This is a genomic window from Trabulsiella odontotermitis, from assembly GCF_001188485.1.
Classification (GTDB): domain Bacteria; phylum Pseudomonadota; class Gammaproteobacteria; order Enterobacterales; family Enterobacteriaceae; genus Trabulsiella; species Trabulsiella odontotermitis_A.
Genome location: NZ_JNGH01000070.1, coordinates 57,672 through 115,342 on the forward strand (window position 1 = coordinate 57,672; position 57,671 = coordinate 115,342).

The 57,671-nt window shown below is 52.3% G+C and carries 46 protein-coding genes and 7 pseudogenes (2 of these 53 cut by a window edge); 24 read left to right on the forward strand and 29 right to left on the reverse strand.

The window, feature by feature from the left end; all coding sequences use genetic code 11:
* The 4 genes in view from GM30_RS07040 to manD are tightly spaced (at most 27 nt apart) and all read right to left on the reverse strand, a layout consistent with a single transcriptional unit that may run on beyond the window.
* Positions 1 to 959, reverse strand: partial view of a Zn-dependent oxidoreductase gene (locus tag GM30_RS07040; protein ID WP_049848033.1) — the 5' portion only. The gene continues 61 nt to the left of window position 1, outside the view; 959 of the gene's 1,020 nt are visible here — the first part of the coding sequence; its start codon is at positions 957 to 959; its stop codon lies beyond the left edge, outside the window.
* 14 nt (positions 960 to 973) lie between these two features.
* Entirely contained in the window at positions 974 to 2,518 is a 1,545-nt protein-coding gene (locus tag GM30_RS07045) for an MFS transporter (RefSeq protein ID WP_049848034.1), read from the reverse strand.
* 27 nt (positions 2,519 to 2,545) lie between these two features.
* Positions 2,546 to 3,952: a glucuronate isomerase gene (gene uxaC, locus GM30_RS07050; RefSeq protein ID WP_049848035.1), complete on the reverse strand. Its 1,407-nt coding sequence runs from the start codon at positions 3,950 to 3,952 to the stop codon at positions 2,546 to 2,548.
* Positions 3,953 to 3,976: 24 nt separating this feature from the next.
* Entirely contained in the window at positions 3,977 to 5,191 is a 1,215-nt protein-coding gene (gene manD, locus GM30_RS07055) for a D-mannonate dehydratase ManD (protein ID WP_049848036.1), read from the reverse strand.
* A 233-nt stretch (positions 5,192 to 5,424) separates the two neighbouring features.
* On the opposite strand from manD, the gene GM30_RS07060 reads away from it, so the two are divergent.
* Positions 5,425 to 5,766, forward strand: coding sequence for a DUF1283 family protein (locus GM30_RS07060; protein WP_049848037.1), 342 nt, complete (start codon positions 5,425 to 5,427; stop codon positions 5,764 to 5,766).
* A 58-nt stretch (positions 5,767 to 5,824) separates the two neighbouring features.
* On the forward strand, positions 5,825 to 6,382 hold the full coding sequence (gene speG, locus GM30_RS07065; protein ID WP_049848038.1) for a spermidine N1-acetyltransferase: 558 nt from the start codon (positions 5,825 to 5,827) through the stop codon (positions 6,380 to 6,382).
* On the opposite strand, the gene GM30_RS07070 is transcribed toward speG, so the two are convergent.
* A complete protein-coding gene (locus GM30_RS07070) occupies positions 6,376 to 7,071 on the reverse strand; it encodes a YnfC family lipoprotein (RefSeq protein WP_049848078.1) in 696 nt (231 codons plus the stop codon). The two genes, speG and GM30_RS07070, sit on opposite strands and share 7 nt — an antisense overlap.
* Before the next feature lie 166 nt (positions 7,072 to 7,237).
* Here GM30_RS07070 and GM30_RS07075 point away from each other — a divergent pair, with 166 nt between their 5' ends.
* The gene (locus GM30_RS07075) at positions 7,238 to 7,489 is read left to right on the forward strand and encodes a DUF1161 domain-containing protein (RefSeq protein ID WP_049848039.1); all 252 of its coding nucleotides are present in this window, start codon (positions 7,238 to 7,240) and stop codon (positions 7,487 to 7,489) included.
* A gap of 90 nt (positions 7,490 to 7,579) precedes the next feature.
* On the opposite strand, the gene bioD is transcribed toward GM30_RS07075, so the two are convergent.
* The 3 genes from bioD to GM30_RS07090 all read right to left on the reverse strand — a co-directional run bounded on the left by bioD (position 7,580) and on the right by GM30_RS07090 (position 10,648).
* Positions 7,580 to 8,275 carry a dethiobiotin synthase gene (gene bioD, locus GM30_RS07080; protein WP_049848040.1) on the reverse strand — a complete coding sequence of 232 codons (696 nt, stop codon included), beginning with the start codon at positions 8,273 to 8,275 and terminating at the stop codon, positions 7,580 to 7,582.
* A 126-nt stretch (positions 8,276 to 8,401) separates the two neighbouring features.
* Positions 8,402 to 9,622 (reverse strand): sugar metabolism global transcriptional regulator Mlc, encoded by a 1,221-nt coding sequence (gene mlc, locus GM30_RS07085; RefSeq protein WP_049848079.1) that lies wholly within the window; start codon positions 9,620 to 9,622, stop codon positions 8,402 to 8,404.
* A 129-nt stretch (positions 9,623 to 9,751) separates the two neighbouring features.
* Entirely contained in the window at positions 9,752 to 10,648 is an 897-nt protein-coding gene (locus GM30_RS07090) for a LysR family transcriptional regulator (RefSeq protein ID WP_049848041.1), read from the reverse strand.
* A gap of 117 nt (positions 10,649 to 10,765) precedes the next feature.
* On the opposite strand from GM30_RS07090, the gene GM30_RS07095 reads away from it, so the two are divergent.
* The 5 genes and pseudogenes from GM30_RS07095 to GM30_RS07110 all read left to right on the forward strand — a co-directional run bounded on the left by GM30_RS07095 (position 10,766) and on the right by GM30_RS07110 (position 15,438).
* Complete coding sequence (locus tag GM30_RS07095; protein WP_049848080.1) at positions 10,766 to 12,016, forward strand: MFS transporter; 1,251 nt, start codon at positions 10,766 to 10,768, stop codon at positions 12,014 to 12,016.
* Between the two features lie 376 nt (positions 12,017 to 12,392).
* Positions 12,393 to 13,877, forward strand: coding sequence for a carboxypeptidase M32 (locus GM30_RS07100; protein ID WP_049848042.1), 1,485 nt, complete (start codon positions 12,393 to 12,395; stop codon positions 13,875 to 13,877).
* Positions 13,878 to 14,028: 151 nt separating this feature from the next.
* Positions 14,029 to 14,356, forward strand: a pseudogene (gene asr, locus GM30_RS23985) (acid resistance repetitive basic protein Asr).
* 72 nt (positions 14,357 to 14,428) lie between these two features.
* Positions 14,429 to 14,512 (forward strand): small membrane protein YdgU, encoded by an 84-nt coding sequence (gene ydgU, locus GM30_RS28170; protein WP_472926876.1) that lies wholly within the window; start codon positions 14,429 to 14,431, stop codon positions 14,510 to 14,512.
* Positions 14,513 to 14,610: 98 nt separating this feature from the next.
* On the forward strand, positions 14,611 to 15,438 hold the full coding sequence (locus GM30_RS07110; protein WP_049848044.1) for a trypsin-like serine peptidase: 828 nt from the start codon (positions 14,611 to 14,613) through the stop codon (positions 15,436 to 15,438).
* Here GM30_RS07110 and GM30_RS07115 read toward each other — a convergent pair.
* From GM30_RS07115 to GM30_RS07130, 5 genes are all read right to left on the reverse strand, one after another.
* Positions 15,435 to 17,459 carry a putative bifunctional diguanylate cyclase/phosphodiesterase gene (locus tag GM30_RS07115; RefSeq protein WP_049848045.1) on the reverse strand — a complete coding sequence of 675 codons (2,025 nt, stop codon included), beginning with the start codon at positions 17,457 to 17,459 and terminating at the stop codon, positions 15,435 to 15,437. The two genes, GM30_RS07110 and GM30_RS07115, sit on opposite strands and share 4 nt — an antisense overlap.
* Positions 17,460 to 17,565: 106 nt before the next feature.
* Positions 17,566 to 17,895, reverse strand: coding sequence for a multidrug/spermidine efflux SMR transporter subunit MdtI (gene mdtI / locus GM30_RS07120; protein ID WP_049848046.1), 330 nt, complete (start codon positions 17,893 to 17,895; stop codon positions 17,566 to 17,568).
* Positions 17,882 to 18,244: a multidrug/spermidine efflux SMR transporter subunit MdtJ gene (mdtJ, locus tag GM30_RS07125; RefSeq protein ID WP_049848047.1), complete on the reverse strand. Its 363-nt coding sequence runs from the start codon at positions 18,242 to 18,244 to the stop codon at positions 17,882 to 17,884. The genes mdtI and mdtJ overlap by 14 nt, the downstream gene beginning before the upstream one ends.
* Before the next feature lie 115 nt (positions 18,245 to 18,359).
* A complete protein-coding gene (locus tag GM30_RS28175; protein ID WP_476690673.1) occupies positions 18,360 to 18,497 on the reverse strand; it encodes a protein YdgV in 138 nt (45 codons plus the stop codon).
* 176 nt (positions 18,498 to 18,673) lie between these two features.
* Complete coding sequence (locus GM30_RS07130) at positions 18,674 to 19,066, reverse strand: YdeI family stress tolerance OB fold protein (protein ID WP_072094063.1); 393 nt, start codon at positions 19,064 to 19,066, stop codon at positions 18,674 to 18,676.
* Between the two features lie 154 nt (positions 19,067 to 19,220).
* Between GM30_RS07130 and GM30_RS07135 the strand changes: the two genes are divergently transcribed.
* The 3 genes from GM30_RS07135 (at position 19,221) to GM30_RS07145 (ending at position 21,450) form a co-directional block, all read left to right on the forward strand.
* A complete protein-coding gene (locus GM30_RS07135) occupies positions 19,221 to 19,724 on the forward strand; it encodes a hypothetical protein (protein ID WP_049848048.1) in 504 nt (167 codons plus the stop codon).
* 8 nt (positions 19,725 to 19,732) lie between these two features.
* Entirely contained in the window at positions 19,733 to 20,179 is a 447-nt protein-coding gene (locus GM30_RS07140; protein ID WP_049848082.1) for a DUF421 domain-containing protein, read from the forward strand.
* Positions 20,180 to 20,463: 284 nt separating this feature from the next.
* Entirely contained in the window at positions 20,464 to 21,450 is a 987-nt protein-coding gene (locus GM30_RS07145; protein WP_049848049.1) for an SDR family oxidoreductase, read from the forward strand.
* Here the strand turns inward: GM30_RS07145 and GM30_RS07150 are convergent.
* From GM30_RS07150 to GM30_RS07180, 8 genes and pseudogenes are all read right to left on the reverse strand, one after another.
* A pseudogene (locus GM30_RS07150) lies at positions 21,447 to 23,050 on the reverse strand (alpha-amylase family protein). The gene GM30_RS07145 and the pseudogene GM30_RS07150 overlap by 4 nt on opposite strands.
* 20 nt (positions 23,051 to 23,070) lie before the next feature.
* The gene (locus GM30_RS23995; protein ID WP_080993394.1) at positions 23,071 to 23,196 is read right to left on the reverse strand and encodes a DUF2474 family protein; all 126 of its coding nucleotides are present in this window, start codon (positions 23,194 to 23,196) and stop codon (positions 23,071 to 23,073) included.
* Positions 23,196 to 24,078 (reverse strand): annotated as a pseudogene (gene cydB / locus GM30_RS07155) (cytochrome d ubiquinol oxidase subunit II). The gene GM30_RS23995 and the pseudogene cydB overlap by 1 nt, the downstream one beginning before the upstream one ends.
* Entirely contained in the window at positions 24,078 to 25,481 is a 1,404-nt protein-coding gene (locus GM30_RS07160) for a cytochrome ubiquinol oxidase subunit I (protein ID WP_049848050.1), read from the reverse strand. The pseudogene cydB and the gene GM30_RS07160 overlap by 1 nt, the downstream one beginning before the upstream one ends.
* 28 nt (positions 25,482 to 25,509) lie before the next feature.
* Positions 25,510 to 26,016 (reverse strand): ferritin-like domain-containing protein, encoded by a 507-nt coding sequence (locus GM30_RS07165; RefSeq protein ID WP_049848051.1) that lies wholly within the window; start codon positions 26,014 to 26,016, stop codon positions 25,510 to 25,512.
* Positions 26,017 to 26,041: 25 nt separating this feature from the next.
* Positions 26,042 to 26,254, reverse strand: coding sequence for a hypothetical protein (locus GM30_RS07170; RefSeq protein ID WP_049848052.1), 213 nt, complete (start codon positions 26,252 to 26,254; stop codon positions 26,042 to 26,044).
* A gap of 29 nt (positions 26,255 to 26,283) precedes the next feature.
* Positions 26,284 to 26,784: a YciE/YciF ferroxidase family protein gene (locus GM30_RS07175; protein WP_049848053.1), complete on the reverse strand. Its 501-nt coding sequence runs from the start codon at positions 26,782 to 26,784 to the stop codon at positions 26,284 to 26,286.
* A 97-nt stretch (positions 26,785 to 26,881) separates the two neighbouring features.
* Positions 26,882 to 27,067, reverse strand: a complete 186-nt coding sequence (locus GM30_RS07180) for a con-10 family general stress protein (protein ID WP_049848083.1) — start codon at positions 27,065 to 27,067, stop codon at positions 26,882 to 26,884.
* Positions 27,068 to 27,357: 290 nt separating this feature from the next.
* On the opposite strand from GM30_RS07180, the gene GM30_RS07185 reads away from it, so the two are divergent.
* From GM30_RS07185 to GM30_RS07195, 3 genes and pseudogenes are all read left to right on the forward strand, one after another.
* Positions 27,358 to 28,242, forward strand: a complete 885-nt coding sequence (locus GM30_RS07185) for an SDR family oxidoreductase (protein ID WP_049848054.1) — start codon at positions 27,358 to 27,360, stop codon at positions 28,240 to 28,242.
* Between the two features lie 134 nt (positions 28,243 to 28,376).
* Positions 28,377 to 28,796: a translesion error-prone DNA polymerase V autoproteolytic subunit gene (umuD, locus tag GM30_RS07190; RefSeq protein ID WP_049848055.1), complete on the forward strand. Its 420-nt coding sequence runs from the start codon at positions 28,377 to 28,379 to the stop codon at positions 28,794 to 28,796.
* Positions 28,796 to 30,000 (forward strand): annotated as a pseudogene (locus GM30_RS07195) (Y-family DNA polymerase). Before umuD ends, GM30_RS07195 begins: the two are co-directional and overlap by 1 nt.
* 103 nt (positions 30,001 to 30,103) lie before the next feature.
* Here GM30_RS07195 and GM30_RS07200 read toward each other — a convergent pair.
* Both GM30_RS07200 and GM30_RS07205 read right to left on the reverse strand, forming a co-directional pair.
* Positions 30,104 to 31,438, reverse strand: coding sequence for an MFS transporter (locus GM30_RS07200; protein WP_049848084.1), 1,335 nt, complete (start codon positions 31,436 to 31,438; stop codon positions 30,104 to 30,106).
* 64 nt (positions 31,439 to 31,502) lie between these two features.
* On the reverse strand, positions 31,503 to 32,225 hold the full coding sequence (locus GM30_RS07205; protein WP_338011771.1) for an oligogalacturonate-specific porin KdgM family protein: 723 nt from the start codon (positions 32,223 to 32,225) through the stop codon (positions 31,503 to 31,505).
* Positions 32,226 to 32,685: 460 nt separating this feature from the next.
* Here GM30_RS07205 and GM30_RS07210 point away from each other — a divergent pair, with 460 nt between their 5' ends.
* Genes GM30_RS07210 through ushA form a run of 6 tightly spaced genes read left to right on the forward strand, consistent with a single transcriptional unit; the run spans position 32,686 to position 39,250 of the window.
* Positions 32,686 to 33,450, forward strand: a complete 765-nt coding sequence (locus tag GM30_RS07210; RefSeq protein ID WP_155483938.1) for a GntR family transcriptional regulator — start codon at positions 32,686 to 32,688, stop codon at positions 33,448 to 33,450.
* Between the two features lie 12 nt (positions 33,451 to 33,462).
* Entirely contained in the window at positions 33,463 to 34,518 is a 1,056-nt protein-coding gene (locus GM30_RS07215; RefSeq protein WP_049848056.1) for an ADP-ribosylglycohydrolase family protein, read from the forward strand.
* A gap of 18 nt (positions 34,519 to 34,536) precedes the next feature.
* Complete coding sequence (locus GM30_RS07220) at positions 34,537 to 35,589, forward strand: SIS domain-containing protein (protein ID WP_080993395.1); 1,053 nt, start codon at positions 34,537 to 34,539, stop codon at positions 35,587 to 35,589.
* Positions 35,590 to 35,594: 5 nt separating this feature from the next.
* Positions 35,595 to 36,509 (forward strand): carbohydrate kinase family protein, encoded by a 915-nt coding sequence (locus GM30_RS07225; RefSeq protein WP_049848058.1) that lies wholly within the window; start codon positions 35,595 to 35,597, stop codon positions 36,507 to 36,509.
* Positions 36,510 to 36,526: 17 nt separating this feature from the next.
* A complete protein-coding gene (locus tag GM30_RS07230) occupies positions 36,527 to 37,660 on the forward strand; it encodes an esterase-like activity of phytase family protein (protein ID WP_080993397.1) in 1,134 nt (377 codons plus the stop codon).
* Between the two features lie 27 nt (positions 37,661 to 37,687).
* On the forward strand, positions 37,688 to 39,250 hold the full coding sequence (gene ushA / locus GM30_RS07235; protein WP_049848059.1) for a bifunctional UDP-sugar hydrolase/5'-nucleotidase UshA: 1,563 nt from the start codon (positions 37,688 to 37,690) through the stop codon (positions 39,248 to 39,250).
* Positions 39,251 to 39,296: 46 nt separating this feature from the next.
* Here ushA and GM30_RS27690 read toward each other — a convergent pair whose 3' ends face one another.
* The 6 genes and pseudogenes from GM30_RS27690 to smrA all read right to left on the reverse strand — a co-directional run bounded on the left by GM30_RS27690 (position 39,297) and on the right by smrA (position 54,638).
* Positions 39,297 to 40,061 carry an ADP-ribosyltransferase domain-containing protein gene (locus GM30_RS27690; RefSeq protein WP_155483939.1) on the reverse strand — a complete coding sequence of 255 codons (765 nt, stop codon included), beginning with the start codon at positions 40,059 to 40,061 and terminating at the stop codon, positions 39,297 to 39,299.
* A 120-nt stretch (positions 40,062 to 40,181) separates the two neighbouring features.
* Positions 40,182 to 42,206, reverse strand: a pseudogene (locus tag GM30_RS25455) (RHS repeat-associated core domain-containing protein); the annotation flags it as partial.
* A gap of 17 nt (positions 42,207 to 42,223) precedes the next feature.
* Positions 42,224 to 43,534 (reverse strand): annotated as a pseudogene (locus GM30_RS28180) (SpvB/TcaC N-terminal domain-containing protein); the annotation flags it as partial.
* A 122-nt stretch (positions 43,535 to 43,656) separates the two neighbouring features.
* A pseudogene (locus GM30_RS27695) lies at positions 43,657 to 45,210 on the reverse strand (toxin TcdB middle/N-terminal domain-containing protein); the annotation flags it as partial.
* Between the two features lie 103 nt (positions 45,211 to 45,313).
* A complete protein-coding gene (locus GM30_RS27115; protein ID WP_476690687.1) occupies positions 45,314 to 53,731 on the reverse strand; it encodes a SpvB/TcaC N-terminal domain-containing protein in 8,418 nt (2,805 codons plus the stop codon).
* A 343-nt stretch (positions 53,732 to 54,074) separates the two neighbouring features.
* Positions 54,075 to 54,638, reverse strand: a complete 564-nt coding sequence (gene smrA, locus GM30_RS07255) for a DNA endonuclease SmrA (RefSeq protein ID WP_049848088.1) — start codon at positions 54,636 to 54,638, stop codon at positions 54,075 to 54,077.
* 443 nt (positions 54,639 to 55,081) lie between these two features.
* Here smrA and ogt point away from each other — a divergent pair, with 443 nt between their 5' ends.
* The 4 genes from ogt to uspE all read left to right on the forward strand — a co-directional run.
* On the forward strand, positions 55,082 to 55,597 hold the full coding sequence (gene ogt / locus GM30_RS07260; protein WP_049848062.1) for a methylated-DNA--[protein]-cysteine S-methyltransferase: 516 nt from the start codon (positions 55,082 to 55,084) through the stop codon (positions 55,595 to 55,597).
* 193 nt (positions 55,598 to 55,790) lie between these two features.
* Positions 55,791 to 56,543 (forward strand): fumarate/nitrate reduction transcriptional regulator Fnr, encoded by a 753-nt coding sequence (gene fnr / locus GM30_RS07265; RefSeq protein WP_124965872.1) that lies wholly within the window; start codon positions 55,791 to 55,793, stop codon positions 56,541 to 56,543.
* 279 nt (positions 56,544 to 56,822) lie between these two features.
* Entirely contained in the window at positions 56,823 to 57,182 is a 360-nt protein-coding gene (locus GM30_RS26050) for a hypothetical protein (RefSeq protein WP_072091916.1), read from the forward strand.
* Between the two features lie 150 nt (positions 57,183 to 57,332).
* Positions 57,333 to 57,671, forward strand: the start of a protein-coding gene (gene uspE, locus GM30_RS07270; RefSeq protein ID WP_049848064.1) for a universal stress protein UspE. It continues 612 nt past the right edge of the window; only the first 339 of its 951 coding nucleotides appear in the window; its start codon is at positions 57,333 to 57,335; the stop codon falls past the right edge of the window.

Here is a 57,671-nt window from a genome sequence, read left to right on the forward strand (position 1 = left end):
ATCGCCTCGATAACCTGTGAGGCGTCATAGCGATGCGTGACCAGCTTGCCGGGATCGATAAGCCCCTGACGGAGCCAGTCAATCACCTGGGGGAACTTGTTCGCGTTCAGCCGTGAAGAGAAAATCGACAGCTCTTTGCCGGTGACTTGCTGTTGCACAATCGCCGTCGGCTCGCTGGAAAATCCCATAATGACTATCCGCGCAGCGGGCGATGCGATGCGGATCGCCTCCGGCAAAATGGTCGGGTGGCAGGCCGCATCGACAATCAGCGTCGGCTGGATACCCTTTTCCTCCAGCCAGGCCGGTAACGACTGCTGGCTGTTGTTGAAGATCTCGTCCGCGCCACAGCGTTGTGCCATCGCCAGTCGCTCACCGATACGGTCAACAGCGATCACCGTTCTGGCCTGATAAACGCTTTTCAGCACCTGCACCGTCGTCAGCCCCATCGGGCCTGCGCCGTACACCAGCGCCACGTCCTGCGTCGTCGGGTTAACCTGCCCGCAGACGTTGGCCGCAATGGTAAACGGCTCAATCATGACCGCATCGTCATCCGCAATCTCGGCCGGTATCGTCCAGGCGTTTTTCGCCGGCACCACCGCGAACTCGCTGAAGCCGCCGTCGCGATGTACGCCAAGAACAACCAGTGACGTACAGACATTCGGTTTGCCAACGGAACAGGGATAGCAGTGGCCGCAGCTGATCACCGGATCAACCGACACCCGTTCGCCGATCCGCGGCTCGCTCACCCCGTCGCCGACGGCATCGATCACGCCGAAAAACTCATGTCCGATGGTGCGCGGATATTTCGCAAACGGGTTGTGACCGCGATAAATATGACTGTCTGAGCCGCAAATCCCGGCCAGTTTCACCCTGACCCTGACTTCTCCCGTGCCGGGTTCCGGCAGCGGGCGTTCGGCGATATCCAGTTGGTTCGGTTGCTGAATGACGATGCTTTTCACTCTTCTCTCCTTTTTCAGATAAGCGTTGATGCCTGCTTAACCTCAGAGCCTGCTTTTTGTGCGTCGCTGCACCACAGGGTGTCGTAGTTGTAGCCGGTTAAATCCTCAACGATGTGGCGTGTCTCGGCAGTGACATCCGATTTCAGACCGTGGGCCTTCAGACGTTCCACTTCATCAACAAAAATCTTGTGGGTGCGTTTGTTCAGGTGGAACGTCAGCGCCTGCCACAGAGCAATCAGCAACAGACCCGCCGTCCCGATAAACAGCAGCATGGCGATGGTGTTGATGGCTTCCTGCGGCTGTACCTGGCTGCTTTTGACAAAGCCACCGCTTTGCAACAGCAGGCCGACAACGAACGTGGCGATAGCGACGGTGGTTTTCCGTGAGAAAGTCATCACCGCTGCAAACAGCCCTTCACGGCGTTGACGGGTGATCATTTCGTCAATATCAGGAATGAACGGGAAAACGTTCCACGGGGTAAATTCCAGCACGCAACGCCCGACCTGATAAACCCCGGCGAGGATCACCAGCAGTACGACTTTGTTGTCTGTCGGGAACTGGTATACCAGGAAGAACCCGCCCAGGCACAGCATCATCAGGCTGTAGGCAAAGATGTAGAGCCGTGACGGACCGTATTTGATAATGGCGACCCCGGCGGCGAGCGTGACCGGCAACCCGACAATACTCATCGACAACAGCGTACCGGCCAGCGACGAAGAGACGTTCAGGCAGTAGACGCAGAAGAAGACGAAGACGGTGTTATAAACATCTTTTGCGGTGAATGAGAACAGGTAGATAGCCAGATGTTTCCTGAACGCTCTGACTTTCAGCGTTGAAGCATACTCTTTAAACAGCCCGCCAAACGCCGCCAGCTTTTCGCTCATCGTGCGACGGGTACGCGTAGTTTCCAGTTCCGCTTTCATTTCCGGCGTTAATTCGCGTTCCCATGTCACTTTCCAGGACACCAGCACGCAGAGCATGAACAGAACCGCAAACACGATGCCGTTAATCAGATAGGCGTTGGCGTTGTGCTCGCCAAAGTAGCTGATCAGCAGACCCGGAATAAAGGTCGCCAGAAAAGTCCCCGACGCGGAAAGGAACATGCGGCAGGTGGAAAGTTTGGTCCGCGAGTTGAAATCACGGGTCATTTCAGACGGCAGTGTTTCCCACGGGATCAGCACCATCGCGGCGATAATTTCAAACGCCAGATAGACCGCGAGGTAGAAGGCGTAGTTCATCCCCTCCACCCACAGCAAGGCGTAGACCAGCATCAATGGCGCGCCGATCAGCAGGAAGAAACGACGGCGGCCAAATTTTTTACCCAGATAATTTTTATAGAAATGGTCGGTAAAGCTGCCCATAAACAGGCTGACGATCGCATCCACAATACGTGCAATCGCCACAATGGACGCCGCTTCGACCGGCGAAAGACCGACAAAGGTCGTGTAAAAATATAACAGCCAGGCGCCAATAACCGTAAATGCGCCACCACCCATAATATCTGTCAGACCATAACCAATACTGACCGGAATGGTGATTTTTTTGTTTGTGCGGGACATAGTTGTTCTACCCCATCGGATAATGCGTTAAAAGTTAAAATAGTGACTGGCGTTATCGTGACAAATATTTTTAATCATCCGGGTTAATATCGCCCGGTCGTCAGGAATTTCACCATGGGCGACCCAGCCACCAATCAGGTTGCATAATATTCTGCGGAAATAGTCATGACGGGTGTAGGAAATAAGACTCCGGGAATCCGTCAGCATTCCGATAAAATTCATCAGCAATCCCTGGTCGGCAAGGGTATTTAACTGGTTCTCCATTCCACGACGCGTATCGTTAAACCACCATCCCGATCCAAATTGAATGGGTGATTTCACGCCCTCTTCCGCTGACTGAAAATTCGCGATGGTCGAGGCAACCACATCGTTATAGCTGGCGTTTAAGTTATAAAGAATGGTCTTTGGTAACTCGTTACGTTTCGCCAGTGCATCCAGAAATTGATTCAGATTCGCGGCCAGATCCGTTTGATCATTAATCGAGTCGAATCCACTATTAATACCGACAGCCTGTAGCATCCTGCTGTTATTATTACGGATGGCGCCAAAATGAATTTGCATTGCCCACTTACGTGCTTTGTAGTGACGCGCGAGCATCAGGAACAGCGCGCTGGTTAATACCTCCTGTTCCGTCGAAGAGAGCGCTTCGCCTGCCCGCTTGCGGGCAAACAGACGTTCCGCCTCACCCGGTGCGGCGTCGCGAAAACCGATGGCCAGCGGGCCGTGGTCGGAAATGCGGCAGCCGGAGTCATGAAACCAGTCGATACGCTGCTCAATTGCCTGGCTGAAATCCGTCAGTGAAACGATCGCCTGCCCGGTCATGGCGCTTAATTTTTCAATAAACTGACCAAACCGCTGCGGATCGTTTTCAAATACATCATCGGGTCGGAATGTCGGCAGGACTTTTACCGGGAACGAATCATCATCACGAAGTAAACGATGATATTCCAGCGAATCCAGCGGTGAATCGGTGGTACAAATGACTTCGACATTCGAGCGGATAATTAACCCACGCGGTGTAAAATCAGCGCCGGATAACTGGCGATTACAGCGTGTCATGATCTCGCGCCAGTTATTCCGGTTCAGCGTCTCGTCAATGCCGAAATAAAATTTCAGTTCCAGATGCGTCCAGTGATAAAGCGGATTACCGAAACAGGCATCCACTGTTTCCGCCCACGCACGAAATTTGTCTTCCGCGCTGGCGTCGCCAGTAATGAAATCTTCGCTGATCCCATTGGCGCGCATTGCACGCCATTTATAATGATCCCCGGCCAGCCAGAGCCGGGTAATATGATCAAAGGTTTTATTTTCGTAAATCTCTTTCGCATCCAGGTGACAATGAAAATCGATAATCGGCAGCGTTCGCGCGATATCGCAATACAATTTCACCCCTGGCGTGTTGTTAATCATAAAGCTGTCGTTAATAAAGCTCATGATCGTCTCCGTAGTGAATACGCGTTACCAGTTCCACAACGTGCCGTCTTCAAGACGGGCAACGGGCAGACAGGCGGGTTCATAGGGGTATTTCGCTGCGAGCTTTTCATCGAACTCAATGCCGATGCCTGGCTTTTCACCCGGATGCATATAGCCGTTATCGAAGGTCCAGCTGTGCGGGAACACTTCCATCATTTGCGCGGAATAGCCCATGTATTCCTGGACGCCAAAGTTCGGTACCCACAGGTCGAAATGCAGCGCGGCGGCCATGCAAACCGGCGACAGATCGGACGGACCGTGCGCGCCGGTACGTACCTGGTACAGCGAGGCAAAATCAGCGATGCGACGCATGCCGGTGATCCCGCCCGCATGGGTCAACGTTGTGCGGATGTAATCGATCAGCTGTTCTTCTATCAGCTGTTTGCAATCCCAGATGCTGTTGAACACTTCCCCGACGGCAATCGGTGTGACGGTGTGCTGGCGAATCAGACGGAAGCTTTCCTGGTTTTCTGCTGGCGTCGGATCTTCCATCCAGAACAGGCGGTAATCTTCAATACTCTTACCGAAACGCGCCGCTTCAATCGGCGTCAGGCGGTGATGCATGTCGTGGAGCAGGTGCTCATGGAAGCCAAATTTTTCACGCACGGCGTCGAACAGTTTCGGCGTGAAATCGAGGTATTTTTCCGTCGACCACAGCTGTTCGTCCGGCCAGTCGCCTTTGGTGGCCGGTTCGTAAGCCAGCCCTTTCCCCTTCGCCATGCCGTAAGTGGTTTTCATGCCCGGAATACCGCACTGTACGCGGATGGCTTTAAACCCCATCTCCTTATGGCGCGCGTAATCCTCCAGCACCTCGTCGATGGTATGACCGGTGGTGTGGCAGTAAACCATCACGCCTTCGCGCGAGGCGCCACCCAGCAGCTGGTAAAGCGGCATGTTGGCGGCTTTTGCTTTGATGTCCCAGAGCGCCATATCGATCGCCGAAATGGCTGACATGGTGACCGGCCCGCGACGCCAGTACGCGCCTTTATAGAAGAACTGCCAGATATCTTCGATGCGCTGTGCGTCACGGCCAATCAGCTGCGGGCAGAGGTGATCTTTAAGATAAGAGGCGACCGACAGCTCGCGCCCGTTCAGCGTGGCATCACCCAGCCCGACAATGCCATCCTCGGTGGTGATCTTTAACGTGACAAAGTTGCGTCCTGGACAGGTGACAAAAACATCAGCACCAACGATTTTCATTTTTTCGATCCTTACATCTCAGCGGTTAATGCGGGAACTTTATGCATTTGCCTACTACCATACAAGTATATTGATCACAAAAATGGCATCTTCCTGGATTATTTTTCAGATTTCCTGCCATCCCTCACGCCCTGTGTTCATGCGCGGTCTGACATTAATCAATGCGTTTTCCGGCAAGAATGTTGTAAACTTTGAACAGGGATTAACCGCATTCATCACCAAAGGAAACCGCAATGAAAATTACGCTTAGCAACCGCCTGTGCCTCGCGGCAATGCTGACGCTGGGTGCCATCGGGTACACGACATCCTCTTTTGCCGAAACCAACAAACTGGTTATTGAATCCGGTGACAGCGCGCTGAGCCGTCAGGAAGCGGCGATGCAAAAAGAGCAGTGGAACGACACCCGCTCGTTACGCCAGAAAGTGAATAAACGCGCTGAAAAAGAGTTTGATAAGGCCGATGTTGCTTTTGACGCCCGCGATAAATGCGAGCAGAGCGCCAACCTGAATGCCTACTGGGAGCCGAATACGCTTCGCTGCCTCGACCGTTCAACCGGTCGCGCGATCAACCCATAATTCCGCCGGGTGCCGTCCCCCGGCACCCTTTTCACTCGTTTTACAGTAAGGATTTTTCATGGCTGACGCCTGGACTATCAAGCTGCGCCCGCTTGAGCGCGAAGACCTGCGCTTTGTTCATCAACTCGACAACAACGCCAGCGTCATGCGTTACTGGTTTGAGGAGCCGTACGAAGCTTTCGTCGAACTTTCTGACCTGTACGACAAACATATTCACGATCAAAGCGAACGTCGGTTCGTCATAGAATGTAATGGTGAGAATGCCGGTCTGGTGGAGCTGGTTGAGATCAACCACGTTCACCGCCGCGCAGAATTTCAGATCATCATCTCCCCGGAATACCAGGGCAAAGGGCTGGCCTCCAGGGCGGCAAAGCTGGCAATGGATTACGGTTTTACCGTTCTGAATCTCTACAAGCTCTATTTGATTGTCGACAAAGAAAACGAGAAAGCCATTCACATCTACCGCAAACTGGGCTTTATGGTGGAGGGAGAACTCATCCATGAGTTCTTTATCAATGGTGAATACCGCAACACTATTCGAATGTGTATTTTCCAGCATCAGTATCTGACCGAACACAAAACCGGTCACACGCTGCTGAAACCCACGGCTCAGTAATACTCAATATTGTTTTTGATGGTGTAATTCCGCGTGACTGGCGGTTTTACGCTTTCATCAACAATCTTCAGGTCACAGTTGATGGGATTATCGTGGCGATCGTAGTCGCAGCTCTGCGTCGCGTTGCCTACCGGCCTGTCGTTCAACATGCTGACCGCGGTGTAATCCATTTTTTTACGTCTGTCTTTTGATGGCGTGGCGACCACCGACAGATGTTCATCCTTTGCTTCGGTCGTTTTACCCAACGGATAGCCATCGCTGTCGTAATGATAGGTAATGCGGATATCTTTGCCGTGCGCGCTGACCACAAACCCGTTGTCATCGGTATCCCACGTTACGCCCGTCGACGGTAGCGCGGCCAGTTGACATTTCCCCTGCAACTGCAGCAGCTTTTTCTGCGAGGTCGCATCGACATAGTAGTTGGCATCCAGCACCAGCGACGCGCCAGTGTTATTTTCCAGATCGTGAAACTCCAGCAGATCAAAACACCCTTCTTCTGACATCTTCCCGGTCACGTATTTCGCCACTTTTCCCTGCGCATCCATCAGTGTCTGACTGAAATCTTTCACCGGGCCGCGCAGCGGGTCAAAATCAAACTCGCTGGAAAAGCTGGCCATTTCTGGAGTGAAAGCCGCTGGCGTCGACGCATTGTCACAGCCCGCTAAAATCAGCGTCACTGACGCCATCATCAGCAATTTCTTCACACGTTTTTCCTGTTCGGAGAATTTTCCCGTCAATAGTAGCAACTAAACCCGGCGTTCGAACAGCCATCACGCACGGCTTATGTCTGTCACATTGGGATCAACGAGTTAGCTCTGCTATCCTTTGAATACTATCCAACACAAGGAGGAGAACATGAAATCTGCCAAATGGTTACTGGCGTTATTGATGGCGGCATCCGCGTCCGCACTGGCGGCTCCCGATTCCTGCGAGCGCGTGAAGAGCGAGATCGAGCAGAAAATTATCAATAACGGCGTCCCGGAGTCTGGATTCACCCTTGACATTGTTCCGAACGATCAGGCTGATAAAGCAGGCTCGCAGGTGGTGGGCCACTGCGCTAACGACACCTTCAAAATCCTCTACACCCGCACCATCGACGCGCAGTAGTGCGTGACAACGTCACGTAAAGGCGATAAGAAAGTAATGACTTCAGTGAAATGGCCGGGCAGGTAGAACCGCTGCCCGGTTGTTGCTGTGCTATGCGAAAACGCGATCTACTGCCAGCACGCTACCGAGGATAGACACATCGACATACTGTGACAGCTCGCGCTGCTCGGCGCGCGGCAGGTACGGCAGTTCACCAATCAGCGGTGCGGGAAGCTTTTTACGCAGCACGTCAATGATTTCGGCATAGTGCGCCAGCCCAGGGTTAATGCGGTTCGCCACCCAGCCAATCATCGGCAGACCGTCGTTCGCAATTGCCTGCGCCGTTAACAGCGCGTGATTGATGCACCCTTCCTGGATCCCCACTACCATGACCACCGGCAATTGTTCCTGAACCACCCACTCGGAGAGCGGACGTAAATCGTTCATCAGGCTGCGCCAGCCGCCAGTGCCTTCGACAACCACATGTTCTACTTGCTGGCTCAGCTGTGCCAGCCCGTTCGACAGCAGTGAGTAATTGATGGGACCGCTGTGCGCGACGCTGCTTTCCTCTTCGCTGAATGCCAGCGGATTGACCGCCGCATAGGGCAGATCCGGTGTGGATACGCTTTGCAGCACCAGCGCATCTTTATTGCGCAGCCCTTCTGGCGTCTCTTTACTGCCCTTCGCAACCGGTTTGTACCCTGCTACGCTTTTGCCGCTGGCAGCCAGCGCCTGCAACAAAGCGCGGGAAACCACCGTTTTCCCGACCGCAGTATCGGTTCCCGTTACAAAGAAACGCTTAAGCATTACTAACCCCACAGTTATGCCGGTAAAATATCAAGAAAGGTAATTATTCAAAGTAGTGAAAGTCTACGCGATGCCAGAATGGCACAGATTGAGATAGCGCAATTTTTCTTGAACTATGAAAAATTGTTAACCCTGTAACAGTCGAATCAACAAAGATCCGTTATAGAGGGCGTCTTTTACCAGCGCGGCGCCGGCCATCGTGCCACGGTTAGAGAATTGCGTGCTTTCCACGGCGATGTGCCGACTGTAAGCGGGTAAGGATTGCTGGCGAATACAGTCAGTTATCGCCGGGAAGAGGATATCTGCCGCCTGGTTAAACGGCGAGCCGATCAATATTTTTTGTGGGTTAAACAAATTCACCATAATTGCCAGGATGCGCCCGACATTTGTCCCCACGCCGCTGATGATGTCTTTGGCGAGTAGATCCCCTTTCAGCGCCGCCTGACACAACCAGTCCACGCTCAGCGGTTGCTGGTGCAGCATCGAGCTCATTGACTGATTCATGCGCACCTGCGCCAGTTCCAGTACGCTCTCCACGCTGGCAATAGTTTCCAGACAGCCATGATTGCCGCAATAGCAGCGTTTGCCGTACGGGTCGACCTGCGTGTGACCAATCTCCACCAGACTGCTGCTGCCGGCATGGAGCAGCCGCCCGTCGGTGATCACCCCGGCCCCCACGTTATGGTCAATGACCACCTGAATCACGTCACGCGCGCCGCGAGAGGCGCCGAACAACGCTTCAGCCATCGTCCAGGCGCTGATGTCGTGCTGAATGTACACCGGCACGCCGGTATGTTCGGACAGCGTTTCGCCAAGTTGCACTTCCTTCACATCCTCATAGAACGGCATCCGAAAGATAATGCCGTTCTCCGTATCGATAATCCCCGGCAGGGTAATGGCGATCGCAGTGAGGCGTTCCAGCATATGCTGATGACGAATAAAAAACTGATCGATATGGGTGATGATGCGGGTCAGAAACGGCGTGGGATCCTGCAACGGCAGCGGTAACGTCTCTTCCACCACCAGTTTGCTGCTAAGATCGCGCAGCGCCAGATGGATTTCGCCGCGGTTGATGCGCACCGACAGATAGTGCCAGGCTTCCGTTTCCACCATCAGCCCGACGGCGGGACGACCGCGACTTCCCGGCTCCTGGATTTCCGTCTCCTGCACCAGATGCGCTTCCAGCATTTCGCGAACAATTTTGGTGATGCTGGCCGGGGCCAGTTGCGCCAGTCGGGAGAGATCGATACGCGAAACCGGACCGAGCTGATCAATCAGGCGATACACCGCTCCTGCGTTCGTCTGCTTTATCTGATCAATATGCCCTGGCTGACTGTCGGCTACCACCACTGTCTCCCTTATTTTCGCGCTTCGAAATAATCTGTGGACTATGGTGAAGCACTTCAATAGGGTCGTCAAATATTTACTTAGCCGTGTGATTTACCGCACGTTTTAGCCCCCGATTCAGCAGAAAAATTAAGTATTCGCCGCCTGAATGAGATGCTGTTTGAACCGTTCCGTTGCCTGGCTCAGTTCATGATGCTTCGACCAGACCAGCCACATTTCCGATACCGCCTCTTTTTCGGCGATCGGCAACCAGCACATTTCATGCAGTTGAACCCGCTTAAACGACGCTGGCAAAATCGACACCCCAAGCCCGGCAGCGACCAGTCCAATGATCGTCATCGCTTCCCCCACTTCCTGGGTAATCACCGGCGTCAGGCCGAAATGCCGCATCAGACCGAGAATATCGTCATACAGGCCGGTACCGACATGCGGATCGAAAAACACGAATGGCTCTTTTGCCAGATCGAACAGGCTGACTGATGTTTGCTGCGCCAGCGGGTGTACGCGCGGGATCATCGCCAGCAACGGTTCGCGCAGGATCATCTGCCACGCCAGGTTATCAGGCAGTTGCGTATTACGCATCAGCCCCAGATCGAGCGCGCCCTCAGTCAGCGGCGCGATCTGCTCGCGGGTGTTGATTTCGCGGGTCTGAATATGGACATCCGGATAATGCTGGCGAAACATTGACAGCGTGTCAGAGACGGCCGTAATAAACGGCGCCGACGACGTAAACCCGATGCGCAGCTCTCCCGTTTCGCCCTGATGGAGCCGTTCAGCGCGCGAGGCGGCGTCATCCACCATGCTCAGGATCTGCCGACTGTCGGCCAGAAACTGCTTCCCTGCCGCCGTCAGGCTCACGCTGCGGTTGGTACGGGCAAACAGGCGAGCACCAATCTGTTGCTCAAGCGCCTGAATTTGCTGGCTCAACGGCGGCTGCGAAATATTCAGCCGCGCGGCGGCGCGCCCGAAATGCATCTCTTCGGCGACGGCAATAAAATAGCGGAGATGGCGCAGTTCAATATTCATATTTAAAAAGTATCATTTGAGATTATTAATATATTAGACAGAATATTTACAATTTCCTACTCTGGTAATGCGTCTTTCTGGCGCGTGATGAAACGCTCGTTTTTGCAAGGATCTATTGTGAGTCGTACTACTACCGTTGACACCGTTCCGGCTACCGACGTCAACGAAGCACCTGCATCTCAGCCAACGGACTTTATCCGGCGAGGAACGCCCCAGTTTATGCGCGTTACCCTCGCGCTTTTCTCTGCCGGTCTCGCGACCTTCGCCCTGCTCTATTGTGTTCAGCCGATCCTGCCCATTCTGTCGCATGAGTTTGGCATCTCGCCTGCCAGCACCAGTATTTCACTGTCGATTTCCACCGCCATGCTGGCGATTGGCCTGCTGTTTACCGGCCCGCTCTCCGACGCGATTGGTCGTAAACCGGTGATGGTCACCGCGCTGCTGCTGGCCTCCTGCTGTACATTGCTCTCCACCATGATGACCAGCTGGCATGGCATACTGATTATGCGTGCGCTGATTGGCCTGTCGCTGAGCGGCGTGGCGGCGGTTGGCATGACCTACCTGAGCGAAGAGATCCACCCGAGCTTTGTCGCCTTTTCGATGGGGCTGTACATCAGTGGCAACTCCATCGGTGGCATGAGCGGACGTCTGCTGACCGGGGTCTTTACCGATTTTATGGGCTGGCGTATCGCCATGGCCGTGATTGGCTGCTTCGCCCTCGCCTCTGCGCTGATGTTCTGGCGGATCCTGCCCGACTCGCGCCATTTCAGGCCGACGTCACTGCGGCCCAAAACGCTGTTTATCAACTTCCGCCTGCACTGGCGCGATCGTGGTTTACCGCTGTTATTCCTTGAAGGTTTTCTGCTGATGGGGGCATTCGTCACGCTGTTTAACTACATCGGCTATCGCCTGATGATGTCGCCGTGGTCGCTGAGCCAGGCGGTGGTGGGTTTACTCTCTGTCGCCTACCTCACCGGCACATGGAGTTCGCCGAAAGCCGGGGCGATGACCGCGCGCTACGGTCGCGGCCCGGTGATGCTTTTTGGTATCGCGGTGATGCTCACTGGCTTGCTGGTGACGTTGTTTTCGTCCCTGTGGCTGATTTTCGCTGGCATGTTGCTGTTTTCCGCCGGATTCTTTGCCGCACACTCGGTCGCCAGCAGCTGGATTGGCCCCCGCGCCCGCCGCGCCCGCGGACAGGCGTCGTCGCTGTATCTGTTCAGCTACTATCTCGGATCCAGTATCGCCGGTACCCTCGGCGGGGTTTTCTGGCATAACTACGGCTGGAATGGTGTGGGTGGATTTATCGCGTCGATGCTGGTTGTGGCGCTGCTGGTGGGGGCGTCATTGCATAAACGATTGCATTGACATTTATGGGAATATGAAGCACTGGCGAAGGGTTCCGTTCACTTCCAGTGCATTGCTACTCTGAAACCACCACGCCCGTGAACGTGCAAGGGAGGCTCGCCGCCACCTCCCTTGCNTCGCGGTCCATTCGACTTATTCCGTCTGCCTTTCGGGTCGGGGTGTCGCTTCTGCACCCTGGTTTTCAGGTACTGAGGTTTCGCTGAAAGAAAAGCAACAGAATGCGCCGATGCCGAAATGTGAATTGAGGTGAACGGAACCCTGTGCTGGAGTGACATGAGCGTCTTAACATGTCATCACATAATTCCCCCTGACCCTTTTCCCTCGTCGCCTGACATGTAATAGTGACCCCACTCCTTCACAACGACATCCGGGCACTATGGAAAACGAAAACTACCAACAACTCACCCGCACTTTCCTTCGTCTCTCGCGTTTCTCTCACCTTTCGGCCATCGCTGGCTGGGACATGTTCGCGATGATGCCGCCAGGCGGTAGCGCGGCGCGTGGCGAAGCCCTGGCCGAACTCGGCGTACTTCAGCATCAGATCCTGACGGATAAAAAGGTAGCGCAGTGGCTTACCGCCGCGCAGCAGGAAGATCTGAACGATGACGAGCAGGCTAACCTGCGTGAGATGGCGCGGGCGCACCATCAGGCGGCGCTGTTGCCGGAGAGCCTCGTTGAAGCGAAATCGCTGGCAGGCAGCCGCTGCGAACATGCGTGGCGCACACAGCGGCCGGGCAACGACTGGCAGGGGTTTTCGACTAATCTGAAAGAGGTCGTCAGGCTGAGCCGCGAAGAGGCGCGCATTCGCGCTGAGGCGAAAGGCGTTTCCCGCTATGACGCGCTGCTCGATATCTTCGAGCCGGACATGACCAGCGCCCGGCTGGACGTGCTGTTCGCCGATCTCAAATCCTGGCTGCCGGATCTGCTGGCACAGGCGGTGGAAAAACAGTCCCGCCAGACGCTGATTGCGCCGCAGGGCCCGTTCCCGACAGAAAAACAGCGCGAATCCGGGCTGGAAGTGATGAGAATGCTGGGGTTCAATTTTGACCACGGTCGTCTCGATGTCAGCGCCCATCCGTTCTGCGGTGGCGTGCCGGACGATGTGCGCATCACCACCCGTTACAATGAAAATGAATTACTGAGCGCCCTGTTCGGTGTGATCCACGAAACCGGTCATGCGCGCTACGAACAGAATCTGCCGCGACAGTGGCCAGGGCAGCCGATTGCACTTGCCCGCTCTACCGCCATTCATGAATCACAAAGCCTGTTCTTTGAGATGCAACTCGGTCGCAGCAAGGCTTTTTTACAGCACCTGCTGCCGATCGTTATCGAGAATTTCGGCATTCAGCCCGCGTTTGAACTGGATAATTTTACGGCATGGAACCAGCGCGTGAAGCCCGGTTTTATTCGCGTTGATGCGGATGAGGTGAGTTACCCGGCGCATGTGATCCTGCGTTATGACATTGAACGTGCGCTGATTGATGGTGACATTGAAGTGGACGATATCCCCGCCCTGTGGGATGAAAAAATGCAGGCCTGGTTGGGACTTTCCACCAAAGGTAATTACCGCGACGGCTGCATGCAGGACATCCACTGGACCGATGGCGGCTTTGGCTATTTCCCGTCCTATACGCTCGGAGCGATGTACGCCGCACAACTGTTCAACGCGGCGCGTAGCGCGCTGCCGGGGCTGGATGAGTCCATCGCCCGGGGAGATTTGAACCCGCTGTTTGGCTGGCTGCAACAGAACATCTGGCAGCACGGCAGCCGTCTCAGCACCTCACAACTGATTCAGCAGGCCACCGGGGAAGATCTCAACAGCCGCTATTTCCGCCAGCATCTTACCGCCCGCTACCTCTGAAACCCACGCCGGGGGCCTGCTCCCGGCGTTGTACATTCCGTTACACGCCGATACCAAACACTCACGGAAAGCCTTTAAACACAGGGATATAGTTTCTTCAACGGCCCCGCAGTGGGGTTGAAATGAAGAAACTAATTTCGAGGGTATCAGAATGAATAAAGTATTAGCTCTGGTTGTTGCCGCTGCTATGGGTCTGTCTTCCGCTGCATTCGCGGCTGACACTGCAACCTCTACCGCGGCTCCGGCTGCTGCTGCACCTGCGACCACCACGCAGGCTGCGCCGGCNNAAAGCAACGCATCATAAAAAACACAAAAAAGCAGCGCCGGCTCAGAAAGCTCAGGCTGCTAAAAAACACCACAAAAAAGCGGCAAAAGCAGAGGCGACCAAACCGGTAGAGCAGAAAGCCCAGGCCGCTAAAAAACACAAAAAACACGTGAAACACGAAGCCACTAAACCGGCAGCAAAACCAGCAGCATAATCTCGTCTGGTCGTACATTCCTGTGTAATAAATCGGCGCTGGTTCAGCGCCGTTTTTTTCTGGAGAGCAATGATGTTGCGGCGCTATCGATTTGAGCTCATCCTTATTCTGCTGATTATTTGCGCGCTTATTGCTACGCGATTTTTCTTATCCTGAATGTAGCACGCTGATTTTACTCCCCCTTTTCTGCTGTCCCGTCTATAGTTGTTTCATTGGGTTCACTAATAATTCTAATTGCCCCATCAGAGTGAGATATGCGTAAATTCGTAGTACCTGTTCTGGGATCGCTTTGCTTGTTTTATTCTCTCGCCCACGCCGACAGCCCGGATGATGACGCCATCAGTGCGAGTGAAGTGAAAACGCTCTTTTTCGGGCAGGACGACCGGATCCGCGTCACCAATCCGACTGACTCTCCCTGGGACGCCATCGGTCAACTGGAAACCGAAAGCGGTAATCTCTGCACGGCAACGCTGATTTCGCCACGCCTCGCGCTCACTGCCGGGCATTGTCTGCTGACCCCGCCTGATGCCAGGCCAGACAAAGCCATCGCCCTGCGTTTTGTGTCGCAGAAAGGCGTCTGGCGCTATGAAATTCATGGTATTGAAGGCCGCGTTGAACCGTCGCTGGGTCGGCGTCTGAAGGCCGATGGCGACGGCTGGATTGTGCCGTCTTCTGCCGCCCCCTGGGATTATGGTCTGATTATTCTGCGCTATGCGCCGTCAGGCATCACACCGCTGCCGCTGTTTGAGGGCAACAAAGCCGCGCTGATCGCCGCCCTGAAAGCCAGCAACCGCCAGGTCACCCAGTCCGGTTATCCACTTGATCATATTGACGATCTTTACAGCCATCAGGATTGCGTCGTTACCGGTTGGGCGCAGACCTCGGTGATGTCACACCAGTGCGATACGTTACCCGGCGACAGCGGCTCTCCGCTGCTGCTGAAAACCGATACTGGCTGGCAGGTGATCGGCGTACAGAGCTCGGCACCGGCAGCGAAAGATCGCTGGCGCGCCGACAACCGCGCGATCTCCGTTACCGGTTTTCATGACAAACTGGAAGCACTGGCAAAGGAGACGCCTTAGCACTGACGCTGCTGACGTAACTGCAGCAGCGAGTCGATAGGCATTGGCTCGCTGAAGTAAAACCCCTGTAGCAAATCGCNCTTCAGCTGTTTTTCCGTTTCCACCCCTTCGGCAATCACCGTCATACCCAGCGCGCTGGCGACGCGGATCGTACCGCAGACCAGTGCCGACGCCTGTTCATCGTCACCCACCAGGCCCGCCAGCGACTTATCGATTTTGACGCAGTCAAAGCTGAAACGCCGCAGATAACCGAGGCTGGAATAGCCGGTGCCGAAATCATCCAGCGCCACGGCGGTGCCGAGCGGTTTCAGATTNNCCTCCGCCACTTTTTCTTCGAAGCCTGGATCGCGGAACTGTGCCGGGGAGATGTTCACCGACAGCCGGAGATCGTCCAGCGGCTGCAAATCCTGGCAGGCGCGACGCAGCACAAATTGCCCCAGTGAATAAATCAGCCCGCCGGTTTCCGCAATATTAATAAACTCATCCGGCTTCAGTTCACCCTTTGGGCGGCGCGGCCAGCGCACCAGCGCCTCAACGATGACCATCGTCTGCGTGCGGGCATCGACGATCGGCTGATACCAGACTTCAAATTCATCGTTTTCCAGCCCCAGACGAATGTCGTTTTCAATCATCAGATGGTATTCGCGGGCGCTGTTCAGCTCGGCGTCGTAATGGGTGATCCGCCCTTTTCCGGTAATTTTTGAATGGTACATGGCGATATCGGCACGGCGAAACAGCTCGGAGCGCAGACAATCCTCAGGCGAGCCGCTGGCAATGCCGATGCTGGCACCGATATGAATGGTGCGCTCGCCAAGGCGAATCGGCGCATTAAGGCACTCCAGCACCTGCCCGGCAAACGTCGCGGCCTGTGCTTCCGAATGTTCACCTTCGAGGGTCATCGCAAACTCGTCGCCCCCCAGACGCGCCAGCATCCCGCCTGGCGGAACAATCGCCTGTAGCGTGTGGGCGATACGGATAATCAGCTCGTCACCCACGTCATGGCCATGCACGTCGTTCACATCTTTAAACCCGTCGAGATCGATAAACACGGCAGTTTTGATTTCGTTATTACTGGGGTTCTGCGCATCCTCCAGCTTTTCGATCAGCGCGCGTCGGTTCGGCAGTCGACTGAGCCAGTCCGTCAGTGCAATGTCGCGGGCGTATTTTTCGTTGCTCGCCAGTTTGAACAACCCCACGCTGCTGAAGAGGATGAACAACGTGATCAACCCGGCGGCCAGCAGCACAATATGGCGAATATCACTGGAAGCCGCCTGCGCCGCCTCCGCGCCCGGGTGTCTTGGCTGCCAGCTGAGCCAGGCCACGGTGGCCCCGCCGACCGTGTGCAACGGTACGCTGAAGCTACTGGTTTTGTCCGCCGTCATCGTGAGATCGTTAATCTGAAACGTATTTCCCAGCTCGTTGAGGATCGCGGCGTTAATATGGCGGGTAATGACCAGGTAGCGGCGGGTATTGTCATAGACTTCCAGTCGACCGATCATCGGGCGAATCAGTCCAATCCCCACAAACGCCACGCCGACATCGGTTTTGGTGATCCCGGCGTAGATATTTTTTCCGCTTTTTAGCGCGTCGGCGTGCTTGTGAATAATAGACTGGAAGCCGTCACCTAAAAAACGCATGCTGCTTTCGGTAAAAGGCTCGCTGCGAAACGATCCCCACAGCAGTTTGAAATTCTGATCGAGGACAAAGGTGCCGTCATACAGATTGTTGACTTTATAACCCGCGCCCCAGGTTTCATATAACCATGCTTTATCCAGGGTTGGCGGATATATTTTGCGCACCGCATCATCCCAGATAGCATTATCGATGACCAGGGATAGCACGCGGTTAACCGAGGTCTGAATCGCCCNTTCATCTATTTCATTAGTTTTGGAACTGATGAGATGGAGTGAAAGATAAAGCAACGCGACAATAGAAACGACAAGACCAATCCCGGCCATAAAAATCATCACGAAGAGCGTCCGTGCGGTAGGAATATTACGCCACTTTAATGGATTGAGCATTCACTACCCTCATACAGGCAGAGGCCGGAAAAAATTTCCCGTTCTTTCCGTTAAGCGTAATACAGCCATTAAATTTCGCTGCCCGTATTTACGGGCAGCGATCACATCAGGCGAGTTTTATCATCACCATGCCGAGGATCAGCAGTATGACGCCAGCCCAGCCTTTGCCGTTCAGCCGCTGGCCAAACAGTACCCAGCCAGCCGCCAGCGTCGCGGCGATACCAAAGCCACCCCACAGGGCGTAGGCGACGGAAAGGTCAATGCCCTTCACGGCCTGCGACAGCGAACTGAACGCCGCCAGTACCGCGACCAGTGACAGAATGCCGTAGGTTTTGCGACGAAAACCGTCGGAAAACTTTAAAAGTACGTTAGCCAGAATTTCCAGCACGATGGCCAGTGCCAGCCAGGCGCCGTGGAACCACTCAAACTGTTGCATGAGTCGGCTCCTTCTTCAGCGAGGCCGCTTTACGGGTACCTGACTTGATCAGCACAATCCCCACCACCAGCGTTGTCAGGCCGGCCACTTTCATCATCGACAGTGTTTCATCAAATAACAGTACGCTGAACAAGGTGATCAGCAAAATACCGATCCCTTCCCACAAGGCATAGGCCACACCGAGGGCGATTTTTTTCACGGCAAACGCCAGGAAAATATAGGAAAGGGTGATCATTGCCAGCATTAAAATAAAACCGGCACTGCCATTACTGATACTTGCCCATTTCATCGACAACGTACCTGTAATTTCGGCAACGATAGCTAATGCTAATAAGATCCAGTAAAACATCTTTTTTCTCCTGCTTGAGAATATATTCCTTGACGGCGAGCGACTTAGCGCGAACCGAAAAATTTCGAACGGATTTAGCCGGACGCAGCGGCGTCAGCTCAGGCAGAGAAAAAGACTATAGCGCGGTGCGCCAGTGTTGCTCACCCAGTGAATGAGTAAAGGAGGAGGATAGCGGAACAGCGTGGGTAAAAATGAATGTCCTGAACATAGTGTCCATAAAATTACAATTATCCGCGGTGTTGCTTCTCGTCATTGCGGATGAAAATTGTCCTCGGTAGTTAAACACATATAATTTGTAGCATAACGCCACATTTTACTCAAATCCTTTTCATTTCTTTACTGAATGTATTTAACTGCGATTAGTTTATTCTTATGGCGACCTCAGCAAAGCGTAAAGCCTCCTGACGGTAATTCGCCAGGAGGTCACGACTATTTAATCAGATGGTCAACGCGCACGATCGGCGGGTTCATTTTCTTATCCAGACTGCCGTTGATGCTGAGCAGCTGATCGGGCTGCACTTCACGTCCATCAAACACCGAGGCGGGAATGATGACCTCAATGCGGTCAGATTTATCGCGGAACACGTAGCGATCGTCGCCCACATGCTCGATAAGATTACCACGCAGCGAAATCGTCGCGCCGTCGTGCATCGTTTTGGCGAATTTGACGGTCATGACGTGCTCATCTTCTGTGCCACGGTAGCCGTCTTCTATCTTATGCGGTGGCGGCGGCGCCGCGTCTTTTTTTAAGCCCCCTGCGTCCGCTGCATAGCCGTTTTGCATCATGAGAAAACAGTAACCCAATAGTAATAGTTTTTTCACGCGTTCCTCCACGTTGTCCGTTGCCTTGACTTATTAAGCCTGGTTGCTATTTTTAATTTTTACAAACGCAAATTCGCATAATTGTCTCTATTAGAATAGCACTGCCCGGTATCAGAGGGTGTTAATAAATAACAGACCAGCGAGATATTTATGTATGAAACAAGAAGATAAGGACGATCCCCGTGTTGAGGAAAGCCCCAGCGCCCTCAATTTTGAATATAATATTAATCGCTACGGCGTACTGTTTCTGCTGGCAATCATTTTTGCGGCGTTAGCAGGTCTTTTTTCGAGCGGATTATTCAGTTCCGCCAGCGAACAAAATAGCACCACAACAACAAATGTTAATTATGACCGGTTTGAAAGGTTAATGAGTGAATCGGAAATAAATATCGCTATCCAGAATGTTCGTGCCGAACGTTATATTGTCAGCATCGGTGATTCGCTACTGGAGAATTATCAAATGGGTGATATTCGACCAGAGCCGGACAGTATGTACAGTAAAAGCGGTACACTTTATTTGATTTACAACGCCGCTGATATTAAGCCCCCGCTTTCGCTCTGGGTTTCCGTTACGCCGAAAAAACCCGGCAAGTTCACGAATACCATCAAGGTTAACAGTGAACCCGAAATCACATTCAGCCAGTTTGTCTGGCCCTAGGAGATATGATGGAAATGGTATTCAGAGCGGTAGCGATATACCTTATCCTGTTGATTGTCTTCAAAATAGCAGGAAGAAGAACGCTGTTGCAGATGACCAGTTTCGACCTGATTTTGTTATTGATCATCAGTGAAGCCACACAGCAGGCACTGCTGGGGACGGATTATTCAGTGACCGGGGCAATGCTTACGATCGTGACATTAATTGTGGTCGACATTTTGTTCGGTTTTATGAAAAAACGTTTTTCCCGCGCTGAGCAACTGCTTGATGGCGCGCCTGTCGTGTTAATTGAAAATGGCACGCCCGTCGACAGTAAGATAAAAAAGGTTAACGTTACCACGGACGATATTATGCTGGTCGCCAGGCAGAATCATGGCATTTATCAGATTGAAAAAATTAAATTCGCAATTCTTGAACGTAACGGGCAAATATCGATTATTCCGGCAGACGGTTAACCGCCTGCCGGTGATTTTTATTTATCACGCTCTGGTTGTTTATCCCCTGACTCCGGTGCGTTTGCCGGATCGTCTTGCTCTTTTTCAATGGTTAGCAGCCTGTTCATATTTACCTCCGAACCTGTTGTCTGACAGATGATATTTAAGCGTAGAACGTTCTCCGGGGTTAACAAGCATGACGAGTGACCATGTTAAAAAATGTCGCCTGATTCAAAGAATCCTGAAGTTAAGATTCATCTTAAAATTGTACCTACTCATTTCACTGAAAAAATATCGAGGTCTGTATGTCTGTCGTTGTGATTACTGGCGGAAGCGCGGGAGCAGGAAAAGCCACGGCGCTGCGTTTTGCTGATGCCGGATACGATATTGCGGTTATTGCCCGGGGCGATGCGGGGCTGGAAGCAACGCGTGTCGCCTGTGAAAGCCGCGGCGCGCGGGTGCAGGTGATTAGCGCCGACGTGACCGACGCCGATGCGGTGACGCAGGCGGCACGAGAGGTGGAAAATACCCTCGGCGAGATTACGGTGTGGGTCAACAACGCCATGTGCGCCGTGCTCGCGCCGTTTGAAAAAATGCGCCACGACGAGTTCCGCCGCGTGACAGAGGTAACCTATTTTGGCTTCGTTAACGGTACCCGGGCGGCGCTGGAAGTGATGACGCCGCGTAACCGTGGCGTGATTATTCAGGTGGGTTCTGCCCTTGCGTACCGCTCAATACCTCTGCAGTCAGCCTATTGTGGCGCAAAAGCGGCGATCCGCGGCTTTACCGACGCAGTGCGCACGGAGCTAATGCATGAAAACAGCGACGTCCGGATAACCATGGTGCAGCTACCGGGCATGAACACGCCCCAGTTCGAATGGGCGCGTAATAAAATGGGCTTCGCCATGCAGCCGGTGCCGCCGGTGTATCAGCCGGAGGTGGCCGCTGAGGCGATCTATTCCGTCACGCAGCGCCCGGTGCGTGAACTGTGGGTGGGCAAAAGCACGCTGCAGTCGATTGTCGGCCAGTTCCTGTTCCCGCGTTTCCTTGACCGCCTGATGGTAAAGAAAGCCTGGGAAGGACAACTGACCGTAGAGCCGCATTTCGACTCGCATGATGACAACCTGTTTACGCCGTTACAGGGTCACCACCAGGCCCACGGCCGCTTCAGCGAAGGTGCCAGAAACCGGGCGCTGAACGTCTCTTCCGACCTGCCCGGCAAAGCGCTTTCCTGTGCGGCCGTGCTGACTGGCGTGGTGGTGCTGGCGCGGCTGCTACAGCGTAAACGCTAGTCGAGTTGCCTGCTGAACCAGCGGTAACCGTAGCCGCCAAGTTCAACACCAGTCTCGTCAGGCTCTGCATAGCGCTTGTCTTCGAGGCAGGCTTCCCAGTAACCGTCCGCCAGTTGTTCAATGGTCACGCTGGCGGGACGATCGCTGAAATTCGCCAGCGCCAGCACCCTTTTTGTTTCGCTCTGGTAGAGGATCGCCAGCACAGAGGTCTGCGCCACGTTGATGATGCTAAACGGCGCGTTACCGATTTCCGGCAACACCGCCCGCGCGTTAACCATATCAATAATCCGGTGTAGCAGTGAGTTTCGGCTCAGCAACGCCTTTTCGACATTGACCTGCTGATAGCGCCACGGGCCGGACGAAATGGGCGGCCGAATCAGTTTCTCCGCAGGTGCGCCGGAAAACCCGGCCGCCTCACGGGAAGACCACTGCATCGGCGTGCGTACCGCATAGCGCTCTTCCAGGCGCAGATCGTCGCCCATGCCGATTTCATCGCCGTAGCGCATCACCGGTACACCAGGCAACGACAGCAATATCGCATGGGAAACCGCCAGATGTTGAATATTGCCCGACAGCATCGGCGCCAGCCGCCGCCGGATGCCACGCTGATAAACATACATCGTCTTATCCGGCGCGAACGCCCCTTGTCTGCCTCCCCGATGCCTTCCAGATCCAGTTCATCATGATTGCGCAGCCAGTTGGCGAAACAACAGCCATCGGGCGGCGTAATCATTTTGTCCAGCGCTTCAATCAGCGGACGGGCACTTTTCCGCGCCAGGCTGACGTAAAAATATTTGTTGAGCCAGAAATTGAGCGTGATGTGCAGGCGGTCGCCGTCGCCAAAATAGTTTCGGTACTCTTTTACCGGCACATCCACTTCGCCAAGAATAATCGCCTCGGGGTTATGGCTTTCGACGAGCTGGCGCAGATGATTGAGGATCCAGTAGCCCTCTTTTTCATCCCCCTTTCCTGCCTGCTTTGTCAGGTGCGACGCCGCATCCAGCCGAAACCCCGCCACGCCGAGTTTGAGCCAGAACAGCACGATGTTGTCGATCTCTTCAATCACTGCCGGTAAGGCCAGATTCAGGTCAGGCTCATGGTGGTAAAACATATGCCGGTAATACTGTTTTGCCTCGTCGTCCCAGCTCCAGACGCTTTTCTCCACGCCTGGAAACATGGGCGGATCGTCATTGGGATCGGGCTCGTCGGCCCACAGATAGTAATCCCGATAAGGCGAGTTTTTGTCGCACCTCGCCTGCTGAAACCAGGGATGCTGCGACGAGGTATGCTGGATCACCAGCTCGATGATAACCCGCAGCCCTAACGCCTTCGCCTGCTCGACGAATTCAATAAACGCCGAGATGGGGCCAAAACGCGGGTCCGGCTGCAGGTGATCCGTAATGTCATACCCCTCGTCGAGAAACGGCGTCAGGTAGAATGGCGTAATCCACACCGCGGTGGCGCCGAGGCGGCGAATATAGTGCAGCTTTTCGGTGATCCCTTGTATGTCGCCACACCCGTCACCGTTTGAATCGTAAAAAAGCGAAGTATCTATCTGATAAATAACCGACTGGCTGTACCAGCTTTTTCTTGTTTTCATGTTCGCGCCTTTCTTATGATTTATGTATGCAGACCGGCCAGCGTCATAAACCATCGCAACAGCGAACTGACTGCCAGCAAGGCCAGGACACTACCCAGCCATATCAGCACCATCCAGCCGGTTCTGACTGCTATTTTTCGGATCATCAGTGATACCCTTCATCGCTTTGCACTTTGCCGCGAAAGACGTAGTAGCTCCATGCGGTGTACACCAGGATCACCGGCACGATCAGCAACGTACCGACCAGCATGAACAGCTGGCTGGCCAGCGGTGCCGCCGCCTGCCATATCGTGATATCCGGTGGAATAATGTTAGGCCATACGCTGATACCCAGCCCGCTGAAACCCGAACGAGAACCAGCGGTCAGCAATTTTCGGCAGCGCCAGCGGCGTCCACAGGCTGACCACCGCAATGGCGACCAACAGCGCCAGCAGGAACCCCCGCGACAGCGAGCGCATCTGCGTCTGCAGCGCATCGCTGCTTTTGAGGATCAGCCACGTCGAGCCCAGCAGGCTGTACGCCACCATCAGCCCGATGCCGCAGAACAGATTAAACGGCGTGATCCAGTCGAGCGCACCGCCCGCGAACTGGCGGCCGACAACCGGAAAACCGTGAATAATCGCCCCGACAGCCACGCCCTGACAGAAGGTCGCCAGCAACGAACCGACCATAAAGGAATAGTCCCAGAATGGCCGGTGCTCTTCCGTCGCTTTGAAGCGAAATTCAAACGCCACGCCGCGGAAGATAAGCCCGACCAGCATTGCCGTGAGCGGAATGGTCAGGGCATCAATCACCACGGCGTATGCCAGCGGGAACGCGCCAAACAGCCCGGCACCGCCGAGCACCAGCCAGGTTTCGTTACCATCCCACACCGGCGCGACGCTGTTTACCATCGCGTCCCGATCCTCTTTACCGCGCACAAACAGGAACAGGATGCCAATGCCAAGGTCGAAACCGTCCATGATGATGTACATCAGCGTGGCGAAGACAATGATGGCAAACCAGATGACCGCAACATCGATACCCATCAGAATTTCTCCTGTGGTGGTAATTTTTCCGCCGCAGAGAGTGGGCGAGCCGGGGTGCCATCGGTATGCACGGTAAGATCCTGTTCCGGTTTCGGTCCTTTCTTGATAAGCCGAATGAGATACAGATAGCCGACGCCGAACACGGCAAAGTAGACCACGATAAAGGCGATCAGGCTGACGCTCATCTGCAATGTGCTATGCGCGGAGACCGCGTCCCGGGTGCGCAACAGGCCGTACACTACCCACGGCTGGCGTCCCACTTCCGTCGTTACCCACCCTGCGAGGATCGCCACCAGTCCCATTGGCCCCATGCCCAGGGCGAACCACAAAAAGGGGCGCGACTGGTAAAGCCGTTTTCGGTAGCGCAACCAGAGCCCCACAACGCCCATCGCCAGCATCAGCAGGCCCGCACCGACCATAATACGGAACGACCAGAACACAATGGTGGAGTTGGGTCTTTCATCAGGCGGGAAATCTTTCAGTGCCGGAACCTGTTTATCCAGGCTATGGGTCAGGATCAGACTGCCCAACCCTGGGATCGCCAGCGGATAGCGGGTTCGCTCTTCGTCCATATCCGGCAGACCAAACAGCAGCAGCGGCGTGGCCTCTCCTGGTGTGTTTTCCCAGTGCCCTTCGATGGCGGCGATTTTGGCAGGCTGGTGCTCAAGGGTATTCAGCCCGTGCATGTCGCCAATCAGCGCCTGTACCGGCGCGACCAGCAATGCCATCCACAGCGCCATGGAAAACATTTTGCGTACCGCCGGGCTGTCATTGCCCCGCAGCAGGTGCCACGCGCCTGACGCGCCCACGAACAACGCGCTGCTGAGGAAGGCGGCGGTAGACATATGAATCAACCGCCAGGGGAACGACGGGTTAAAGATGATCGCCATCCAGCTGTCCGGCACTACCTGCCCGTCAGCAATATGGAACCCTTGCGGGGTGTGCATCCAGCTGTTCGAGGCGAGGATCCAGAAGGTCGACATCAGCGTCCCCAGCGCAACCATGCAGGTGGCGAAAAAGTGCAGCCCCGGGCCGACTTTATTCCAGCCAAACAGCATAACGCCAAGAAACCCCGCCTCGAGGAAGAAGGCGGTGAGCACTTCATACGTCAGCAATGGCCCGGTCACGCTCCCCGCAAACTGCGAAAAACCGCTCCAGTTGGTGCCGAACTGATAGGCCATCACCAGCCCTGACACCACCCCCATGCCGAAATTGACGGCAAAAATGCTGAGCCAGAAATGGTAAAGCGAGCGCCAGAGCGCGTTACGGGTTTTCAGCCACATTCCTTCGAGCACCACCAGATAACTGGCGAGGCCGATGGTCAGGGCGGGAAAGATAATATGAAAGGAAACCGTAAACGCAAATTGTAGCCTGGCAAGATGAAAGGCATCTAACTCAGCCATTATGCTCTCCTGAATTTATGCGGACGCTTTATTTTTTGGCTTCAACGCCATCGGCATCTGAGCGCAAAATAAATTGTTCCGTCACTTCAGGAAGATGCTGCAGCAGCCAGTCGGCCATGTTGCGTTCTTCCGCGAGGATGGTCTGGATCGCCGGTAGGGATGCCGTATCACCGGCCTTTTCAGCGGCGATCAACAGCGAGGTGTAGCAGGCGATTTCGAACTGTTCAAAAACGTACCCACTAATGGCGCCTTTGACGATTTCGTCGGACGGGAACATACCGCCAACCGCCTGCCCCAGCGCCGCCAGTTTACTCATTGAATCTTTTACGACAGAGCGGGTAATACCGTTCTGATCAATAATGCCTTCCAGAACCGTAAGCTGCCGTTTTGTTTCAAAAAGGTGCTGTTCAATTCTGGCTTTTAAATCCGGATAGTTTTCTATCCGCTTTGCCATTGATTCAAGCATCGATTCCGCTTGTTTTTCCATGGCATGCGCATCACGTAACCAGTCGTGATAATTTTCTATGTGCGTCATGATTCCTCCTCGCAATATTCGTCAGCTATTCTGATTTCGAATTTTCATCTTCAGCGGCCTGATCGGCCCTTGCTGCGCTATAACCAGACAAATGGCCAACAATATTCGCATAGATGCTGATAATAATTACCCACAGCACGCTGTCTTTCCACCAGATAACAGATGGAATGGCAAGGGCGCACCATGTAACAGCGGCTGCGAGATGGCATCGTTTAATAATGCGTGGTGAAAGACTCATTCCTGTTAGCCTTTAAAGGGTTAACGCAACTATGCCGTTTTTTTCGCGCCCTGATTGACTTTCCCTACTGCGATATCGGTGAGTTTCAAGTCAGCACTTTTTTCTTCTTCCAGCGTTTCAGCCAGAAGTTTTACGGCTTTTTTATAGCCGAGCTGTTCCGCTAGGGTACAAAGTGTACCGTAAGCGGCAATTTCGTAGTGTTCCACTTTCTGCGCGGCGGCAATTAATGCAGCGTCACGCACTTCATTTTTTTCCGTGGACTCAATGACTTCATTGGCTTCTTCAATCAACCCTTCCATCGCGATACATTTCATGCGTTTAATACGCACGTTAGCTTCCTGCTCAACGAGCTGATCGATACGTTCGATCTGCCCCTGAGTCTCTTCCAGGTGGCTGCTGAACGCGGCTTTAAGCTGTTCGCTGGATGCTTCCCTTGCCAGTTTTGACAGGGCACGAGTGAGTTGTTTTTCTGCGCTATAAGTATCAGATAACAGGTGGATAAAAATATCTTCTACGCTCTGAAGTTTCATACTGTATACTCCTGTATTGTCCCGGAGAACTGCGAGTCCGTAGACCCGCAGCATTCTTGTTTCATTAATAATGGCAATGAAACATTAACGACGACAATTATTTATCGTCAGATTTACGGCCGCCACCATGGCTGCTTTGGCCGCCTTTTTTCCCGGCTTCGGAAGCACGTTCAGGGTCATTTTTAAAATTCCCGCCGCTGTGCTGTCCGCCTTTACGTCCTGCTTCAGACGCCTTTTCACGGTCTTCTGCGAAATTACCTGATCCACCTCTATGCTCTGCCATAACGTTACCTTTATGCTTCGTTGAACAAATAATGACATGCCATTGCATATCATCGCCGTGGATATTTAACACTAGCTTCTGTTGCCGTATAGTCAAATATAAAAACGCATCCCATCCTGCTATTAACGAAGCGGCAAAATATAAATACCAGCTTAAAAATAACGATATACAGGCCATTCAATCCCTGAGCTGTAATTATTTTAAGGATTTGTCTCTAATTATTCTGATTTAGTCCACGAACAGCGCAACAGCGTCTATCCTTAAAACTCATGTGATAAGGAGGCCCAATTATGAGTGACAACGTAAACCACTCGCAGCACTATCCCCGTCCACCCTTTCCAAAGCAGCCACAAACCCCACCAGGGCTGGCATCAGAAATGAAACCGATCCCCGATCACGGGGAAACCAGCTACAAGGGTTCAGGACGGCTTCTCAGCAAAAAAGCGCTGATTACCGGGGGGGATTCCGGGATAGGTCGTGCCGTGGCTATCGCGTTTGCCCGTGAAGGCGCGGACGTTGCCATCAACTATCTGCCTGAGGAAGAGAGCGATGCCGAGACCGTTATTGAACTCATCAGGGCGGAAGGCGGCAAAGCCATCCCGATTCCGGGAGATATACGTGATGAGGCCTTCTGTGGCGCTCTGGTCGAGAAAGCGGTACAGGAACTGGGCGGGCTGGATATCCTCGTCAATAATGCAGGTCGTCAGCAGTACTGTGAATCCATTGAAGATCTGACGACTGACGCGTTTGACGCGACCTTTAAAACCAACGTCTATGCGCCCTTCTGGATCACCAAAGCTGCGCTGCGGCACCTGCAGGCCAACGCGGTGATTATCAACACCTCTTCCGTGCAGGCATTTAAACCGAGTGCGATCCTTCTCGATTATGCGCAGACCAAAGCCTGTCTGGTGGCCTTCACCAAAGCGCTGGCCAAACAGCTGGGGCCGAAAGGTATACGGGTGAACGCCGTCGCACCAGGCCCTTACTGGACCGTGTTGCAGTCCAGCGGCGGCCAGCCTGAGGAAAAAGTACAGCAGTTTGGCGCCGACGCGCCGCTGGGACGCCCGGGGCAACCGGTTGAAATCGCCCCCCTGTACGTGACCCTGGCATCTGACGCCTGTTCGTATACGTCGGGGCAGGTCTGGTGCTCAGACGGCGGGACCGGCACGCTGTAAACCATAACGGCAGGGTTTCCCTGCCGTTGATTTTTCCAGCCAGTTAAATTTCCCCTNCGAATAAGCCGCTTGATTCGTACCGTTAATTCGCAATACTGTATATAAACACAGTAAAAAAGAATAAAGGTACTCTTATGCGATCGCACAGCCAGCCTGAACCTGGGGAAATGAACGCATTACCGCTCTTCCTTGAGCGCGTTCCCTGCGGCTTTCCGAGCCCCGCGCAGGATTATGTAGAACGCAACTTTGATCTGAACAAGTTCGTTATCAGACACCCTTCCGCCACCTATTTCGTGCGGGCCAGCGGCGATTCGATGATCGACGCCGGGATCCACGACGGCGATCTGCTGATTGTCGATCGCGCCCTCACCGCCGTGGATGGCGATATCGTCATTGCCGCCGTTGAAGGCGAATTCACCGTTAAAGAGCTATGCACGCGTCCGCGACTCCAGTTAATGCCGCGCAACCCGCTGTTCTCTCCCATCATTATTCATAATGAAGAGACGCTGGAAATTTTTGGCGTCGTCACTTTCACGCTGAAGGCGAATCGCTGATGTTTGCCCTGGTGGATGTGAACAGCTTTTACGCCTCCTGCGAGCGGGTTTTTCGCCCGGATCTGAAAGGCAAGCCCATCGCAGTAGTCTCTAATAATGACGGCTGCCTGATCTCCCTGTCGGCGGAAGCCCGCGTGCTTGGTCTGAAAATGGGGCAACCCTACTTTAAGCTCAAAAACGATCTGCAGCGCCTTGGCGTCAGCGTGTTCAGCTCTAACTATGAGCTGTACGCCGATATGAGCCATCGCGTGATGACAACGCTGGATGCGATGGCGCCGTCAATGGAAATCTACTCTATCGACGAAGCGTTTCTGGATGTCTCCGGCATTGAAAACTGCCTCCGTCTGGAGACCTTTGGTCGACAGGTACGGGACACCGTGTACAAGCACACCGGGTTGAGCGTCGGCGTCGGCATTGCGCAGACGAAGACCCTCGCCAAACTGGCAAACTATGCCGCCAAAAGATGGTCACAGCAAACCGGCGGCGTGGTGGATTTGTCAAACATCGACCGGCAGCGGAAGCTGNNCTGATGGGCATTAACACCGCACTGGATCTGGCGAACTGCTCCACCTGGGTTATTCGTAAGCACTTTAATGTGGTACTGGAACGCACCGTGCGCGAGCTCCGCGGCGAGCCTTGTCTGGGGCTGGAGGAGTTTGCTCCCACGAAACAGCAGATCATCAACAGCCGCTCGTTCAGCCACCGCATCACACAATATGAAGAGATGCACCAGGCGGTATGTGCCTACGCAGAGCGCGCGGCGGAAAAGCTGCGCGAAGAAAAGCAGTTCTGCTGCATGATCAGCCTGTTTATGCGCACCAGTCCCCATGCAGAAAACGAGGTGTACTACGCCAACCAGGCGTCTGGTCGTTTAAACACCCCCACCAACGACACGCGGGACATCATCCGCGTCGCGACAGAAAACCTGAACCGCATCTGGCGCAACGGCTGTCGTTATATGAAGGCAGGCGTGATGCTCAGCGATTTTTACAGCCAGGGCGTGGCGCAACTGAACCTGTTTGACGTGGTTCAGCCGCAGGCCAACAGTGCCGCATTGATGGGCGTTATTGACTCGCTGAATAAATCAGGCCGGGGAACGATCTGGTTTGCCGGACAGGGTATCCAGCAGCCGTGGGCCATGAAGCGAGAGATGCTCTCTCCCGCCTGGACCACGCGTTATGACAGTTTTCCACGGGTGAAATAAAAAAGTGCTGGCATAAGATGGCTTGCCAGCACGGTAAGGATGAAAGCAACAAACAACAGGCAAACGAGCTACCTGAAAAGACACCAGAATGGAACCCGTAATGTTATGAAGACGGTGTACTCAGCTGTTCGCGAATGTTCTGGTAGTAATCATCATCGATAATGAATTTTCGCATTATCCATGAAACCAGCAGGTGGAATACTCCAGGGATCAGCGTCATCATCAATGAGATAGCCATTAATGAGCTGGGCGGCTGAACGCTGTCTGGAGTGTAGTTTGCATAGCTGAGGATAAACCCAACCAGCCCGCCGGCTAACCCCATCCCCAGTTTCTGGAAGAAAAGGATCCCGCCGAATGCCAGTCCTGAAACTCTTTCCTTGTTTTTCACCTCTCCATAGTCCACCGCTTCAGCAATAGAAGCCCAATATACCGGTAGTTGCATATCCGCAAGGAAGGTAATAATGAAGTAGAACGTAAAGGCCAACATGACTGAATGGCTGTCGACCAGGACAAACATGGCTGCACTGAAGATAAATGTCGCGGCTTGCGAAACACGGAACATGGTCAGTTTGTTCATCCGTTTGGCCGCAAAGTTGGCGCCCAGCATGGAAAGAACAGACGCCACAACGCCGGTAGTGAGAAAGTAAGGGATCAGTGCATCCCCGCCGTTAAGAAAATATTTCGCATAGTAGGCGGCAACGGCGCTTCGTACCGACCCGCCCAGCATAATGATCAGAATGACAATACCGAGAATGACCCACTGATCGTTTTTCAGTAAGGAGCGAAACTGCTGAAGCAGTGGAATGCGGCTTGGCTCGTGCGTGATCCGTTCTTTGATGCTGAAGAAACAGTAAAAACACAGTAATGTTCCAAGTGCGCCCATCGACCCCATCGCAATCTGATACCCTGTTGCCAGATTACCCTGCCCCAGTTTTACCGCGGCGACAGGCACAATGATCGACACGAGGAACATGCCTATCTTCGTCATGACAAAGCGATAGGTATTCGCGCTTAATCTTTCACGGCTGTCATCAGTGATCACGCCAATGATGGAAACATAAGGGATCGCGATAAAGGTGTACGCCAGCGTCAGCAGAATATAAGTGACATAAGCCCAAATCAATTTACCGAGATAGCTGAAGTCCGGTGTAATGAACATCAGAAGAATAGTGATACCAAAAGGGATTGCGAAAATTAACAGGTATGGGCGATAACGTCCCCAACGACTATGCGTTTTATCCGTAATCAGTCCAATTAACGGATCAACAATGGCGTCAAGTATTCTTACCGTCAGTAATAATATCCCAACATCGGCTGCCTTCAGTTTAAAAATATCGGTATAGAAATAGGCGACTATCAATTGCATTGACATCATGACAATAGATATTGCCATGTCACCGGCACCAAATCCGATTTTTTCCCGCACAGTAAGTTTCATGAAAACCTCGGTGGCAATAAAGTGGGTACGAAAGGTACCCACTTTTCTTTCTGATTTAGCTGTTTCAGAAGGAATATGTTAAACCAACACGGTAAAGTACCTGGCGGTTGCTGGATGTTTTATCAGGCCCTTTTTCGTCAGAAATACTGGCATACGGGAACCAGGCTCCCCACTGATATCCCACACGCATGGTTAAACGGTAGTTCTGATTGCCGTTACGCCAGGTTAAGTATTCGTTATCGTAATAAATCGCATTAAGCTGATACTGGAAGTTGGTGCCTTCCGGCCGGTAATCTACCCACAGGTCCCAGCGCTGGTTGTTACGATCTTCGTTGCCGTAGGATTGTGACTTGGCAGTGGCCTTATCCATGTCATAGCGGTAACGCAGCGATGCACGCCATACTTTGCTGAAGTTATACCCTGCCGTTACACCGTACTCATAGGTGCTCCAGTACTCGCTGGAATCAAGCCAGAACATCGGTTCCAGCCAGAATTTTTTATCTTCCAGCGGGTTAAAACGGTACAGTACCGAGAACCCCTGGCCGTTACTGTTAAATGAAGACGGATCCCAACTGTTTGCTTTACCTTCTTTGGTGTTGTATCTCAGTTCACCGATAAACCCCAACCCATTCTGGAAAAACATACCCATTTGAACGCGGTCATTATATGCACCTGTTTTCTCATAAAATTCGTTTTGCCAGTTAAGGTAGCCATGAGGCATTTCCGCCTGCGCTGCGGAAGCCGCAAGCAGAACTGAAGATAAGAAATATAATTTTCTCATGTTCATCATATATGTCCTTTATTTATTATGTAATGTCCCCGAATAGCCATGCAACGCCCTGCTTTATTCCGGACATAACAACATCTGCCAAAAGAAGCACTATCATCATTCTTGTGTTATTAAATCTTAATAAAGTGATATTAATTCCTGGTCATAGCCTGGTAGTGATATCTCCTCGTCCACTGACTTTTGCTATTTTTTATTTCTCATAATACTTAATTGAGAACGGCGGTGTTTCTGAATTCAACCTAACAAATATCTGGTGTACACCAAAAGCCTGTTTTTATCCATTTGTGATCTTCGTCTAAATAAATAACTTGACTTCTGTGATTTAAATTTTCATCCATTTGAATTATAAGGAATAGTAAATATACTTTGTGACCAATATTGCATTTTTTCACAGCGAATATTGTTAGAGTTTCATCCAAAGAGTAATTCTTGGTGTACACCAGATGGCGAACTGATCATGAAAACAGATAAAACGAATGAGAGTTTGAGCTTAGATGGCTCCAGAAAGTACAAGCAAATCATTGAAATAATGATTGAGAAGATCGTTTCAGGGCAATGGATGGCTGACTTTGTCATCCCTTCCGAGCGTGAACTGGCGGAGACCTTTGGTGTCAATCGCATCACAGTGAGGAAAGCCATTGCGCATCTGAAGCAGCGAGGCTACCTGCACAGCGCAGCAAAACAAGGCACCTATGTTCTGCCGCCACGCAGCCACGATTCGCATCTGCTCTACAGCTTCAGTGATGACATTAAACGTAATGGCGGCAAGCCCGGGCAGATGGTTCTTGAGTTCAACCATGTTCCGGTTAGCGAGCTCATCCGTACCAACCTTCAGATACCGCTGTCGACGCAGAGTATCCTGAAAATCAAACGGATCAGGTTTTCGGATACCACCCCGATGGGGATCCAGACCTCATACGTCAAACTCAAACCGGGGCAAGAGATCACCCAGCAAGAGCTGGAAAAAGTGGGATCACTCTACGATCTGTTAGAGCAGAAATATGGCATTGAAATGGTTGAAGCTTATGAATCGATAGGTGCCCGGCTTCCTTCAGCCTCAGAGAGACAACACCTGGAAATCGCGGCGGATGAAGTGGTGCTGACCAGCTCACGTATTACCTATTCCAGCGAGCGGGTCCCGGTTGAACACGTGGAAATGGTTTATCCAACCAGTCGTTACGTTTACCAGATTAAGGTGAGTAAGGACACATTTGAATATTAAAGGGGACATTAAATGGCTCAGAGTAGAGCAGATTATTATAACAAGGTGTTGGGTGCGCTGGCCTGTGGGGGGATGGGAGATGCGCTGGGCGCGTCGACTGAGCTGTATACTATTGATGAAATCAAATCTCGCTTCGATGGCTTCATTGATGCGTTTCACACTCCGCCAAAAGACACCTTCGCCGGTTCGCTGGAAGGTGTTTGCGGGCTGATTACCGATGATGCCAGTCAAATGTATGTTTTTGCCGAAGGATTAATCGAAACCGGTAAAGCGGCGTTTGATACCCGGGCCTGGACAAAGTGCCTGCTCCGCTGGGCCGACATGCAGCCTTACGCGAATTATAAAGGTCCCACGACCGAACAGGTGGTGAAAGCGCTGAAAGAGGGAAAGCCCACCAATACGATTGGTCGCATTGGGACTTCTGCTCGCCAGGCACCTAACGTTGGCACAACCAATGGCGCTGCAATGCGCGTCGCGCCTGCGGGTCTGGTCTACCCAGGCGAATGGGAAAAAGCCTGCGAACTGGCCTTTGCGACCTGCCTGCCGTCGCATGATACGAATATCGCCATTGCCAGCGCCTGCGCTATCGCAGCGGGCGTCGCGACGGCCATGACGGCGGATGCCACCGTGGATTCAATTCTCGCTTCTACCCTCAATGGCGCGCTGTACGGTGAACAACTCGCAGCAGAACGCGCCAGGGTCGTGGCCGGGCCTAAAATTGAACATCGATTACGGCTGGCGCTGAATATCGCCCAAAATAACAACACACTGGAGACCTTCCTTCGCGAACTGGAAGGCTATGTCGGTAACTCTGTGAATGCCCATGAATCCGTTCCTTCCGCTATCGCCATATTCGCATTCTGTCAGGGCGATCCGTGGCAGACGATTTATGCCGCAGCGAATGCCGGCAACGATACGGACAGCATTGGCACGATGGCCGGGGCAATGGCAGGGGCGTATAAGGGTTTCTCTGCCCTGCCGCTCGATAAATATCAATTTTTCTATCAGGTGAATAAAAAAGATTTTGATGTTGAGCGTATTGCAAGGGAATTAAGCGCCCTCTGCTGATTAAGAGGTTTATTCGCGATGAACAGAGCTGAAATGCAGGACATGAGTTCAGCCATCATGCCGCTGTCTGAAACACGCAAAGAAGTAAATGAAATCATGAGTTTTATTAAATATCATGATCTTAATTCGGCGCGGAAAAATATTGCTGAACATATTGATGTGCAAAAGATTCGTCAGATACTTTTAATTGGCTCAGGTGATTCTTATGCGCTGGCGCTGCTTTATGCCGCAGTGCTTAACAATATTACATTATTACCCGCGCGCGCCATTCAGTCCTATGAATTTGTTAGCGAAAAAACGGATTATCTTGATAGCGCATGGCTGGTCATTGTACTCAGCGCGAGCGGCAGAGTGTCGCCTGTTCTGGATGTCCTGACGAAGGCGCAGCATTCGCAGGCGCAGGTGCTGGGAATCACCAACAACAATGAAAGCCGGTTCGCCATTCTGGCGCAAAAATGCGTGTTCACTCAGGCAAGTAAAAAAGGAATGCCAACACAAAGTACGCTGGCGATGGCGCTGTTTCTCGATGCGCTGGCCTGTGTGCTGCACCCGGCGTATGAGAAAAAACACGGGTTGCAATTGCAACACCTTCGTCTGTACGCCATGTACGCTCCCGTGCTGTCGCGGCTGGCGTTGGGAGACGAGCTATTGCTGCATCTGTTTTCACGGCGCATTACGCTGCTGGGGAGCGGCGGAAATCTGGGATTAGCGACCCTGTTTTCGAACCTGCTCTGGTGTGGTCCGCAGCTCGCAAGCCAGGTATTTCCACTGGAGGAATATGAGCACGCGTTGCGCCTGAATCAGGCCTCTGACAATGACCTTATTATTATTTTTGATTGTACAGCAACGCAGGGCGTCCTTGCGTATCACATCAGACAAAAGCTGATGAAAAATAACGCGACAGTAGTGCATGTCGATAACGGCTTATTAAGTCTGATGTTTAGCGGAAGCAGTCGTACTTTCTCGGGGAATGGAGACTGTCGTTATTACGCCATGCTTTTTATATTCAGTTTAATTATTTCGGCCACAGAGATGTTTCTTTCATGTGGGGGAAAACGCGTTACGGAGTGAACTCAATGAAAACGTTCGATGTTGTAGCGGTCGGCAGTGGAACCGTTGATCTTGTTTTTCGTGTCCCCCGCTTACCTGGTAACGATGACAAAGTTGTCGGGAAAAAAGTGGCAGAGCTAATTGGTGGAACCGTAGCCAATACGGCCTGCGTGATGGGAAAACTGGGATTACGGGTAGCGTCGTTGTCCACCGCAGGCAATGACTATTTCGGGCAAAGCATTGTGGATGACTTTGTCAGAAATCATGTTGATATCCGTTTTGTGCAACGCAAGTCCGGTATCGACGCCAACATGGCGGTGATCTTTCTGGATGACTCAGGAGAAAAGGCTCTGGTGTATGCGCCGAATGACGAAACGGAAACGAGTATGGTTCAGGCTCAGGAAGCAATCAGCGATAGCCGGGTGGTCTATATCATGCCCGGACGTCTCGATAAATTCCGCGCCATTTCCCGATACGCCAAAGAAAAAGAAACAAAGATTGTCGTAGATATCGAGTCACATCTTCCCGACAGTCAACAACACATCCATGAAATTTTGTCGCTGTGCGATGTGGCGATTTTTAATAAAGAAGGCTTCAGAACCAGCCTGCAGCAGGAACCGGAACGCGAAACGCTGGAACAGTTAGTGCGTAAACATGATTTGGATGCGCTGGTGGTGACCTGCGGCGGCGGTGGCGTGATGGCCTGCAATCGCGAAAAATTTGCCAGTCATCCGGGGTATCAGATCCCGGTGGTGGATACGACCGGTGCGGGGGATACCTTTAACGGTGCCTTTATTTACTGCTACCTGAATAACACCGATCTTGCTGATGCATTGAGTTTCGCCAGCGCGGCTGCCGCTATCAATATTTCGCACTTCGGCGCGCGCGGAAAATTATCGACGGTAAACGATATCAATAATTTTAAAGAGAAATACCAATAATACTTTTGGGGGTTAATATGACTACGCTTCGGTTATCTAAGCTCATTGCGCTGGCTGTCGGCTTTTCAGCGCTGAATGGTTTTGCGGCGGATTCAGGGCTGCGCTTTTTGAATGAATATTCGATCCCGACAGACACGACGTTTCAGCAGGTGAAATTTGGCGGGCTGTCCGGTATTGCATGGGATCAACAAAAGAATGTCTATTACAGCATTTCCGATGCCCGCAATACGCCTGCTGAAGGCGTTGCCCGTTTTTATACGCTTAAAATAGATGTCAACGATAAAGGGATTAATCGTGTTGATATCCTGAGTATGAAAGAGTTAACCGATGAGCAAGGTCTCTCTTTCAAAACCCAGGAAGTGGATGGTGAAAGCCTGGCGCTGACGCCGGATAAGAAAAACCTGCTCTGGACATCCGAACTGGGCAGCCCACTCCGCCTCTCTTCGCTGGACGGCAAATTAATAAAGGATTACGCCGATAAAGTGCCAGCCTGGTACAACGCGGGCGGCGATTTGAAAAAAGCGCCTGAGGGGTTACGCAACGGCCTGACGTTTGAAAGCAGCACGGTGACGCCCAGCGGCAAATTTGTTTATATCGCCGCAGAAAGCGCCCTGAAACAGGATGGTAATATCAGTACTACCGTCAGTTCTTCACCCGTGCGTATTCTGAAATATACCGTGCAATCGGATGGTAGCGTCGGCGAACTGGTGGGTGAATTTATCTATAACGTTGACCCTATTCCGCAGGTGACGAAACACGGCGTCAACGACAATGGCCTCGCCGAAATGCTGGCGATTTCTGATGACAAACTGCTGATTACCGAGCGTGCCGGGCGTAACGCCAGTGAAGGGTTTAACGATTTTGATTTCACGATCAAAACGTATCTGGCCGATGTCAGTCAGGCCTCAAACATTAAAGGCGAGAAGAGTCTCAACGCCATTGAGAAAAAGAACCTCCTGCAACCCGTCAGCAAAAAAATGCTGATCGATTTTAACGATTACACCAAAGCGCCTGACTGTATTGAAGCCATGACCTTTGGTCCGCTGATCAACGGAAAAAAGTCGCTGCTTTTTGTGTCTGACAATAATTTCCAGCCGTATCAGGCCAATAAGTTCTTTGTTTTTGTGGATGACAACGGTGTGTTGAACTAACCGTGATGATCGGTACCGGAGGGGAAAATGGCTTTTTTAAGGTACTTGTTCGTCATTCTCGCCCTTCCCTTTTTGATTTCCGTCTCTGGCTGTAGCCGCCAGAGCGGAAACGAAAATGGGGAGTTACTGACTATTTTGCATACGAACGATCATCATGGCGCCTGGTGGCAAAACAAGTCCGGCAACGAGGGGCTCGCTAACCGCTACGCGATGATTGAACGTATTCGTCAGGAGGTGGCGGCGCAGAACGGCACCGTGGTGCTGCTTGACGCGGGAGATGTGAATACGGGCACCCCCGAATCCGATCTGCTGCTGGCTGAACCTGATTTCAAAGGGATGGCGCAGATAGGTTACGATGCGATGACATTGGGAAACCATGAATTCGATCATCCACTGACGCTACTTCAACAACAGCAGGTATGGGCGGGTTTCCCGTTTCTGTCGGCCAATATTTATAACACCACCACCGGGCAGCGCGCATTTACGCCTTACACGGTTCTGCAGAAGAACCAGCTGAAAATCGGGGTGCTGGGGTTAACCACGGTCGATACCAAAGTGGTGGGCAGCAAGCAGATCCTGGCGAACCTTGATTTCAGACCACCGGTCAGCGAAACCAGGAAAGTGCTGGCAGAGATGCGTAATGCGAAGCCGGATGTTGTGATTGCGCTGTCGCATCTGGGCTATTACTACAACGGTCACCATGGTTCAAATGCGCCGGGTGACGTCACCCTGGCCCGGCAACTGCCGCCTGGCAGCGTCGATCTCATTATCGGAGGGCATTCGCATACCGCCGTGTGCCTTGACGGCGATAAGTTAGACGCTGACTGGCATAAAAAAGCATCATGTCAGCCTGATCGCCAGAACGGCATCTGGATCTTCCAGGCGCTGGATAGCGGGCATTATCTCGGGCGCGCCGATTTTCGTCTGAAGGCCGGAAAATTGACACTGTTGCGCTATCAGTTATTACCCGTTGTCGCCCCCGAAGGTGAAAAAACCGCAAACGTGCAGGCGCTTTACACGTTGCTCGAAAGTATGAAAAAGCAGGTTGATGGGCAGCTTACCGCCCCATTAGGGAAGGTAAGCCACAAGCTGGAAGGCGATCGCGACCAGGTACGAAATCGCCAGACCAATATGGGGCGGCTGATTATTCAGGCGCAAATGGAGAAAACCGGTGCCGATTTCGGCATCATCAGCAGCGGGAGCATTCGCAGTTCGATTGTGGCGGGCCCGGTTTCCTGGCGGGATGTGCTGAAAGTGCAGCCCTTTGGCAACACGCTCACCTCTGTCGAGTTAACCGGTCAGGAGATTATTGATTATCTGAATGTCGTGGTCTTTAAAACGCCTGGCTCGGGCGCGTATGCCCAGCTCCATGGGATTTCGTGGAAGCCCGTAAAGGGTCACGTCACTGACGTTGTCATTAATGGTAAACCGCTGGAGCGCGACAAACGGTATCGCATGAGCCTGCCGAGCTATAACGCCAACGGCGGTGATGGCTATCCTGAAATGAGCAAACATCGTGGTTATGTGAACACGGGGTACGTCGACGCCGAAGTGCTGAAATCGTATATCGCGCGGCAGTTCCCGCTGTAAGTGAAAAGAGGGGCGTGTGCCCCTCTTTTCAATGCAACCCATGTCGTCAGGCCGCCCGATGGGGGATCATATGGGCGGGTCGTTGTTTGACTATCGCCCCATAACGATAATCACGGATAACGGCTTTCGGGTTATGCCATATCTCTTCACCCACTTCCTGCAGACCGATTTCCAGCCCGAACTCCCCTTTCTGCACCTCGCTCACCCGGAAGACGGTGTAAGCCGGATACAGAACTTCCGCCTGCTTAATGTGCGTCAACTCGGTGATATTTCGCCCACTGCTGCCCTCAATATTCAGAATTGCCGTATCGGCATAGAAGGCCGAGCCAAAACGTTGTCGCATGATAAATTCTGCAGCGACGCCTTTCGCAGCGCTGGTTGAGAAAAAGGTTTTCGTTGTCACGTAATCACCGACCTGCCAGGCCCGACGATCGCCATCTCTGGCCGTTGCGGTGGTCATGCTACGAGTGACGGGTACGCCCGCAGTCGCGTAAGTAAAGCCCTTCTCGACAAAGGCGCCACGATAGGTTTTACCATGATAAGGCGGCAATTGCGCCAGGGCATTGATAAGTTCAACCCCTTGTCCCATATGGTATCCCTGTGCTTTTTCCTGTTCGTTAAGTTCCCGAAAACCCAACGTGATGGTATGAAACGGCAATGATTCCTGGCTGTAGAGATTGATGATATTGCGTTCGCTCTCTTTCAGCCTGCCGACCGCGCCGCTGGCAACGGATGACGCGACCAGTTGATCGTGTTCTGGCTGTGCCTGGGGGGTGACGGACTCAGCAAATGGATTGATGCGCTTATCCATGAGGATCCGATTACCCAGGCTGTTTTGATCGTTACTCCAGAAGTGCCGCTTTCTCAACGCAGTCTGATAGACAGGATCGCTACCCGAACGTAATTCATAGGGGCGATAGCGGTTTGCTATCTGCGCGCGTAAACCCTCAGAAATGGGCCATGGCTGAAGCCCGATGTCATCAATAAACGAGAGCGGGTTATTATTCACAAACGCGTAAACATTCAACCCCGATGAAACACCAGAGGGGTCGGCGCTTAACCAGCGTCCTGTCCAGGGTTGATAATAACGGTAACCGTAATAGTAAAGCCCGGTGGCATCCCGTTCTTTGCCGGAATAGCGGAGGATTTTGTAGGCGGCTTCCTGCTGGCTTCTGGCCGTCCACACCGCGGTTCCACCATAAGGGTAATACTCTTCCTGCGTGATAAGATTGCCCTCGCCGTCAACCTCCAGACCGCTACTGCCGAGCAGATTATCGTAGCTGTAGCGCACCTGATCGGCATTCATGTCCGCCGGTTTTCCACTCTCCCAGTGCAGTATCCGTACCTGCGCCCTTCCCGCTTCGCCGATGCACAGGACCTGCATACGTTCAGTTTCGGTGTCTCCGGTCGCGACCGTGCGAAGCTCAAGCCCGGGGAGATAGTAAACACGATGGATCTGCTCACTGTTGCTGGTGATTTGTCGGGTGATCTTTACCAGGCGCTGGCTGTTGCTGTCATAGCGGTAACTCTCCGTATCATTCGCCCCCTCCGCTCGCGTTACCAGCGTAATCTGTGCCACCTCACCCCGCGCGGTCCAGTTGATAGTTTGACCGGGCAATATCGCCGTTTGCTGCCCACCGGCAGTGAAAAACCCATCAACATCAGCAGGGTTTTCGGTAAACGTATTCAGAACGGCCCGATTACTGCGATCACTGACAGTGATATCCAGCGTGTAATTGTTCCCTGACGCAGATGCACTATGGCGAATTTGTTGCAGATTTCCGCCGGGATCATAAAGGTAGCTACGGGAATAGTGGGTAAACACGGTGTTATCGGCGGGCAGCGGCACGGTGGCTGGTGACGGCACGTGGTTCTGCTGCGCGATGCCCGCCATTTCGCGCCCNCCGCAGTGTTGGCAATCCTGACGACGTTACCTACTCGATCGTACTCATATTGCAGATCCTGAAAGACTTTCGCCCCGGCGGGATGTCCTGCGGGGCGTTCGGTTTTTATCCCCGTCAGACGTTGTGTTTGCGGCTCGTAGCGGTACGTGGTGACAACGCCATTGCCGTGTTCTTCACCCTGTTTCTGACCGGCGGCGGAATAGGTTAATGACCTGACGATAGTCTGCTCCTGGCCGCCTTTAACAGTGACCCAGCTTCCCTGTAATAACCCGGCCACATCATATGCCACGCGTTGGCGGTTGCCCGCGCCATCCTCCGTCAGTAATGGTGCGCCGGTAGCATCGGCTGTTGACAGGGTTGTCCAGGATTCTGTTGCTAATAGATCATTCCAGGCCGAACTGTCTGCGCCCTGCCAGTCGGCAACGACGGCAGGGTTATCAGCCTCTTTCAGCAAGCGCTGCGTTACCGATGTTGGTGCGCCCGTCAGGGCTACACGATCGATGTGATCGACCCCCGCCGTATGGTAATGGCTGATACACTGCCCTGCGAGGTTGAGCGCTTGTTCATCGGCAGACGCCCCGGCCCAGACAAAGCNNATCGGTAACGCGCAGCGTGCCTTCTGCGGTTTGTTCCGTGGCGCTAAGCGGACGCCCCGGCAAAGTATCATTTTCATATTCCCAGCGGTGAACCACCACCTGCTGCCTGTCCAGCGTTCCGCTCGCCGTCAGCGCAATACCCGTTAATGACAGAAAAGGCCGACTGGCGACGTCATTTAAGGCCACCGAAACGCCGTCATCCACACTCCGGGTGCTCAGCACCGACCCGGTGAGATCAGTCAGGTAGGCAATATTGACACTACCGGCAGCAGACAGCCTGGGATCCGCGCTCTCTGTGAGAAACCCTTGAGCATTATAGTGATGGTGCGTGATCCGTTCTTCCGTCGCCTCCGGTGTGTCCGGGTGGCGATAGTATTCAATGTTGCGTACGGTCAGCCCCCGGTTATCGAGGATCCTGACAGAGGGCGTACGATGATAAACGGTATCGGGAGTCATAGATGTTACTCCAGTAGTCAGTGAGTGACGTTATCACCTGAGGTATCATTTTCATCTTCATTGACAATAAACCAGGGCGTATAACGCGTACGGCGCAACCCGCCCTTTGCGGTCTCCGTAAGCCATTCCCGGCCAGGTGGATCGTAGTAGAGGGTGTCGGCATACAGCCCCGTGCGGGCAGCGTCATTGCTGACAAACTTCCAGCTGTTGAGGAAATAGGGCTGCCATTGCCTGACCGGCTGACCTTTGTTGTCATACTCTGTTTTCCCCGAAACCGCCCAACGATAGTCAGTCTCCGCCTCTGCCCCCAGGCTGCCGTCGTCATTTCGCTGTAAGGCGGAACCGCTGGCCTGCCTGATGGCGGTTTGTAGCGGGCGCCCAAACCCATCGCTAAAGACAACCTGCTGACGTATTTGTTGATCGGGGTCGCTGTCATACCGGTCGGTTGTTAAGGTGACCGTATGCGGCGGTAGCCGCGCATTGCCTGTCAGCATCCAGCTGTCTGCAACGTAAACCTGACTCCGGGACACCGGAATGGGGGCCGATACGTTAATGGCCTCATCGGCGGTCTCAGGCAGCGTGTAGGATTGATCGCTATAACCGGTCATGACCCCGTCTTCCGTGCCGCGGAATCGGAAACTGGTTATCCGCCCCAGCGCATCCAGCGTAACGGTGCGACGGTTGGCGTTCGCATCGATGATGAGATGAGGTGTCAGGAACCGCCAGTCATATTCCGCTGAGGTAGTGAACCCGGCGGCATCGGTTATCTGCACGACCACACAATCAAAACGATCCCGTACGGCGACCATTTCGCCTGTCAGCAGTGCGCTTCGCCAGCGAGTGGGAAGGAAAAAATGGTCAGCCGGTGCGTAAGCAGTATGTCCGTGTCGGGCCGTCCAGACTGTGGTTCCCTCGTCCCAGTCCTGCGGAAAAAGATAAGCGGAAGTGCTGTAGCCCGCCTGTGCCAGGTCGCTTTCGGTAATATCTCCCTCAAGGGCTGAGAGGATATTTTCATCCAGAACCGCCGTTTCGGTAAAAGCAACCCGGGNNGTGATGGTGGGCTGCTGCTGACCGTCCTGATACCAGGACTGCTGTTGCCCGGTAAACGTCGCGGAAGAAGGATCAAACAACAGCGCGTAGTGTTGTTCGATGTCATCCAGCGTCAGCCCCTCCGCAGGCACAACTGTTGCAGGACGGCTAAAGCAGTCATGGCGGGTGTTATTGCTGATGCCATACAACCACTGTCCTGCGGACAAATCTCGCCATTCATGCCAGCTATTGTGCTGCACATCCAGGTAAAGCGCTTTTTGCTGATCATCAAAACTACTGGCGAAAAGCGTTTCCGGTAGCGTATCGGGATAAGGACTGCTGGCGGGGGGGGGACNTCGGCACTGACCCGTTCATAGACATAGACCCGACTCTCGATCGTCATCGGCCTGACGACGGGATAACGTCCATCGGGCTCTACCATCCTGACCTGAGGGCGAAACTCACTGACCGTGTAAGGAATTGCGGCCTGCTCGCTCCCGTCATCGCCATACAGTTCGCTGCGCAGGAGCATCCCTTTCATTGCCCGCCTTAACCAGAACAGCTCATCTTCCCCGGGGGAGTACGGCACCTCGCCTTCCCGGCTTCCCGAGGTGAATCGCGGCGTAAACAGCAAAAACGCCCCGGCATCGCCCTGCCAGTATTCCTCTTTCAACAGGTCATCGACTTGCGCAAAACCCGTTGCGTACCAGCTGCGATTAACGGCGGGCATGCTGACATTTCCTGCTGTTCCCTGACTGGCAGCAACGTCAGTATCTCTCACTTCCACCAGGCCAAATCCGCGAAACTCTCGTTCTTGACTGTCCCACACGCCATGTCGGTAAGCGATGGTCGTCGCCAGTTGATTTCCCGTGATTTCATCCAGAATGTCCATCTTCTGCAGCGTTTGTAAGGCGAAAGGCATGGTACTGGAGGGAGGTATTTTCCCGGCCGCCAAGGCCGCGGCTTTCTCATCCAGCCAGTATTGAGAAGAGCTCCGGTAGTGCAGCGTGTGGCGCGCGCCCATATTGTTGTTTATGGTGCTCAACAACCCAGGTTTTGACGTGGAGAGATGACATACCCAGTGTTTCGGGACGGGATAAGGCACAGTCAAAACCAGGCTGACAATGCCCTGCCCCTGAATATCTGCCAGTTGCAGCGTACAGGTCCGATCAAAACGGACGCCATCGGGTAAATCAACGCGCATCGGACTGGCAAAACGATTTCCGCTCTGGTTGAGGTAGATCAGCAGATGATCGCTGAGCGCATAGAGGAGATCCGTCGTCCCTGAACCGTCGATATCGGCCAGGTACAGTTGAGACGGATTGAATGTCTCCGATGGCTGACTGAAACCCGGCATGATGACAGGAGAAGCAAACTGGCCATGGCCGATGTTTGGCCAGTAACGAACCTCCTCAGCCCGTATTTCAACCAAATGCTGTTGCCCGCTGCCCGCCATATCGCTGAAGGCAACCATCCTGCCGTCATCATTTCCTTGTACGGGGAGTGGCAGTCCGGCCTGTTGAAGCAGGGTTTTCGCTTTGTCCCAGCCCTCGCCGTTACCGGCATACAGCCGAAGACTGTCTGGACCTATAAGCACCATATCCACCAGACCGGCTCCTGCAAGATCCACCAGCTGTGTCTGCGGATGCGCATACTCAATGGGCAACGATGACAGCGGAACAAACGGCTGCCACTCTCGTTCGGCGGTTTGCTTGTATTGCCCCGCCACACCCGGCGCAGTAACCACCAGCCATTCCAGATAACCATCGCCGTCAAGATCGATGAGCACGCCGTTGTCACGAAGAACAGGTATCGGTGACAGCAATTCAGCCTCATCCCACGTGATGGCATCAGGATCGTCTCCCGGCAACCGGACCGGCGCCCGGTACCACCATGCGCCCTCATCCTGGTAGAGGATCCCAGCTACGCCATCTCCCTTCAGATCAACCATCTGATAGGGCTGTAATGGATTCATGTTGGCTAAATCCTGCCGCTCCTGCCAGGTCAGTGATACCGGAGCGGAAAGCGCTTGCCACCCCAGCGCTAAGGGAGGCAGCGCACGTAATGTGCCTTCCGGCTCATACGCCACCTGGCGAACAGATGTGAGTGTGGCAAGGGTTGGTGTCTCCTGGTATTCCAGCGTAAGACCGGTAATATACGCAGGGGGACNTTCCCTCTCCGGGCGTCTGCCAGACTGGCGGAATCGTGAGATCCGTATCGCGTTCGCCATAGTCCAGCGCCAGAATGAACAACCAGTCGGTGGCAGGCGGTGTGGCGATGAGCGCGGGCAATTTTCGACCCGCGTGGATATTGCCGTAATAGATTGCTACGGGATAACGCTGTGCCGTGCTGTCAGGATGCACTTCGATCTCCGACGCGTCGCAGTTCACATCATCTTCAGCACGATACTGGTAATAGATTTGCTCCCCCGACGGCGAAACAGAGGATTCAAGTAACCAGATGGCCACCTCATTTTGATCGCCAGAATCAATGCGCGCCTGGCGATTCCGGCCAAACAGACTGATTTCACCATTGGGTGAATAAAAAACCCAAAATGCGGTTATGTTTGCTGAATCCTGCGTCTGCGGTGACCAGCGCTCCATGCGCGTGTAGGTGGCTTCAAGTCGCGAACGCCAGGAAGTGACGGAATACATTACCGTCAGTGATTCGCCCAATAAGACATCCGATTGCCGCTGAACCGGTTGCCCGTAAAGAAGCTCAGGGACAATAACATCACCATCTGGACCGATAAACTCGTCGTTATCATTATATGACGGCGTTCCCAGACGCGTCCGCCGTCTGATCGTCGGGAGATCCAGCGACCAGCCGATTCCAAAAGCGCCGTTTCCGGCATAACTGTGATAGCGCAGCGCCAGCGTCGGCGCATAACCCCGACCAGCCGTTACCGGCAATGAAATACTGAACGTGGCGGCGCCATCAGGTCCGGCATTGGCAAGTTCGGTTTTTAAACCCGTGACCGTACCGCCTCCCGTCGGAAGTGAAGGCGGCGTCAGCAAAGGCAGATGTTGATTAAGCATGTTGCACCCCTTCTCTCNGTCCAGACTCAGCAGGAGCGCTTTCTGTTTTCCGGCACTGTCTGGAAAACTGAGCGTCAGCCCCCCTGTATCATCGACAGGAATGCCTTCAAACGGCAGATGTTGCGGGTCGTTGAAATCGAGCTGAAAAATGCCGCTGTCATTCATACCGTGCGACACCACGATGGCGGAACATCCTTTCGGCAGCACCACGCTGCCGCTATAGCTGAGCACCGCACGAACATCCTGATAAGGGCCAACCAGCGCGGGCAGTGTGACGCTGATCTGCTTGATTCGACGGGTTGCTCCAAGAGCATCCGGATAATCGCCGCGAATGTTCAGGTCGGAAAGCTTTATCGTCGCCACGAGCTGACCCGACGTAATCTCCACGGTGTTTCCCCCACTGCCCGCCGTTCCCGAGCCGGCGGTGATAATCTCCGTGACTTTGTCGGCAAAACTGAATGCCCCGGATGATAAACCGCTATAGACCGCCGAAAGCGACACCGTTTTATTGACCTCAAGCAGTCGCTCTTCCTGGGCGTACCATGCCTGTTCCATTTGCGCCAGATTCAGCATTAACGTCTCGCCAGAGAGCAGCCCCGCATAAGTCCCTTGCCAGGCACCCGGACGAATAAAGCTGGCACTGTTATCATTGAACCGCCACTGCCATGCGCGCTGTGCCATCAGACACCGGGTCACTGCAATGTCGTAGAACTGATAATAAATGCCTGCCAGCTTACCTCTGAGCCAGTTATAGAGCGCTTTACTGGAGAATTTGTTTTGCAGGTAAACCTGCTGTGCCTGGGTCTGCGCCTGCTGCATTTCTGCCAGCGATTTTTGCAACACAGCAGCTTCTCGACGAACGGTCAGTGAAGCAAGCTGGGAATCAATCAGCTTGATCTCAGCCTCTGCATTATTTCGCTGAATTTCCCATTCCTGACGACGACGCCGGTACATTTCCGACTGACTGATTTTATCTGCCGCAATGCGCGTCCCGTCGGAGGCTATCTGTGTGCCAATCGCGAACGCATTAAACAGCGCGCCATAACGGCTTCCCCCCACAGCAAGCCCGTAGATATTCGGCACCATATCCAGGGCGGCGGCCCCCATTTGCAATCCTGTGCCCACCGCAGCCGTCACCGAAGAGGCCAGATAAAGCTCCATCGCCTGTGTTTCACCGGCATTAACATTCTCATCATAAAGGTGGCTGTAGCTGTCCCGTCGGTCCAGAGCGCCGCGCCGGCTCTCCTCCAGCGCCTCCCGATCCGCATCAATTTCAGCGATATTTTTATCCTGCTGCAGGATGCTATTTCGCGCCAGTTCAGCACCCTGGGTTTGCAGAAGTTCGGACAGCGCTTCGGCATCCTGACGCTCGGTAAGGGTGAGTATCTGATTGCCAAACTGCATCAGCTGGTTAAGCGTGGCCCTGGCCGTCTCCAGCAAAACAGGAAAACGAAACAGCGGGATATCGGTCACTGAAGGTAAATCCCCCCCACCTTCGGATGCCAGTACCGCCGCACTTAACAAAGATGCCGGATCGGCTGGCGTGGCATAAAGCGGTAATGAAAGTGGTTGCCCGTCGATAGACAGGTTATGACGCAGGTTGTATAACCGCTGGGCCAGCGTTTGCCAGTAACCGGTCAGTTTTTCGTTCTGTTGAGGATAAAACAGGCCTGTTAACGTGTTGGCGGTTCTTTCCTCGACGCCAGAAAGATCCGGCGTGCGGACCCACAGCATGTGTTGCTGATAGCTTGCCTGCAGCGTCTGGCTGGCGGCATCAGAAAGCACTGGATCGGACCACCCGCCTTTCAGTAAGGCATCATAAGGTTCTTTGCCGAGGATATTCAGCGCCTGTGCGTACCACATTTTCGCTTCATTCAGCGAATCGCGTTCGAGTCGGCGGTAGGCGTCATCTCCTCTGGCAATTAATAAATCCAGCGCCCGCATAAAAGTCGCCACTTTATAATGCATCGGATCAGACTGGGAAACCGCATCAGGATCGACCGAATCAAGAGGCGACGCATTCCAGGAGGTGTCCTCTTCAAGCGGACGCACATTCCATGTCCACGTCGTTTTTTCACCGTTTTCCCCAAGGTACCCTTCCGGACTCCAGATAAATTTCATCCAGCGGGTGGCTTCTTCGTAGCGGCTTTCCTGTAATAAGCGCAAAAAGACCATAGAGGGGACGTAAAAGAACATTTCCCAGAAATAGAGCGCGTTGGCACCGCTGAAATCCATAGGCTCGGTATTTTGTTGAGCCAATACAATTTTTACATCCCTGGCTGCTACAGCACTGGTGCTGGCTGTAAACCCTGTCAGCGATAAATCAGTTTGTGTAATATTATTAAAAACCCCCTGGTAATAATTTCCCATCTGACATGTCAAAAAAACAGCTAACCCATTATTTCTGTCCTCTGGAAACTGTACAGGATCGCCATATGATATCTGGGATGTTGGAACAAAAAGTGTAATTTGCAATGGTGAATCCTGTAATACCCCTGACCAGAATATATATTCTGTTGCGCTATTCTGGCTGGAGAAAGGAGAAATACTCAAAGTAACATTAGCATTAGTACCATGAACAGCTGCATCATACGCAGGGAAAGTAATAGTAACATAGCTACCCTTTCCTAATTTTGGTTCAGGTAATAACTGAGTTTCCATTGAAAGTACAGCGTTAAGCCCTAAATCAGCTCTTGCAACCAGTTGTCTGGCAAAAAGGGTATTTATTCGCGTACGATAACATCCTAGTTGTAAGTACTGGCTCCCATTATCCTGTCGATACAAGGATATGATTTGATCATTATCAAGAACGACCTGACGCAGGCGGAAGGTTCCGTTTTGCTCACCTAATACGCCACCTGCGGCATCCAGCACAAAAAATCTTACGCTCACTTCTATTGTACTGTTAGTGCTTGTGGCTAATACGTCTAACGGTACGCTGAGCGTTACTCCTGTATAGGGGTAGATCATTTCGCTCAACGAAAAATCAGGCAACTGGTCTGACGGAATATCACTGGAAGCGAGGTGTTCTTCTTTAACGGCATTATAAGAAAAAGAAAGACCAACCTTATTATTTTCCGCGCCCAGGGAAATTTTGTCATAGGGATCGGTAAGAAAGACCGTATCCGTATCATCAGTTTCAGACTTCATGATAAAGAACATGCCTGAATCTAAAGAAAAATCCTGCGAGATGGCCGCGCGATAATATCCACCTCCGTCTGCCGGTATTGTCATACTAAATGCCGTAGCAATATCATCAGGGTTTGTATATACACAATATAATGAAGTTCGGTTCTCGCTGCTGTAACAGATGAGTTCTTTGGTTGTACCATTAATTCTTATTGCCGGATAGATAACTGACCAGGGCACTCCAGACTTGAGATAAAAAACATCACCATTCTGACCGTAACGCTTGATTAAATTCGCATAAGTAGTTGTTTGATCATAAATCGTCGGAATGTATCGCAGACTGGCATCCATCAGGAGATCGACACTATCACTGTCAACGGTGAGCGATTTGAGAGTAAGTTTCCCGCCACGTACACCACCACTCCCATTGTCGCTGGCAATATCATGAGTCCATGAGAAATTCACCCCCATGGAATAGGCGTCTTTAGAATAAAACTTACTGATACGCTTGCAACCGGTCAGGTCAAACTGTTTCCAGATAAAGTTTCTGTATATTGCAGCATCAGACTCGGCTAAACCATGAATCTCATTATCGGCAGAAACAATCATCCCCGAGCAAGGGTTTGATTTATTTTCATCTTCCGTCGCAGCGGGTTTGTAAAAAAGAAGAACAAACTGCAGATCATCCTCGTTAATGGCACTCATACTCACATCAGCAAAAGATGGCATATCGTCTGCAATAAATGCATCCGAAAAAGAGTAAACAACCGGAACGCTCCAGGTTCCGTCATGTTTAATAAAAGCCTGTTTCAGGACATACTCACTGGTTTCACTGACACTGCTTCCGTCCGAAACAGCAGCCACCTGCTTTTCAATCCAGAAGATATAAAGTCGACGATTGAAGACTACCGGGCGGATAATATTTCGCCAGGCGGAGATCGCAGTACCAATTTCTTTCCACTGCCCCCATGCGTTTGCCGGATATTTACCATAATCGAGCATATGCTGTTGTAGAGAGCGCCAGTAATATTTTTCACCATCCAAAATACCTTTGCCGATAAAATAGGTCGTTCCTTCTCCGGTGGAAAGATTGTCATGATAGCCGCTGATCACATCCAGATTTGCCACCCGTTCAAAGCGCGACATATAGGTTTTAAATGCCGATTCAACGTTTTCAACGGAGAGCTGACTCTGCCCCAGCGTTTGTAGCATTTCATCCATCATATCGGTCTGCCCGATACGGACGGTAGGGTCGACATAATTCTCCGGGAAGTAAACCAGTTCAGAGACACCCGCCCACGAACTGTAATTTTTATTGTAAGTATCCCAGTCTTTAAAAAACTGTCGTGACTTCACCGCCAGGCTTTCCCCAGGCTCAAGCCCGTTTAGCGTACGATTGACATACAGCTGCACACTGGCAATCGCTTCGCCAATCGCGGTCGTTTTAATTTTCCCGGAAACCTGGTTGTCGATCAGCAGCCAGGAATACAGGCTGTCGCGATCAATAACCTCAGGCATATTGATGAGCTTGATGTAATAAGCACAAAGGGAGGTACTGATGAGTTCATCAAGCGTTAAATAAAGGGTTGCGGTGTCAGCCTGACTGAGACCGGCCTGGATCATATTACTGACGCTGACCCATTCGCTATAGGCAGGTTGCGCCTCTGCGGTGACGTTGATATACCGTAATGTAAACAGGGCGGCAATCGTGTCCGGTGAACAGCCAAGGGTTTCAGAAATATCCATCCATTGCAGCGAAATGCCAATTTCGGCCCAATCTTTATAGGTTTCCGCGTCGCCACCCCTGACAATATTTAACGCCTGGGACATCGCAAGCGGGTCTTTAGAAATCGCCTCTGCCAGCATCTGCGGCGTTAACACGCCTTCGCTAAAAGCCCTGATAACCTGGCTGGCATTTTCACCGCATTTCAATATGGCATCATGAATCTGGGTGAGCGCAAATAACAACGTCAAATCCCATGGCAACGACGTTAATCCCTGCTGAAAAAGCTGCGGTGAGGAAATCATTAACGACAAAACAGGAGGGCTAATACCTGTCAGGCGAACCGCCAGCGAGAGCTGCCCAAGAACCTGACAAAATGCCACCAGATCCTTCGTCTCCTGGTCGCTGATATCATCCTTAAGAACAAGATCAATGAAGGTTTCTGTTGTCAGGCCCTGCGGTTTGAGTTGATCAACCCATAACAACAGCGATTTTGCGCTATCACTGGAATTAAGCTGTACGGCAGCAGCAATAAAGGGAGCTATTTGTGCGAGCAATGCCGTCCCCGTTTCACGGTGACCGCCCATTCCACTTCGCAGCGTCGCAATAAGATTCTCTATCTCCTGGGTGATAACCGTGCTGTGCGTCTTCGTCAGCATTAAATAGACATCCGCAACCGACCATCCCTGTTGTGCTATCCATGAAGTAATGCGATAAACAAACTCGACCAGTTTGATTTTGTTTGCCGCGTCCAGTGAATTTAACGGAGTCGTTGACCATGGCGATATCGACAGCAGAGCCACCAGCTCTGCGACGGAAATACCATGCAGCCTGGCAAGGAGCACCCCAAAATAGAGCGCAGAAATATTTTCGATAGAGCAAATCAATACCGTGCTTTCACCCGCTAACAATCGCCAGACGAGCTGTAACTCGCTTTCGGTGACCTGGAATGCTCTTTTTAAAATACTGATACGCGCAATATCTTCTGCAACGTCAGAATTCCAGTTAACAGAAACGTCATCAGCTGAGAATGAGATACCATTGATCAGTGGCGTATTAAACAACGTATCAAAGAAACTGGTTTGGTTCGCCACACTGACCCGGCTAATATTCCCCTGCCCAAGGACAAGGGCATCCGTCACGTCAATGGCATAGCGGCGGGTATAATACTCAACCAGAAACAAAGCCTGTAATACGTCAGGATTGAAGATCTCGTCGCTAACTTTGTTATATGCGATCAAATAAACCTGCTCAGGACTCAGTCCACTGGCCTTATACAGTCTGATAATTTTATTCAGGTTGAGGATAAAAACGCGTGGCGAGACGGATGTCTGCTTAAACGACACGGTGGAATAGTATCCGCCACCCACTCGGGTAAACCCGATCTCCACACCGTTTTTAACATTATCTGCCGGAATCTGAACCGGGAGACTGATATGTTGATTTTTGACAAATTCAAAATCCCCTGCGTAAAAAAGATCCTGGGTACCATACCCTCCGGTGCCAATAGCAAAAGAACCCGATCGGTTATCCGTAAAGCTGAAATTAAGGAGATACTGATTCCCTCCTTGGGGAAAGAGTTCAGCATAATGAATCTGGTAGCTGTTATCCCCGTAGCTTCGTACTATCTGGTCGATTTCACCAGTGGCGCCGGTATCATCAATGACCAGCGCGGTTAAAGTATCATTTCGGTAATATTGCTCAGGTGAACTATAATCCCGATGCCCCAACAAACTGGTTAATGAAACCATCTCTTTTATCGACAGGCCGTAATATTCCGCCAGGCTTTCAATATTCATCAGGAAGTTAACATCACGATCGCCAAAATTTTTCTTATACAGTTCGGCTGCATTAGCCTCTGTAATTTCCTCGCTAAGAATAAGATAGAGTTCTGGGGAGATATTTGCCTGCACGGCCAGTAGAGAATTAATGTCGATTAATTCGGCCACGTCAGGATTTCTGGAAAAAGCTGAAAGAGAGTTATCTTTTAGCAGAATAGTCTCACGGATAGTCTCATAAGGCTGATGGAAAGGTGTGTCACCCGTTTCCCGATATGTGGATAACTGCTCCATAAACACTTCATATTTTACGCCCAGCGTTGCCATACAATTATCTAATAATATCTGATTAGACAACGACAGCGTAGATATCTCTTTATCCAGATTGGCCTGGCTTAGTGCAAGCTGTTCAAGATCGGGGCGCCTTTTCTTCAGGCTGAATCTGGAATCCGCAGCGTGGAGATCTCTGGCTTCCCGGTACAGCTCTGTCAAATAGCCAGCAGGAGAAAACATTGAAGCGACAGAATCGGGACTGACAAATTTTTGTGCCCGCCGCTCAAACAGGTCGTCATAGCTGCGTTGTAAAGGTGAGTTAGCAATCGCCAGGCGTATAGAATGATGCAACTGCGGATTCGCTCTGCTTAAAATGTGCAATTCACTTAATGTATTATTTTTATTTTCTTGTTGAGCCGAACGGTAAAGGTAGCGACATTCGCCCCACGATAACACATCTTTATAACGTTCATTTATTTCTGGAAAAGACAATGAAAACAAAGAGGATAATTGTATTGAAGAGGTGTTAACGTCATCTGTATTAATTTTACTCATTAGTTCATTGATATTATACACAATCTGCCTCCACGATAACTATTAGTGAGCTAACCTATTAATATATGAAGGATATATAGCGAGTTTTACTGCGGCAGATAAATTGTAGCACTGAAAGGATTATTCACCCTTCACCCGTAAGTTGCGTAGAAGTTATCTCCAATAACCAGGGAAAATGGCAGGTAATTTGATACCATTAAAAATGACCAATTTTAATGAGTTAACATAAACGCCAGGCGATTCTGGCGTTTAGCAATTTTTGAATTATTCAAAATCAGTCTTTAAAAGATCATTATTTAAATGAAATTCGTCTAAGTGTTCAGTGTCACACATTTACCGTTGATCAACGGCTGCGTTTGGCGTGACGTTCCCAGTTTTCCTGCCGGGCTTCGTCTGATTTGCGCAACGCCACATAGCAGGCGCCGTTTCCGCCGTGGTGTGGTAATGCGCAACAGAACGCCTGGACATCGTCGAACTCCGTCAGCCAGCGCGCCAGATAGCTGCGCACGATATTGGCATGAGCGTTATCTTCACGCCCTTTGCCATGCACAATCAACACGTTGCGAAGGCCTTTCGCACACGCCTGATGAATAAAGGCAAACAGTTGCTGGCGGCACTGCTCCACCGGCTGGCGCAACAAATTCAGGCTGGCCTGCTGGCTGTATTTCCCCTGCCGCAGTTTATCCAGCACGCCGGTCTGTAATCCTTCGCGTTTAAATTCCAGCGGCGTGTCTAACGGGATCACATCGAGAAAACCGGTGGTAAGAAAATTATCGAGCTGCAGGGTGTCGAGGGTGTGCGGCTTTCGGGTGTTTCGGTTCGGCTGCCAGTGCACATCGTTACATCGCTTCAGGGGCTGGACATCCTCCATGGCGTCAAGAAACAGCGATTTGTCGTCAAGGTTCATCATCAATCCTCCAGCAACGTCTGAAGAAGTACTATAGCCGCGTCACCGCGCTGTCACAATGCGTTTTACTGGAGAGATTTACCTGCACATTCCCGCACGTTAGCGCCATTCAGTAACAATTAAATGTCACTTAACGGGAATTCATGCAGATTAATATTTATCAATATTGTTAATTCAATGTGAAATAATATGAGAAAATCATGGAAATATTTCCTGGAAACGCTATAACTCTAATTAACCCACGCAGGGAGCAATGCGCGGGTATAAATTAAGGACGAATTGCTGTGTGTACTTCGGGGCCTGGCGGATGTCGACAGGTCCTGATTTTTTATTTGCCACGCACGTCTCTTTTCGGGGTATGTTGTTGATGCAAATGGCATGATATCGTGTCGGCAACCAATTTGGTCAGACCACCCTCACTCTCAGCGAAATAAAGGGCACCGATGCTGAAAATACTCGAAGATAAAATCGCGACGCCGCTGGGGCCATTGTGGATCCTGTGTGATGAGTTATTTAACCTGCGCGCCGTTGAATGGGAAGAACATAGCGATCGCATGGAGCAACTGCTCGATATTCATTATCGTGTGGAGGGTTATCAACGCGTCGCGGCCAGTAATCCCGGCGGCCTGAGCCAGAAAATGCGCGATTATTTTGATGGTGATCTCGCGATTATCAACACGCTGCCCTCCGCCACCGCCGGAACGCCTTTTCAACGTGAAGTCTGGCAAATCCTGCGCACCATTCCCTGCGGTCAGGTGATGCATTATGGTCAACTGGCTGACATGCTGGGCCGCCCTGGTGCCGCACGCGCCGTCGGCGCCGCGAACGGTTCTAACCCGATAAGCGTCGTGGTTCCCTGCCACCGCGTCATCGGACGCAACGGCACCATGACCGGTTATGCAGGTGGCGTTCAGCGCAAAGAATGGCTGTTACGCCACGAAGGTTACCTCCTGCTTTAACGTTCCGTGCTTTCTGGAACCGTTTGGTAAGTCTTATGCTCAAAATCCTTAAAATAAGTGCCAGTTTTTCAAAACGTTGCGGTTTTGAGACTTTTTCACTTTCTAATATTGCGTGAATCGGGATCTACAGACTTACTTGCGCTATAAAAAGATGTTAAAATTGACCAATATCAATTACGGCTTGAGCAGACTTATGATCCCGGAAAAGCGAATTATACGACGCATCCAGTCTGGCGGTTGTGCAATCCATTGTCAGGATTGCAGCATCAGCCAGCTCTGTATCCCGTTCACGCTGAATGAGCACGAGCTTGATCAGCTGGATAATATTATCGAGCGTAAAAAGCCGATCCAGAAAGGACAGACCCTGTTCAAAGCAGGTGATGAGCTGAAATCGCTGTATGCCATTCGTTCTGGCACCATCAAAAGCTACACCATTACCGAGCAAGGCGACGAGCAGATCACCGGTTTCCATCTGGCGGGTGATTTAGTCGGCTTTGACGCCATCGGTACGGGCCATCATCCAAGTTTCGCACAGGCACTGGAAACCTCCATGGTCTGCGAGATCCCGTTTGAGACGCTGGACGACCTGTCGGGCAAAATGCCGAACCTTCGCCAGCAGATGATGCGTCTGATGAGCGGTGAGATTAAAGGCGATCAGGATATGATCCTGCTGCTCTCCAAGAAAAATGCGGAAGAGCGTCTGGCTGCGTTTATCTATAACCTGTCTCGCCGTTTCGCGCAGCGTGGTTTCTCTCCTCGCGAGTTCCGTCTGACCATGACCCGTGGCGATATCGGTAACTATCTCGGCCTGACGGTGGAAACCATCAGCCGCCTGTTAGGTCGCTTCCAGAAAAGCGGCATGCTGGCCGTGAAAGGCAAATACATCACCATCGAAAACAGTGATGCGCTGGCGCTGCTGGCCGGTCAGGCACGCAACGTCGCCTGATACCCTACTCCCGTCACGCGATAGCCGGAACGACCCCGTTCCGGCTTTTTTATGTCCGCGATCCAGTAATATTATAAATACGTAATTAATATCACCACTCCTCTTTTATACGAATAATAACCTCGCGCTTTTTTAATATTAATCAAACACTGTGCGTAATGTCTTATGGCTCGTATATCTTCGGGGTGTTAATCTCATGATGACTTGTCGATTTCAGGAGAGATGTTCTATCGTTAATTAATATTTATCATGATGGATTGTTTGAATAAAGGAGGTGAGATGCATTGGGAGATAAAAAAAATGCTTGTGTGCCCGGAAAGCGGCACGGCATACGCTGTCGCCGCGACGCCGGAGGATCTGGATATCATCGTATGGTATGAAGGTTCTTACTTTTTACGCCCGGGTAATACGTTAACTACCAGTGATTTAGGTTTATTTGTGAATGGCCGTCCACGCGATATTAAGCTTATCAGTTGTTTTCCCTACACCCGCTCTCTATGGTTATATTACACAGTCCGGTCAGTCTGCCCCGGTAATAATAACGAACTCCTCAGTCACTGCAACGATACAGACATTTGCCAGTTTGAATATTGTCCTTATGGTGTTCCATTATGTCATCAGCGTCGGGAGCCGGAATAATGCCTTCCTGCACAGACAGATGCGTAAGTCGCAACATCTCACCCTTTTTTCTGATTTGTTGATCTGACTGCGTCTCTTTGCTGTTTCATTTTACGTAGATGGGTTATCTTTTAGTTAATGAATGTAGTTACAGCTGTAAGGAGACCCTGTATGGCAATGTATCAAAACATGCTGGTGGCAATCGATCCGAACCAGGACGACCAGCCAGCGCTACGGCGTGCTGTTTATCTGCATCAGCGGATCGGGGGCCGTATCAAGGCCTTCTTACCGATCTACGATTTTTCGTATGAAATGACGACGCTGCTTTCCCCGGATGAGCGTACCGCGATGCGTCAGGGGGTTATTAGCCAGCGTACCGCATGGATCCGCGAGCAGGCAAAATACTACCTCGAAGCAGGGATCCCGATTGATATCAAAGTGGTCTGGCACAACCGTCCGTTTGAGGCCATCATCCAGGAAGTCATCAGCGGCGGTCATGATTTACTGCTG

Excerpts from the sequence above, each read along its gene's own strand:
- GM30_RS07045 (WP_049848034.1), bottom strand. The coding sequence starts at position 2,518 with ATGTCCCGCACAAACAAAAAAATCACCATTCCGGTCAGTATTGGTTAT.
- uxaC (WP_049848035.1), bottom strand. The coding sequence starts at position 3,952 with ATGAGCTTTATTAACGACAGCTTTATGATTAACAACACGCCAGGGGTG.
- manD (WP_049848036.1), bottom strand. The coding sequence starts at position 5,191 with ATGAAAATCGTTGGTGCTGATGTTTTTGTCACCTGTCCAGGACGCAAC.
- GM30_RS07060 (WP_049848037.1), top strand. The coding sequence starts at position 5,425 with ATGAAAATTACGCTTAGCAACCGCCTGTGCCTCGCGGCAATGCTGACG.
- speG (WP_049848038.1), top strand. The coding sequence starts at position 5,825 with ATGGCTGACGCCTGGACTATCAAGCTGCGCCCGCTTGAGCGCGAAGAC.
- GM30_RS07070 (WP_049848078.1), bottom strand. The coding sequence starts at position 7,071 with ATGATGGCGTCAGTGACGCTGATTTTAGCGGGCTGTGACAATGCGTCG.
- GM30_RS07075 (WP_049848039.1), top strand. The coding sequence starts at position 7,238 with ATGAAATCTGCCAAATGGTTACTGGCGTTATTGATGGCGGCATCCGCG.
- bioD (WP_049848040.1), bottom strand. The coding sequence starts at position 8,275 with ATGCTTAAGCGTTTCTTTGTAACGGGAACCGATACTGCGGTCGGGAAA.
- GM30_RS07090 (WP_049848041.1), bottom strand. The coding sequence starts at position 10,648 with ATGAATATTGAACTGCGCCATCTCCGCTATTTTATTGCCGTCGCCGAA.
- GM30_RS07100 (WP_049848042.1), top strand. The coding sequence starts at position 12,393 with ATGGAAAACGAAAACTACCAACAACTCACCCGCACTTTCCTTCGTCTC.
- ydgU (WP_472926876.1), top strand. The coding sequence starts at position 14,429 with ATGTTGCGGCGCTATCGATTTGAGCTCATCCTTATTCTGCTGATTATT.
- GM30_RS07110 (WP_049848044.1), top strand. The coding sequence starts at position 14,611 with ATGCGTAAATTCGTAGTACCTGTTCTGGGATCGCTTTGCTTGTTTTAT.
- mdtI (WP_049848046.1), bottom strand. The coding sequence starts at position 17,895 with ATGCAACAGTTTGAGTGGTTCCACGGCGCCTGGCTGGCACTGGCCATC.
- mdtJ (WP_049848047.1), bottom strand. The coding sequence starts at position 18,244 with ATGTTTTACTGGATCTTATTAGCATTAGCTATCGTTGCCGAAATTACA.
- GM30_RS28175 (WP_476690673.1), bottom strand. The coding sequence starts at position 18,497 with ATGACGAGAAGCAACACCGCGGATAATTGTAATTTTATGGACACTATG.
- GM30_RS07135 (WP_049848048.1), top strand. The coding sequence starts at position 19,221 with ATGAAACAAGAAGATAAGGACGATCCCCGTGTTGAGGAAAGCCCCAGC.
- GM30_RS07140 (WP_049848082.1), top strand. The coding sequence starts at position 19,733 with ATGGAAATGGTATTCAGAGCGGTAGCGATATACCTTATCCTGTTGATT.
- GM30_RS07145 (WP_049848049.1), top strand. The coding sequence starts at position 20,464 with ATGTCTGTCGTTGTGATTACTGGCGGAAGCGCGGGAGCAGGAAAAGCC.
- GM30_RS23995 (WP_080993394.1), bottom strand. The coding sequence starts at position 23,196 with ATGATCCGAAAAATAGCAGTCAGAACCGGCTGGATGGTGCTGATATGG.
- GM30_RS07160 (WP_049848050.1), bottom strand. The coding sequence starts at position 25,481 with ATGGCTGAGTTAGATGCCTTTCATCTTGCCAGGCTACAATTTGCGTTT.
- GM30_RS07165 (WP_049848051.1), bottom strand. The coding sequence starts at position 26,016 with ATGACGCACATAGAAAATTATCACGACTGGTTACGTGATGCGCATGCC.
- GM30_RS07170 (WP_049848052.1), bottom strand. The coding sequence starts at position 26,254 with ATGAGTCTTTCACCACGCATTATTAAACGATGCCATCTCGCAGCCGCT.
- GM30_RS07175 (WP_049848053.1), bottom strand. The coding sequence starts at position 26,784 with ATGAAACTTCAGAGCGTAGAAGATATTTTTATCCACCTGTTATCTGAT.
- GM30_RS07180 (WP_049848083.1), bottom strand. The coding sequence starts at position 27,067 with ATGGCAGAGCATAGAGGTGGATCAGGTAATTTCGCAGAAGACCGTGAA.
- GM30_RS07185 (WP_049848054.1), top strand. The coding sequence starts at position 27,358 with ATGAGTGACAACGTAAACCACTCGCAGCACTATCCCCGTCCACCCTTT.
- umuD (WP_049848055.1), top strand. The coding sequence starts at position 28,377 with ATGCGATCGCACAGCCAGCCTGAACCTGGGGAAATGAACGCATTACCG.
- GM30_RS07200 (WP_049848084.1), bottom strand. The coding sequence starts at position 31,438 with ATGAAACTTACTGTGCGGGAAAAAATCGGATTTGGTGCCGGTGACATG.
- GM30_RS07205 (WP_338011771.1), bottom strand. The coding sequence starts at position 32,225 with ATGAACATGAGAAAATTATATTTCTTATCTTCAGTTCTGCTTGCGGCT.
- GM30_RS07210 (WP_155483938.1), top strand. The coding sequence starts at position 32,686 with ATGAAAACAGATAAAACGAATGAGAGTTTGAGCTTAGATGGCTCCAGA.
- GM30_RS07215 (WP_049848056.1), top strand. The coding sequence starts at position 33,463 with ATGGCTCAGAGTAGAGCAGATTATTATAACAAGGTGTTGGGTGCGCTG.
- GM30_RS07220 (WP_080993395.1), top strand. The coding sequence starts at position 34,537 with ATGAACAGAGCTGAAATGCAGGACATGAGTTCAGCCATCATGCCGCTG.
- GM30_RS07225 (WP_049848058.1), top strand. The coding sequence starts at position 35,595 with ATGAAAACGTTCGATGTTGTAGCGGTCGGCAGTGGAACCGTTGATCTT.
- GM30_RS07230 (WP_080993397.1), top strand. The coding sequence starts at position 36,527 with ATGACTACGCTTCGGTTATCTAAGCTCATTGCGCTGGCTGTCGGCTTT.
- ushA (WP_049848059.1), top strand. The coding sequence starts at position 37,688 with ATGGCTTTTTTAAGGTACTTGTTCGTCATTCTCGCCCTTCCCTTTTTG.
- GM30_RS27690 (WP_155483939.1), bottom strand. The coding sequence starts at position 40,061 with ATGGATAAGCGCATCAATCCATTTGCTGAGTCCGTCACCCCCCAGGCA.
- smrA (WP_049848088.1), bottom strand. The coding sequence starts at position 54,638 with ATGAACCTTGACGACAAATCGCTGTTTCTTGACGCCATGGAGGATGTC.
- ogt (WP_049848062.1), top strand. The coding sequence starts at position 55,082 with ATGCTGAAAATACTCGAAGATAAAATCGCGACGCCGCTGGGGCCATTG.
- fnr (WP_124965872.1), top strand. The coding sequence starts at position 55,791 with ATGATCCCGGAAAAGCGAATTATACGACGCATCCAGTCTGGCGGTTGT.
- GM30_RS26050 (WP_072091916.1), top strand. The coding sequence starts at position 56,823 with ATGCATTGGGAGATAAAAAAAATGCTTGTGTGCCCGGAAAGCGGCACG.